Origin of the sequence: Pseudoalteromonas sp. 2CM37A, assembly GCF_023161885.1 — a bacterium.
GTDB lineage: Bacteria > Pseudomonadota > Gammaproteobacteria > Enterobacterales > Alteromonadaceae > Pseudoalteromonas > Pseudoalteromonas atlantica.
Window position 1 is genome coordinate 1 of sequence record NZ_JALNTJ010000008.1, and the last position, 57,671, is coordinate 57,671.

50 protein-coding genes, 4 tRNA genes and 1 pseudogene (1 of these 55 running past the window's edge) are annotated in these 57,671 nt (G+C 41.6%); 26 read left to right on the forward strand and 29 right to left on the reverse strand.

All coding sequences use genetic code 11. The features are described from left to right. The 8 genes and pseudogenes from MTF68_RS15700 to murB form a co-directional block, all read right to left on the reverse strand. Window positions 1–77 (reverse strand): annotated as a pseudogene (locus tag MTF68_RS15700) (elongation factor Tu); the annotation flags it as partial. A 135-nt stretch (window positions 78–212) separates the two neighbouring features. Continuing rightward, a tRNA-Thr gene (locus MTF68_RS15705) sits at window positions 213–288 on the reverse strand. Between the two features lie 11 nt (window positions 289–299). Then, window positions 300–374, reverse strand: a tRNA-Gly gene (locus MTF68_RS15710). Between the two features lie 45 nt (window positions 375–419). Then, window positions 420–504 (reverse strand) — tRNA-Tyr (locus MTF68_RS15715). Between the two features lie 40 nt (window positions 505–544). Further along, window positions 545–620 (reverse strand) — tRNA-Thr (locus tag MTF68_RS15720). A gap of 111 nt (window positions 621–731) precedes the next feature. Then, the gene (locus MTF68_RS15725; protein WP_248463008.1) at window positions 732–1,457 is read right to left on the reverse strand and encodes a type III pantothenate kinase; all 726 of its coding nucleotides are present in this window, start codon (window positions 1,455–1,457) and stop codon (window positions 732–734) included. Further along, window positions 1,454–2,446 carry a bifunctional biotin--[acetyl-CoA-carboxylase] ligase/biotin operon repressor BirA gene (gene birA, locus MTF68_RS15730; protein ID WP_248463009.1) on the reverse strand — a complete coding sequence of 331 codons (993 nt, stop codon included), beginning with the start codon at window positions 2,444–2,446 and terminating at the stop codon, window positions 1,454–1,456. The genes MTF68_RS15725 and birA overlap by 4 nt, the downstream gene beginning before the upstream one ends. After that, entirely contained in the window at window positions 2,446–3,453 is a 1,008-nt protein-coding gene (murB, locus tag MTF68_RS15735) for a UDP-N-acetylmuramate dehydrogenase (RefSeq protein WP_248463012.1), read from the reverse strand. The genes birA and murB overlap by 1 nt, the downstream gene beginning before the upstream one ends. A 133-nt stretch (window positions 3,454–3,586) precedes the next feature. Between murB and MTF68_RS15740 the strand changes: the two genes are divergently transcribed. After that, window positions 3,587–5,431: a M1 family metallopeptidase gene (locus tag MTF68_RS15740; RefSeq protein WP_029774313.1), complete on the forward strand. Its 1,845-nt coding sequence runs from the start codon at window positions 3,587–3,589 to the stop codon at window positions 5,429–5,431. Between the two features lie 168 nt (window positions 5,432–5,599). Here MTF68_RS15740 and MTF68_RS15745 read toward each other — a convergent pair whose 3' ends face one another. Then, window positions 5,600–6,211 carry a DUF2057 domain-containing protein gene (locus MTF68_RS15745; RefSeq protein ID WP_096042477.1) on the reverse strand — a complete coding sequence of 204 codons (612 nt, stop codon included), beginning with the start codon at window positions 6,209–6,211 and terminating at the stop codon, window positions 5,600–5,602. Window positions 6,212–6,299: 88 nt separating this feature from the next. On the opposite strand from MTF68_RS15745, the gene MTF68_RS15750 reads away from it, so the two are divergent. From MTF68_RS15750 to MTF68_RS15760, 3 genes are all read left to right on the forward strand, one after another. Continuing rightward, window positions 6,300–6,671, forward strand: a complete 372-nt coding sequence (locus tag MTF68_RS15750; protein ID WP_004587493.1) for a histidine triad nucleotide-binding protein — start codon at window positions 6,300–6,302, stop codon at window positions 6,669–6,671. 219 nt (window positions 6,672–6,890) lie between these two features. Further along, complete coding sequence (locus MTF68_RS15755) at window positions 6,891–7,547, forward strand: response regulator transcription factor (protein WP_004587492.1); 657 nt, start codon at window positions 6,891–6,893, stop codon at window positions 7,545–7,547. A gap of 116 nt (window positions 7,548–7,663) precedes the next feature. Next, window positions 7,664–9,820: an ATP-binding protein gene (locus tag MTF68_RS15760; protein WP_248463014.1), complete on the forward strand. Its 2,157-nt coding sequence runs from the start codon at window positions 7,664–7,666 to the stop codon at window positions 9,818–9,820. A gap of 36 nt (window positions 9,821–9,856) precedes the next feature. On the opposite strand, the gene MTF68_RS15765 is transcribed toward MTF68_RS15760, so the two are convergent. The 5 genes from MTF68_RS15765 to MTF68_RS15785 all read right to left on the reverse strand — a co-directional run bounded on the left by MTF68_RS15765 (window position 9,857) and on the right by MTF68_RS15785 (window position 14,597). Next, window positions 9,857–10,432 carry a hypothetical protein gene (locus MTF68_RS15765; protein WP_096740309.1) on the reverse strand — a complete coding sequence of 192 codons (576 nt, stop codon included), beginning with the start codon at window positions 10,430–10,432 and terminating at the stop codon, window positions 9,857–9,859. After that, on the reverse strand, window positions 10,432–11,097 hold the full coding sequence (locus MTF68_RS15770; protein WP_096740310.1) for an AHH domain-containing protein: 666 nt from the start codon (window positions 11,095–11,097) through the stop codon (window positions 10,432–10,434). The genes MTF68_RS15765 and MTF68_RS15770 overlap by 1 nt, the downstream gene beginning before the upstream one ends. Window positions 11,098–11,200: 103 nt before the next feature. Continuing rightward, a complete protein-coding gene (locus tag MTF68_RS15775) occupies window positions 11,201–12,625 on the reverse strand; it encodes a mannose-1-phosphate guanylyltransferase/mannose-6-phosphate isomerase (protein WP_248463016.1) in 1,425 nt (474 codons plus the stop codon). A gap of 68 nt (window positions 12,626–12,693) precedes the next feature. Then, complete coding sequence (locus MTF68_RS15780; RefSeq protein ID WP_055255456.1) at window positions 12,694–13,467, reverse strand: amidohydrolase; 774 nt, start codon at window positions 13,465–13,467, stop codon at window positions 12,694–12,696. Next, window positions 13,455–14,597, reverse strand: coding sequence for a methionine aminotransferase (locus tag MTF68_RS15785; protein ID WP_248463017.1), 1,143 nt, complete (start codon window positions 14,595–14,597; stop codon window positions 13,455–13,457). The genes MTF68_RS15780 and MTF68_RS15785 overlap by 13 nt, the downstream gene beginning before the upstream one ends. 212 nt (window positions 14,598–14,809) lie before the next feature. On the opposite strand from MTF68_RS15785, the gene MTF68_RS15790 reads away from it, so the two are divergent. The 3 genes from MTF68_RS15790 to MTF68_RS15800 are packed head-to-tail and all read left to right on the forward strand — an operon-like array spanning window position 14,810 to window position 16,655. Then, on the forward strand, window positions 14,810–15,433 hold the full coding sequence (locus tag MTF68_RS15790; protein WP_004587487.1) for a methylthioribulose 1-phosphate dehydratase: 624 nt from the start codon (window positions 14,810–14,812) through the stop codon (window positions 15,431–15,433). Continuing rightward, window positions 15,433–16,116, forward strand: coding sequence for an acireductone synthase (gene mtnC, locus MTF68_RS15795; RefSeq protein ID WP_248463019.1), 684 nt, complete (start codon window positions 15,433–15,435; stop codon window positions 16,114–16,116). Before MTF68_RS15790 ends, mtnC begins: the two co-directional genes overlap by 1 nt. Continuing rightward, complete coding sequence (locus MTF68_RS15800) at window positions 16,113–16,655, forward strand: acireductone dioxygenase (RefSeq protein WP_248463021.1); 543 nt, start codon at window positions 16,113–16,115, stop codon at window positions 16,653–16,655. Before mtnC ends, MTF68_RS15800 begins: the two co-directional genes overlap by 4 nt. A 49-nt stretch (window positions 16,656–16,704) precedes the next feature. On the opposite strand, the gene mtnA is transcribed toward MTF68_RS15800, so the two are convergent. Then, entirely contained in the window at window positions 16,705–17,730 is a 1,026-nt protein-coding gene (gene mtnA, locus MTF68_RS15805; RefSeq protein ID WP_248463023.1) for an S-methyl-5-thioribose-1-phosphate isomerase, read from the reverse strand. Window positions 17,731–17,858: 128 nt separating this feature from the next. On the opposite strand from mtnA, the gene mtnK reads away from it, so the two are divergent. Continuing rightward, entirely contained in the window at window positions 17,859–19,076 is a 1,218-nt protein-coding gene (gene mtnK, locus MTF68_RS15810; protein ID WP_248463024.1) for an S-methyl-5-thioribose kinase, read from the forward strand. Between the two features lie 36 nt (window positions 19,077–19,112). On the opposite strand, the gene MTF68_RS15815 is transcribed toward mtnK, so the two are convergent. Beyond that, window positions 19,113–20,594, reverse strand: coding sequence for an FMN-binding glutamate synthase family protein (locus MTF68_RS15815; RefSeq protein ID WP_138685038.1), 1,482 nt, complete (start codon window positions 20,592–20,594; stop codon window positions 19,113–19,115). A 96-nt stretch (window positions 20,595–20,690) separates the two neighbouring features. Then, window positions 20,691–22,469 (reverse strand): DUF885 domain-containing protein, encoded by a 1,779-nt coding sequence (locus MTF68_RS15820; RefSeq protein ID WP_248463025.1) that lies wholly within the window; start codon window positions 22,467–22,469, stop codon window positions 20,691–20,693. A 355-nt stretch (window positions 22,470–22,824) separates the two neighbouring features. On the opposite strand from MTF68_RS15820, the gene MTF68_RS15825 reads away from it, so the two are divergent. From MTF68_RS15825 to mdoH, 14 genes are all read left to right on the forward strand, one after another. After that, complete coding sequence (locus tag MTF68_RS15825) at window positions 22,825–23,811, forward strand: diguanylate cyclase (RefSeq protein ID WP_121638144.1); 987 nt, start codon at window positions 22,825–22,827, stop codon at window positions 23,809–23,811. 95 nt (window positions 23,812–23,906) lie between these two features. Continuing rightward, on the forward strand, window positions 23,907–24,662 hold the full coding sequence (gene ubiE / locus MTF68_RS15830) for a bifunctional demethylmenaquinone methyltransferase/2-methoxy-6-polyprenyl-1,4-benzoquinol methylase UbiE (RefSeq protein WP_004587478.1): 756 nt from the start codon (window positions 23,907–23,909) through the stop codon (window positions 24,660–24,662). Window positions 24,663–24,673: 11 nt separating this feature from the next. Beyond that, the gene (locus tag MTF68_RS15835) at window positions 24,674–25,357 is read left to right on the forward strand and encodes an SCP2 sterol-binding domain-containing protein (RefSeq protein ID WP_121638145.1); all 684 of its coding nucleotides are present in this window, start codon (window positions 24,674–24,676) and stop codon (window positions 25,355–25,357) included. Between the two features lie 9 nt (window positions 25,358–25,366). Continuing rightward, window positions 25,367–26,971, forward strand: coding sequence for a ubiquinone biosynthesis regulatory protein kinase UbiB (gene ubiB, locus MTF68_RS15840; RefSeq protein ID WP_248463026.1), 1,605 nt, complete (start codon window positions 25,367–25,369; stop codon window positions 26,969–26,971). Window positions 26,972–27,050: 79 nt separating this feature from the next. Further along, a complete protein-coding gene (gene tatA / locus MTF68_RS15845; protein WP_004587475.1) occupies window positions 27,051–27,305 on the forward strand; it encodes a Sec-independent protein translocase subunit TatA in 255 nt (84 codons plus the stop codon). 11 nt (window positions 27,306–27,316) lie between these two features. After that, on the forward strand, window positions 27,317–27,640 hold the full coding sequence (gene tatB / locus MTF68_RS15850) for a Sec-independent protein translocase protein TatB (RefSeq protein WP_232423994.1): 324 nt from the start codon (window positions 27,317–27,319) through the stop codon (window positions 27,638–27,640). Window positions 27,641–27,688: 48 nt separating this feature from the next. Continuing rightward, on the forward strand, window positions 27,689–28,429 hold the full coding sequence (gene tatC / locus MTF68_RS15855; protein ID WP_004587473.1) for a twin-arginine translocase subunit TatC: 741 nt from the start codon (window positions 27,689–27,691) through the stop codon (window positions 28,427–28,429). 1 nt (window position 28,430) lies between these two features. Beyond that, window positions 28,431–28,961, forward strand: a complete 531-nt coding sequence (locus tag MTF68_RS15860; RefSeq protein WP_054983614.1) for a hypothetical protein — start codon at window positions 28,431–28,433, stop codon at window positions 28,959–28,961. Further along, complete coding sequence (locus tag MTF68_RS15865; protein ID WP_055255450.1) at window positions 28,961–29,746, forward strand: TatD family hydrolase; 786 nt, start codon at window positions 28,961–28,963, stop codon at window positions 29,744–29,746. Before MTF68_RS15860 ends, MTF68_RS15865 begins: the two co-directional genes overlap by 1 nt. Further along, window positions 29,746–31,593 (forward strand): diguanylate cyclase, encoded by a 1,848-nt coding sequence (locus MTF68_RS15870; RefSeq protein ID WP_248463027.1) that lies wholly within the window; start codon window positions 29,746–29,748, stop codon window positions 31,591–31,593. The genes MTF68_RS15865 and MTF68_RS15870 overlap by 1 nt, the downstream gene beginning before the upstream one ends. Window positions 31,594–31,605: 12 nt before the next feature. After that, window positions 31,606–32,616 (forward strand): porphobilinogen synthase, encoded by a 1,011-nt coding sequence (gene hemB / locus MTF68_RS15875; protein ID WP_029772896.1) that lies wholly within the window; start codon window positions 31,606–31,608, stop codon window positions 32,614–32,616. Window positions 32,617–32,746: 130 nt separating this feature from the next. Further along, the gene (locus MTF68_RS15880; RefSeq protein ID WP_248463028.1) at window positions 32,747–35,476 is read left to right on the forward strand and encodes an ExeM/NucH family extracellular endonuclease; all 2,730 of its coding nucleotides are present in this window, start codon (window positions 32,747–32,749) and stop codon (window positions 35,474–35,476) included. Window positions 35,477–35,800: 324 nt separating this feature from the next. After that, window positions 35,801–37,420 (forward strand): glucan biosynthesis protein G, encoded by a 1,620-nt coding sequence (locus MTF68_RS15885; protein WP_248463029.1) that lies wholly within the window; start codon window positions 35,801–35,803, stop codon window positions 37,418–37,420. Further along, window positions 37,392–39,353, forward strand: a complete 1,962-nt coding sequence (mdoH, locus tag MTF68_RS15890) for a glucans biosynthesis glucosyltransferase MdoH (protein ID WP_248463030.1) — start codon at window positions 37,392–37,394, stop codon at window positions 39,351–39,353. The genes MTF68_RS15885 and mdoH overlap by 29 nt, the downstream gene beginning before the upstream one ends. Window positions 39,354–39,705: 352 nt before the next feature. On the opposite strand, the gene fusA is transcribed toward mdoH, so the two are convergent. The 8 genes from fusA to ylqF all read right to left on the reverse strand — a co-directional run bounded on the left by fusA (window position 39,706) and on the right by ylqF (window position 50,130). Then, window positions 39,706–41,790, reverse strand: a complete 2,085-nt coding sequence (gene fusA / locus MTF68_RS15895; RefSeq protein ID WP_024033968.1) for an elongation factor G — start codon at window positions 41,788–41,790, stop codon at window positions 39,706–39,708. Window positions 41,791–41,995: 205 nt separating this feature from the next. Continuing rightward, window positions 41,996–42,721: a response regulator gene (locus MTF68_RS15900; protein WP_248463031.1), complete on the reverse strand. Its 726-nt coding sequence runs from the start codon at window positions 42,719–42,721 to the stop codon at window positions 41,996–41,998. Between the two features lie 16 nt (window positions 42,722–42,737). After that, window positions 42,738–44,360, reverse strand: a complete 1,623-nt coding sequence (locus MTF68_RS15905; protein ID WP_126008603.1) for a sensor histidine kinase — start codon at window positions 44,358–44,360, stop codon at window positions 42,738–42,740. Window positions 44,361–44,371: 11 nt separating this feature from the next. Continuing rightward, window positions 44,372–45,913, reverse strand: a complete 1,542-nt coding sequence (locus tag MTF68_RS15910) for a tripartite tricarboxylate transporter permease (RefSeq protein WP_248463033.1) — start codon at window positions 45,911–45,913, stop codon at window positions 44,372–44,374. A 3-nt stretch (window positions 45,914–45,916) separates the two neighbouring features. Beyond that, window positions 45,917–46,384 carry a tripartite tricarboxylate transporter TctB family protein gene (locus MTF68_RS15915; RefSeq protein ID WP_004587461.1) on the reverse strand — a complete coding sequence of 156 codons (468 nt, stop codon included), beginning with the start codon at window positions 46,382–46,384 and terminating at the stop codon, window positions 45,917–45,919. An 11-nt stretch (window positions 46,385–46,395) separates the two neighbouring features. Continuing rightward, window positions 46,396–47,367: a tripartite tricarboxylate transporter substrate-binding protein gene (locus MTF68_RS15920; protein ID WP_126008605.1), complete on the reverse strand. Its 972-nt coding sequence runs from the start codon at window positions 47,365–47,367 to the stop codon at window positions 46,396–46,398. An 11-nt stretch (window positions 47,368–47,378) separates the two neighbouring features. Further along, window positions 47,379–48,620, reverse strand: coding sequence for a porin (locus tag MTF68_RS15925; RefSeq protein WP_248463035.1), 1,242 nt, complete (start codon window positions 48,618–48,620; stop codon window positions 47,379–47,381). Between the two features lie 565 nt (window positions 48,621–49,185). Further along, entirely contained in the window at window positions 49,186–50,130 is a 945-nt protein-coding gene (gene ylqF, locus MTF68_RS15930; protein WP_054983594.1) for a ribosome biogenesis GTPase YlqF, read from the reverse strand. A gap of 91 nt (window positions 50,131–50,221) precedes the next feature. Between ylqF and MTF68_RS15935 the strand changes: the two genes are divergently transcribed. Together MTF68_RS15935 and MTF68_RS15940 are read left to right on the forward strand one after the other, a co-directional pair. Beyond that, complete coding sequence (locus MTF68_RS15935; protein ID WP_248463036.1) at window positions 50,222–50,758, forward strand: YaeQ family protein; 537 nt, start codon at window positions 50,222–50,224, stop codon at window positions 50,756–50,758. A gap of 17 nt (window positions 50,759–50,775) precedes the next feature. Further along, entirely contained in the window at window positions 50,776–51,381 is a 606-nt protein-coding gene (locus MTF68_RS15940; RefSeq protein ID WP_004585990.1) for an alpha/beta hydrolase, read from the forward strand. Here the strand turns inward: MTF68_RS15940 and MTF68_RS15945 are convergent. Next, window positions 51,378–51,587 (reverse strand): hypothetical protein, encoded by a 210-nt coding sequence (locus tag MTF68_RS15945; RefSeq protein WP_024033977.1) that lies wholly within the window; start codon window positions 51,585–51,587, stop codon window positions 51,378–51,380. The genes MTF68_RS15940 and MTF68_RS15945 overlap by 4 nt on opposite strands. Window positions 51,588–51,933: 346 nt before the next feature. On the opposite strand from MTF68_RS15945, the gene MTF68_RS15950 reads away from it, so the two are divergent. Next, on the forward strand, window positions 51,934–52,407 hold the full coding sequence (locus MTF68_RS15950) for a Dps family protein (protein ID WP_004585992.1): 474 nt from the start codon (window positions 51,934–51,936) through the stop codon (window positions 52,405–52,407). A 282-nt stretch (window positions 52,408–52,689) separates the two neighbouring features. Here MTF68_RS15950 and MTF68_RS15955 read toward each other — a convergent pair whose 3' ends face one another. Beyond that, a complete protein-coding gene (locus MTF68_RS15955) occupies window positions 52,690–55,632 on the reverse strand; it encodes a TonB-dependent receptor (protein WP_248463037.1) in 2,943 nt (980 codons plus the stop codon). A 242-nt stretch (window positions 55,633–55,874) separates the two neighbouring features. Between MTF68_RS15955 and MTF68_RS15960 the strand changes: the two genes are divergently transcribed. Continuing rightward, window positions 55,875–56,630 carry a LytTR family DNA-binding domain-containing protein gene (locus tag MTF68_RS15960; protein ID WP_248463038.1) on the forward strand — a complete coding sequence of 252 codons (756 nt, stop codon included), beginning with the start codon at window positions 55,875–55,877 and terminating at the stop codon, window positions 56,628–56,630. 16 nt (window positions 56,631–56,646) lie between these two features. Here MTF68_RS15960 and MTF68_RS15965 read toward each other — a convergent pair whose 3' ends face one another. Further along, complete coding sequence (locus MTF68_RS15965) at window positions 56,647–57,045, reverse strand: hypothetical protein (protein ID WP_055255445.1); 399 nt, start codon at window positions 57,043–57,045, stop codon at window positions 56,647–56,649. 60 nt (window positions 57,046–57,105) lie between these two features. Continuing rightward, window positions 57,106–57,671, reverse strand: the final stretch of a protein-coding gene (locus MTF68_RS15970; RefSeq protein WP_248463039.1) for a S9 family peptidase. The gene runs 1,510 nt beyond the window's last position; 566 of the gene's 2,076 nt are visible here — the last part of the coding sequence; the start codon falls outside the window, past its right edge; it ends in the stop codon at window positions 57,106–57,108.

Below are 57,671 nucleotides of genomic sequence, written 5' to 3' on the forward strand. Positions count from 1 at the left end.
GTTTTACCGTGGTCAACGTGGCCGATTGTACCAACGTTTACGTGCGGTTTTACGCGTTCAAACTTTTCTTTTGCCATGACGGAACCTATCAGTTTTGTGTATCTAGATTACATATGAAAATAATCCACCAGAGGTAGATTAATTTAATTTTTTCAAATTTCAAATAGTTTTTTCTGACAGATAAAGGAAGTATTCAAGGAGATTCATATGACTGGTGCTGATAGGCAGATTTGAACTGCCGACCTCACCCTTACCAAGGGTGCGCTCTACCAACTGAGCTATATCAGCAACACCATAATTGGAGCGGGCAGCGGGAATCGAACCCGCATCATCAGCTTGGAAGGCTGAGGTAATAGCCATTATACGATGCCCGCTTTAGGAACCTGTTCTTAAACTACCTCTAACCGTCAAGAATAAAGTGGTGGAGGGAGCTGGATTCGAACCAGCGAAGGCTGAGCCGTCAGATTTACAGTCTGATCCCTTTGGCCGCTCGGGAACCCCTCCACGATAATTCTTTACTAATTCACTTTCGGTAAAAGGAAAGTGGTGCCGACTAACCGAGTCGAACGGTTGACCTACTGATTACAAGTCAGTTGCTCTACCAGCTGAGCTAAGTCGGCACTGCTTTAGTACGGGGCGAGATATTAGAGTAAGGTTTATTATGATGCAACTATAAAATTAAAAAAAATGTAATTTTTTAGCTTAAATGCTCACAATTCATGCAAAAGTGCTTAATTTTGCTGTTTTTCGTCGTTTTTACTTAGCTCATGCCAATAATTTAATCCTTTCATAACCAATAAAGAATCAAAAATACTGCCACTTATTTGTTGCTGTAACAGCAAACCGTAACCACCTGCGCACAAAATTTGTGCTTTTTGTTCGCCTGCGATGTGTTTGAGTTGATATTTGGCCTGTTCAATAGCGCCTAATGTTGCCACCAGTGCGCCATTTTTTAATCCGTTGGGTGTGTTTTTACCTAGCTTGTTTAAAAAGGGGGTATTGGCATCATCAAACACGCGCTGAGTATTTTGTGTTAATGAGCGAGTCATTAAGTCAAGGCCGGGCAATATCCAGCCCCCTAAGTGCTCGCCTTCGCCGCTCAGCACATCAATAGTGGTTGCAGTGCCAGCATCAACAATAATACACGCTTTGTTTGGGTAAAGGGTAAAACCTGCCACCAGCGCAAGCCAGCGATCAATACCTAAATTGCTAACCTGTTCATATGCGCAGCTTAAGCCACTGAGATTTTTACTAACATGCGCCTCAAAACACGGAATGCTTTTTTTGGCGGCTAATGTGAGCGCGTCATTTAATAATTCACTGTTGCCTACACAAGCATACACAACCTCAGTTATTACTTGCCACGGCACGTCGCTCATAGAAACGGGCGTTGCTTGTTGCTCGCGCCATAAGGCCGCTTTTAATGACGTATTACCTACATCTATTAGCAGTTTCATAATTCGGCCTTTCTTAACGAGATTTCGCCGCCATAGTAACTTTTAACTTCGCCGTCTTGGCGAATACGTATTCCGCCGTGCTGATCAATACCCTCACAAATACCCCGCCAGCTTCTGTGCCCCGTATTTAGCTCTACGCATTCTCCTGCAAAGGCGTTTAGGGCGTTCCACTGTGCGTACATGCTGTTTAGCCCGTCTTGCTGGTAATCTGCCAAACGCTGCTCTAAATAAAAGGTAAGCGAAGCAACTAACTGGTTTTTATCAAGCGCGGTGGTGTGTTGGCTTAAATCAGTCCATGCTTGGTCAATCTGTTCGCTGGTGTTTTGCGGCATGTGTAGATTTATGCCAATACCAATGACTAGCTGACAAGGGCCTTGCGGTTGCCCATCTAGCTCAACTAATACTCCGGCTAGTTTTTGCTTATTTATGTATATGTCGTTTGGCCATTTAAGTTCAATGTCTATATCGTAAAGTGCTTTTATAGCATCATATACCGCAAGCCCTACTGCAATTGATACGCCCATAGCAGCTTGCAGGCCATCATCTAAGCGCCAAAAATAACTGTAATATAAATTAGCCCCAAATGGAGATTGCCATACCCGCCCTCGCCTTCCGCGCCCTGCTTGCTGCATTTCGGCAACCACAACAGTGCCAGACTCAAGCGCGACTTTATTTTGAATACGGCGCATTAGCTCGCTGTTGGTTGAATCTATAATAGGGTGTACTTCTACTTGGGCTATATTGGCACCTAATGCATGGTAATGTTTGGTTATATCGGCTTGATTTAGCAAACCCACCGCATTGTTTAAACTGTAACCTTTACCCGTCACTTTAAATATATCGAGCCCCATGTCTTGCAGTGTTTGTATATGTTTACTCACTGCAGCACGGCTTATACCCAGTTGCTCGCCAAGGACTTGGCCCGATACAAAGCCACCTTGGTTAAGTGCGTTTAATATTTCTAGTTTATTTCCATCTGGTGCTTTCATTACGCGTGCTCCGTAGTAATATGGCATTCACTATTTGTGTTTATAAGCCTTACTTCGTGCTCTAGCATTATGCCGTAACGTGTAAACACCGTATTTTGTATATGCGTGATCATAGTGATTAAATCGCGCCCTTTACTATCACCATGATTAACTAATACCAGCGCCTGTTGCTGATGCACCTCAATCCCTGCTACTGTAAAGCCCTTCAAGCCCGCTTGGTCAATTAGCCAACCTGCCGCCACTTTGTGATGGTTTTCCCCATAGGGGTAATGCGGTAAATCACCAAACCGCACAAGCAGCGCTTCTAAACGCGCATTGCTAATAATCGGATTTTTAAAAAAGCTACCCGCATTGGCTAAAGTGTATGGGTTTGGCAGCTTAGCGTTACGAATTTCAATAACCTGCTCAAATACCATTTTAGGGGTGGGATTTTGCAATACTTTGAGTGGGCCATAACTTAAAACTGGCTGCCACTTTTTAGGGAGCGCTAAATTAACTTGAGTGATCACCGCTTTGTTTTTTAAAGCATGTTTAAAAATAGAGTCACGATAAGCAAACTCACACTGTGCGTTAGTTAAAGTCACTTTGGTTTTTGTGGCTATATCAATGTATTCAACCGACTCTACAAATTGAGCGAGCTCAACACCATAAGCACCAATGTTTTGTACCGGCGACGCCCCAACAGTGCCCGGAATAAGCGCTAGGTTTTCAAGCCCTGCAATATCTTTATCAAGTAAATAGCTTACTAGGTTATGCCAGTTCTCGCCCGCAGCTGCACTCACTAATACGTCATTTTCACGCTCGGTAATAGTAATGCCCTTAGTGGCCATTTTAATTACGGTGCCTGCGTAGTTTTCTAAAAATATTGTGTTGCTACCTTCCCCTAATAAACAAAACGGAGCACTAAAACGGTGTGCTTTAAGTTGCTCAACCGAGGTTATTTCAACAAAATGCTGGCATTGATTGTTTAGTGCAAAGGTATGTAAAGGTTTTAATGAATGCGCCACAAAGGTCTCTGAGTGTACTGGTAACTAATCGCAGTAGTTTACCTTATTGTCGCAAAGAATGTAAAAATCACTCAACCCGCTGTATCAATCATGATATAAAACCTGCACTTATTATTAGTGTTCAGGGTATTTTATGAAAATTAAACCTCTTTTTTTAAGCCTCGCTATGGCCGGTATGTGCTCGCAAGCAATGGCAAACGCGATTGATCAAAACTCATACGCCAACCTAGATGATGTGGTAACAACACACTTAAACCTTGATTTAGATGTCGATTTTGCCGACAAGCAGTTAGAAGGTTTTGTTGAGCACACGCTAAAGTGGAACAATGACACGAGTAAAAAGCTGGTACTTGATACCCGCGACTTAGACATTGATAAAGTAATGTACCAAGACACCTCGGGCGATTGGCACAAAGCTAAATTTACACTGGCAGATCGCGATGATGTTAAAGGCTCAAAACTAACAATTACTTTAAAAAGCCAAGCGCCAAAAGTACGTATTTACTACAACAGCCGCCCAGAAGCATCTGGCCTGCAATGGTTAACACCAGAGCAAACAGCTAGCAAAACGCACCCGTTTATGTACAGCCAATCGCAGGCTATTCACGCTCGTAGCTGGTTACCAGTACAAGATACCCCTGCCATGCGCGTTACTTACTCTGCCCGTATTCATACACCAAAAGATATACGTGCCGTAATGAGCGCTGATAACAAAGATGCACTATACAAAGATGGCGACTACCACTTTGAGATGCCACAAGCTATTTCGCCGTACTTAATTGCGATTGGTGCAGGTAATTTAGAATTTAAAGCCATGTCAAAACAAACTGGTATATTTGCCGAGCCTGAAATTTTAGACGCTTCGGTTGCCGAGTTTAACGACACCCAAGCCATGATCGACAAAACCAACGAAATGTATGGTGAGTATGCATGGGGCCGTTACGATTTATTAATGTTACCGCCTAGCTTTCCGTTTGGTGGTATGGAAAACCCGCGTCTTTCGTTTATTACCCCTACCGTAGTTGCTGGCGATAAAAGCTTAGTAAACCTTATTGCGCATGAGCTTGCACACTCTTGGTCTGGTAACTTAGTTACCAACGCTACGTGGGAAGATTTATGGTTAAACGAAGGTTTTACCTCTTACGTTGAAAACCGCATTATGGAAGAAGTGTTTGGCCGCGACCGCGCCGTAATGGAGCAAGCTTTAGATGCAGCAGGCTTACGTGCTCAACTTAAAACGATTGATGCACCCGATACGCGCCTTAATTTAAAACTTAATGGCCGCGATCCAGATGATGCATTTAGCTCAGTGCCATACACTAAAGGGCAGCTATTTTTAATCTACCTAGAAGAAAAATACGGCCGTGATAAGTTTGATGACTTTGTTAAGACCTACTTTAATGAGTTTGCATTTAAATCGCTGACCACTGCGCAATTTGTTACTTATTTAAAAGCTAACTTAATTGAAAAATATCCAGGCGTTGTAAGCATGGATAAAGTGAATGAGTGGATTTTTGAGCCAGGTTTACCAAGCGATGCACCTAACCCAACATCGGATGCGTTTGATAAAGTAGATACAGCAAGCGCAGCATGGTTAAAAGGTGAAACAAGCGCAGCACAATTACCTACGGCTCAGTGGACAGTGCACGAGTGGTTACACTTTTTAAATAACCTACCACGTGATTTAAGCTTAGATAAGATGAGCGAGCTTGATAAGCAATTTAACTTAACGCAATCAACCAATGCAGAGCGCGCGTTTGCATGGTTTATGTTAGCGGTAGGTAATGGTTACCAACCTATTTACCCAGCGCTTGATAAGCATTTATCAGGTATTGGCCGCCGTAAATTAATTGTGCCGTTATACAAAGCACTTATTAAAAATGGTAAGCGTGAGTGGGCACATGATGTATACATCAAAGCTCGTCCAGGCTACCACCCACTTGCACAAGGCACCATTGACGCTTTATTTGATAAATAGCCAACCTGTGCCACCCCAAAAGGTGTTTAGACCTTTAGGGTAAAGCAGCAAAACCATTAAAAAAGGCCGATTTATCGGCCTTTTTTAATACTGTAATTTTCTCAAACTAAAAACTGTAACTAAGTTCAGCGCAGTTAGCGCTTAAAATTAGTAGTTGAGATAAGTTTATTATTCAGCGCCTTGGTTCGTTACCTTTTCTAAAAAGGCCTTTCGCTCAGCAATCGTGGCTTGCTGCCACCAAAATTCTAGCATTTGCGGTGCACTTGGCATGCCTTTGCCATTAATAGGCGCAATAGGCTTTATAGGTTGGCTTGGACGCGTTGGACCCGCTGGCACCGTATTTTGTAAAGCAGGCTTTTGACTTGCAAGCTGTGTATTTGAAATAACACTAAGCGGCTGTGCCACAGATGCGCCCTTTGCTTTTAAACTTACCTGTGGTGCCTCAGCAAATATTTTCGCTGATACCGCGTTATCGGCACGATTAAACACCATGTCGTAGTCTTTGTTATCGTCAATAGTAATATCTACCCAAAACGGTTCAGACTCTATTACCTCATGGTCGTCAAAGCCTAGCTCGTATAAATCGGTGTATTTTAATTTTAATCGATAAGAGCCTGGATCAAGTTCAATGTCGTCAACGCGGCTAAATAGAGAGCTTTCAATCACTCTTTCGCCGACTTGTAAAGGCACTAACTCTTCAGGAAAGTGAATATTTCCGGCACTTACTGACATACTCATCAATAGTGCCGCAGCTGCAGTTATTAACATTGGTTTACGCATAAAAACTCCTTTATTTGTTTTGAGTTTGACACTGCAAACAAAATTTGTCATTAGTGACTTTAAATTCAACCCTTACACTGAAACGATTATGAGCACAGAAACAATATTTACAAAAATTATTAACCGCGAAATACCTGCCGACATTATTTACGAAGACGACACCACCCTTGCATTTAAAGATATAAACCCGCAAGCCCCTTTCCATGTGTTAATTATTCCAAAAAAAGCAATTGCCACTATCAATGATATTAACAGCGAAAACTCACATTTAGTTGGAAATTTATACGAGGTTGCTGCTAAATTAGCCAAGCAATTTAACTTTAGTGACGATGGCTACAGAGTAGTAATGAACTGCAATAAACACGGCGGGCAAACCGTGTATCACATACATTTACATATGCTTGCAGGCAAAGAAATGGGCTGGCCTCCGTATCAAGAAGCTAAAAAATTAAAAATTTAATAATAAAAATTCACTGGAATTATTAGTATTTAGCTAGTTACAAATGTTATGGTTTATCATGTATATAAAGTGAAAAATAATTACTTATTTGCAACATTTTATGTTTAAATAATCGTAAAATCGTACTTGTTCACAAGGCGAAACCCGACTTTCTAATACAAAAGGTGTGGAAGTCGTGATAAACTTAACTAGTCAGCTTTATAAAAAGAGTATAAAAACATGAGCAGTTCAGCCTTTTTGTTATTAGATCAAGAGCCAATTAACACCATTGGCATTAACGTTTTAGAACCTTTGTTAAAAACGCAAGGCCTTGACGTAACCACGGGTACAAATATTTTAGATGTACCAGAAGGGACTCGATTACTGTTCATTGAAACATCAAGTAACGATGCATGGGGTAAACTAAAAGAACAGCTAGTTAACCTGCGCACCAAGTGCGATATCGTATTATTTAACCTAGACGAAAACCCAGAGCTCGCTAACCGCGCGCTGTTGAGCGGTATTCGTGGCGTGTTTTATACGACAGATAACGCTGATGTATTAATGAAAGGTATTCGCTTACTTTTAGAAGATCAGCTTTGGTACAGACGTGACATTATGTGTAATGCATTAAACCGCATGCTGCAGTTTAATAAAGACGCACTACACAAGCTGACCGAAGGCGATATAGAGCCAATTAAACTCACTAAACGAGAAAAAGCAATAATCTCGTTAATGAGTAAGGGTTCTAAAAACAAAGAAATTGCTGAAGATTTAAGCATCAGCCCGCACACAGTTAAAACACATTTATACAGCGCATTTAGAAAAACTAAATGTCGTAACCGTATTGAGCTACTATCTTGGGCTCAACAAAACATTCCAGACGAAATTCGTTAATCAATTTCGTAATTTAAAAACAGGCACTTATGGTGCCTGTTTTTGTTTATGCTGCATGCTTGTTAAATTAATCGCTTTTTATTACTCTATTTAAAGTACCCATTGCTGGAACCTCTATGCTCGACTCATTTACCCTCTTTTTTGCCAGCATTGCCGTTATTATTGTAATGACCCTTCTTAACTTTTTAACATGGCGTACCAACAAAAGTACCCCAGGTACGCTGCTTTATATTTTTTACCCGGTTTTATTACTAGGCGCAGTAATTGGCTTTACGCTTATTGGCAAAACGCACAACCTTATTGTGATTAGTATTGCCAGCAGTATGATGTTTGGCGCATCAATTGTGCACAGCTTGGCTATATGCCAATTTTTAGATTATAGGGGTATTGGCTTTAAGCTACTGTGCTCCTTTACCGCGTTTAGCGCCGTAATGTTGGGGTATTATTCTTTTATTGACCCTTCTTTACGCGAGCGTATTTACGTCTCGGATGTACAGCACATTGCAGAAGCCACTTTTTTGCTGTTTTTATTTATTAAATATGCCCGAAAAACCTACCCAAATGGCACCATTGTTTACATTTTAATATTAACTTTAGTTGGCCTGAGCTTTATTAGCCGCTCACTATTTATGGTTAATATTGAACAACCCCTGCTATTGCAAAGCCCATGGTTTAGCAGCTTACTGTTTTTAAATGGCGTTATTGCACCTATGTTTTATGCCGCCGGGATGGCGCTTTTGTGTAATGAACGCAGAGAAAAAAACCTTAACAAGCTGGCCGACAAAGCCCAAAAAGATTTAGAAATTAGAGGCCTGTTTTTATCAACTATTAGCCATGAAATTCGCACCCCCCTTAATGGCATATTAGGCAGCGCCCAATTGGTTATGAACCAAAGCACCGACACCCGCAATAAAGCCTATTGTGAGGCCATCATTAATTCAGCCGAGTCATTAAATTTACTGGTTGATAAAGTGCTCGACTACGCAAGCCTAGATCAAAGTGATGAAGCACTTTACGAAGAAGACATTGAATTTAAAACCTGGTTAAACAATTTATGTTTATTGCTCAGCCCATTGGCGGAACAAAAGCAGCTTAAGTTTGAACTGGTATGTAATATCCCTGAACAAGCCTGTTACTACTGCGATCAGCAAAAATTAAGGCAAATTATTATTAACCTTGTTGGTAACGCCATTAAGTTTACCGACCACGGTATAGTAAAAATTCAGGTTGATTTAATAAGTGACAGGCAGCTTGAGCACACCATAAAAATTAGCGTTAAGGACTCAGGCCCTGGTATTGAAAAAGACGAAATAGCCTACTTAACCGAACCCTACGTACAAAGTAGCGCCGGCAAAGAAAAAGGCGGCACCGGCCTTGGGCTTGCCATCACCAGCCGCTTGCTAGAAAAGCTAGGCAGCCGCTTAGAAATAACCAGTCAATTAGGCACTGGTAGCGTATTTAGCTTTACCACCACCTTTACGCTAGGGGAGCTTAGTTTGGTAGAGCAGCGCCATCAAAACAAAGACTACTTAACCGGCCTTGAAGTACTGCTAGTCGAAGATTTAGATTTAAATCAAAAAATTGCCATTGAATTTATGGCCGAAGATGAGCATAAAATAAAGCTCGCCAAAGATGGCAAAAGCGCTATTGAACTGCTGCAAACGCATCACTTTGACGTTATTTTACTGGATATGAACCTGCCAGACTTTACCGGCCAAGAAGTATTAAAACGTTTGCAGCGTTTGGTGCATAAAAACCAGCGCACGCCCGTACTGGCTTTTACAGCAAGCTTAAGCCCTGATGAGGTAAAAGAATACTTAGCTCTGGGAATAAAAGACATAGTAGGCAAACCAATTAAGCAGCAAAAGCTTCGCCAAGCACTGAGTGATTCACAATCCAATCAAACTGCAAATATAGCTGTAGAGCTAGTAGACACCTTATACGACGAAACCGCAGCAGAAACGCTAACTAGCTCATTTAGTGAGGATGAAGTGTCGTCGATTTACAATGAATTTGTACTCTCAGCACGGACTAAACTAACCCGATGCCAAGAACTTATTGACCAGCAACCAGAGCAGTGCATTAAATTATTGCACCGCCAAGCAAGCACCGCGCTGCAATTAGGCTTTAACCGTTACGGTATTGAGCTTAAAAAAATAGAGCGCCGCTTGCTTGATAACAAACCCCATAACAACCTGTTAGATGAGGCGTTAGAGCTATGGCAGCGCAGCCTAGAACAATACTTAAAGTTTGTACGTGGGCAGTTGAGTTAGCATTGAAAAGCATATACCTTGGATGCTTTAGTTTATTTATTCAAACCTGGCAACTTCTTCAAAGCTTAGCCCAGTAAAGCCGTGCGCTTGCAAAGCACAAAATAGATTTAGAGAAATGTCTCTATCACTTACACGAGAGTCAAGAACATAAGTACCTTCAAATCGATCCTCTGGAATTTTAAATATACAACTATGCTTTGGTAGTTTTTCTTTTTTGAATACCGCTTTTTGTAATCCAATATTTAAACCTGGTAGCATAAAAGTACTCATTTCAACATCCAAAAATCCCCTTATTGTTCTAGTGACATTATAAAAGTACCAGTTTTCATCACCTACATAGAAAGGTAGTAACTCTCCCGAATCTTCAAAAATATCTGCCAGTTCATTTGCTACGTGCTCTTTTATAGCAAGGCCTTGTAAATTTATTGCTGTAATATCACCTATAGGTGTTTTTTTTTCTTGATTGTAATGCGCACTAAAATTTATTAATGTTGACTCTTTTGATGAACCATCAGGCTTCCATAGGTCAGGCTCACATAAAGATTCGCTATCAGGAAATATGACTCTGTAATGGTTAACGTTTGGCGTGATTTTATAAATAACTTTACTCATTAGTACCCATAAACTCCATTTTGTAGCGATATAGCAATTGATTGTAAAATCGCTGCACATTCACTACGTGTATTTGCTAACGATAGTTGATTAGTAATATTTAGATAATATAACTCTGTATGAATTTTTGCATGATTAGAAGCGTCAGGCATAGCTGGGTGAGGAACGTAGTTTTCGTTCTTTGGCAAAAAGACTCCATTACTTGGATCATCTATTCGAATTTTAAATTTAGCAAGTATCTTTCTAGCAGCTCGCGCCAGCTCATGAGTACCAGATACAATCGCATGGGTAGCCGTATTTGGTGGCTTTTTACCAGCTCCTGTTGCAGACATATATCTTGCCATTCTTTGCGGCCGGTGTTTTTCTTTCAAAAGAGCTTCTGTTGTTGTTCTATTTGCCATCTCTGCATAACGAGAATATGCTAATAAACCAAACTTAACACTCCTAGTAGCTATCTTATTATAAAGGCGAGCAGCATGTTGAGCAATTTCAGCTTCAGTAAGTTTACGTTCGGTCTCTTTTAAAGTTTTCTCCAACTCGTTTGAAATAAGTGTTTCTGAGTCTCTAAACTTATAAATAACACCTGATTCTCTTATACTTTGGCGTAACCCTTGAAGGAGTTCACCAGGTTCTACTTGAACAGCTGTAATCAAAGATTTATCCATGTAACGTCCCTATAATTTTAACTGACAACATAGTATTTTAAATAACTTTTTATTTCAATCAACAACCTCGCTACTTAAGTTTATCACTAGAAAACCACTTTATTTAAATACCTAACCTTCCATACTTATCATCAAAACGCTCTATGTCACTTTCATCTAGTACGGTGCCAGTTTGTACTTCAATGACAATTAGCGGCTCTTTTTGATTGTTCGCTAAGCTGTGTATTTGTTTTGCTGCAATGTAGCAAGATTGGTCGTGGCTAAGTGTTAATGCTTGCTTATCAATACGTACATCGGCAATCCCCGATACCACTACCCAATGCTCTGCACGATGCTGATGGCGCTGCGTTGAAAGTTTAGCCCCGCTGTTTACGGTTATTTTTTTAACTTTAAACCCTGCCCCTGTTACTAAAGTGCGGTAATTGCCCCATGGCCGATACACAACCTGATGGTGATTGAGTTTATCACTTTGGCTAACCGCTAATTGCTTGAGCAATAAAGGCAGACCATCGAGCTTGTTTTTATTGGCAACGAGGGTGGCATCGTGGGTATGAATAATAGCTAAGTCGCTAACCCCAAGGGTAGCAACGCTGTGATCGTCTTCGCTTAAAACAAAATTATTAGTACTATTTTGCGCGCTATGGCTATCGTTTTCATTATTGCCATGTGTATCTTTTTTAATAAGGCTAGCCAAGGCACTAAAGCTGCCTACATCACTCCAATTAAGAGCAACAGGCAGCACTGCTACATTATTACTGCGCTCTAAAATGGCGTAATCGATAGAGTCACTTGGGCAATTTTTAAGTGGCTCACTTATCGGCCTTGTAAATCCTAAATCGTCAGAGAAATTAGCCGCCGCGCTTACACTGTGTGCAATTTTTGGTGCAAAGCGTTCTAGCTCATTTAAATAGGCTTGCGGTGTAAATAAAAACATCCCGCTATTCCAGCTATAACCGCCTTGAGTTAAATAATGCTCAGCGGTAGCCAAGCTTGGCTTCTCTTTAAATGCAGCCACTTTATAGCAATTTGAGCCTGCTATTTTACTACCTTGCTTAATGTAGCCAAACCCAGTGTGGGGCTGTGTTGGTGTAATTGAAAACGTGACCAGCATACCTTGCAGGGCTAATTCAATTGCATCATTTAGTTTAAGTGTGAGCTCAGTAAAGTTGGATATATGATGATCGGCAGGCATCACCAGTATTGGCCCAGTTATGCCTTGCTGTAAAGCGTAGTGTGCTGCCAGCGCAATAGCCGGCGCGGTATTTTTACCCTGCGGCTCTAACAAAAGTGCATGAGGAGTAGCCTGCGCACTTTGCTCAGCAGCAATAAAGCGGTGCTGTTCGTTACAAACAAGTATTGGCTTTGCAAACCCCTCGCCCGATACACGCGCCAACGTGCTTTGTAATAGTGAGTGTTTGTTATCAAGCAGAGGTAAAAATTGCTTAGGCATAGCTTGGCGAGAAAGCGGCCATAACCGTGTGCCAATGCCGCCCGCTAAAATTACCGGTGTTATAAGGGTTGTATTCATAAAGCCGCCAATAAACATATCAGCGGCTATTTTAGCACTTTATTGGCTAGGCGCTAATGCTTAGCGATTTATACCAAGGTAAACGCGTCGGCATCTAAATAAGCAGGAAACGAGGCTTTAAAATCATCGAGCGGTGCTTTTTCAAGTGTTACGGTAAGTAACTCTTGTGTATTGTCTTTTGCTTTGGCGATCGTATCGCCTTTAAAGTCGTACACAGCCGTGCCGCCATTGTGCGCAACACCATTGCCATCGTCGCCAACACGGTTAACGGCTACTACATAACATAGGTTTTCCATAGCGCGCGCCATTAATAGCGTATCCCAAATATGACGACGAACTGCAGGCCAGTTAGCAACGTTTATCATTACATCGTAATCATTATTGTTGCGCTGAAAAACCGGAAAGCGCAAGTCGTAACATACTTGTGGCAGTAACTTAAAACCGTTAATTTCAAACGTTTTACGCGCTTGTCCTGCGACAACGTAATCGCCCTCACTGCCTAAGCGAAATAAATGACGTTTATCGTAATAATTTACCTCGCCACTTGGGGTCACCCAATAAAAGCGATTCGCTTTTTTATCGCCTTGAGCAACCAAAACCGAACCTGCAATAACGGCTTTATGTTTATGTGCTTGGGTTTTTAGCCAGCTCAGCACTTTGCCATTTTCGGGCTCTGCGCAATCAAGGTTAATAGCAAAGCCTGTGGCGAAGGTTTCGGGTAGTAAAATTAAATCAGGTTGAGCGCTCATCGCTGCTAATTTTTTATCAAACATGGCTAAATTGGCGTCTTTATCAAGCCAATGCAGCGCACTTTGAACGAGTGTAAGCGTTAAAGTTGACATAATATTTGCGCGGCCTCTATTAAGGTTTCATCGTTTTTAGCAAAACACAGTCGAATCACTTTATCATTTGAAGGTTGCTTATAAAACACACTTAAAGGAATAGCAGCAACCCCAGCTTGCTCTACTAACCAGTGGCAAAAATCCACATCATTAAGATCAGACACTTCACTGTAATCGAGCAATAAAAAGTACGTACCTTGGCTTGGTAAAATATTAAAACGGCTGTCACTTAAGTGCTGTGCCAGTAAGTCGCGCTTTTGCTGATATAAATTACTCAGCTCATCGACATGCTCGCCTTGTTGTTCAAGCATGTCGGCCAATGCGTGTTGTGCAGGTGTAAAGCTTGAAAAAGTAACATACTGGTGTATTTTTCTAAATTCAATAGCAAGCGGTGCAGGCGCAATACAGTACCCCATTTTCCAGCCGGTACTGTGAAATGTTTTGCCAAAGCTTGATATAACAAAGCTTTTTTCACGCAGCTGCTCATCACAAAGCATGCTTAAGTGCTTATCGCCATCAAAGGTAATATGTTCGTAAACTTCATCACTTATTACATATAAATCGTGGTCGCTTACTAACGATTTAAGCGCGTTTATATCATGGCTTTTAAGTATTTTTCCGCTTGGGTTGTGTGGCGTATTAATAATTATAGCGCGCGTGTTTTTGCTCACTGCGCTGCGAACAGTTTGCCAATCAATAGCATAATCGGGTGCATGCAATGCAATATGAACTGTTTTACCGCCAGCAAGCTCAATGGCAGGCTGGTAAGAGTCATAAGCGGGGTCAAACACAATGACTTCATCATCGGGGCGTACTATAGTTTGAATAGCCACAAATAATGCTTCGGTGGCGCCCGACGTTACCGTAACTTGCTCAGCTGCATCAATGTTAGCCGCATATTTACGCGAAACTAAATTTGCTATTTGTTGCTGTAAACGGGGCACACCACTGGATGGCGAATATTGATTAACCCCTTGCTGAACATAAAAATTTAGCTGGTTTTTTAGTAATTCTGGCGCATCAAACTCAGGAAAACCCTGCGATAAATTTATTGCCGAATGCTGACTTGCCAAGCCACTCATTTGGCTAAATATACTAACACTTAAATTTGGTAATTTACTTTCAAACACGACAGGCCCTTAATGATGGTTTTGCGCTTAAAGCGATGCTATCATTGCTTAAAACAGAAGTATAGCCGTCTAAAATTAAATAGCTTTATATCAATTTGCTTAATTAACTGAGCTATTTTGAGGTAGCAAAAACGCAGCTCGCGTTTGGTTTAGCGCCTCAAATGCATTAAGTATTATTACGCATTGGTATTACACTCATTGGTGAGGAATGTATGCACAACAATACCGCTATTTCGCAACTTATTGAAGCCGGAAAATGGATCAGTCAAAAAGGCTGGGTTCCCGCCACCGGCGGAAATTTTTCGGCGCGCACCGCAACAGGGTATGTGGTTACCGCTAGCGGCTTTGATAAAGGTCAGCTCGGTACACACACATTCATTGAGCTTGATCATCAAGGTAATCGCACTAAAGGTGCTGGCAACCCATCGGCCGAAACGCAATTGCACTTAGGCATGTATAAGCTTATTCCGCACGCAAACGTGGTGCTGCATACTCACTCAGTAGCAGCCACCGTACTATCGCGTGTAATTAAAAGCCATGCATTAAATTTAAGCGGTTACGAAATGCAAAAGTCACTCAGTGGGGTAACTTCGCATTTAGATACGCTCAGCATTCCTATTTTTGAAAACGACCAAGACATAGACCGCTTAAGCTTGCTGCTTAGCGATCACCACTTACATACACCCATTGAGCATGCAGTGTTAATTCGTGGGCATGGCGTTTATGTAGTAGGGCGTAATTACAAGCAAGCACTTCGCCATTTAGAAGGGTTAGAGTTTTTATTTAGTTGCGAGCTGGAACGGTTAAAAATAGAAGGTATTGGGGCACAGCTATAATGATAAAAGCAATTTTAACTGATATTGAAGGCACCATAACACGTATCTCATTTGTAAAAGAGGTGCTGTTTCCGTATGCAGCCAAGCAACTAGCAACGTTTATGCGCTTAAACGAAAATAAACCCCATGTCGCTGAGCAAATAGCGGCTGTTAAAGCCATTATTAATGAGCCAGATGCCGATATAGAAAATGTCATTAGCGTGTTACTAAAGTGGATTGAAGAAGATAAAAAAATTACCCCTTTAAAGCAAATACAAGGGCTAATTTGGCAAACGGGCTACGAGCACGGTGATTTTAAAGGCCACCTATACGCAGATGCGTTTGAGTTTTTACAAGCTCAGCACGCTCAAGGTACCGCACTCTATGTGTATTCATCAGGCTCGGTAAGGGCGCAGCAGTTACTCTTTAAATACAGTGACTATGGCGATATTCGCCCCCTGTTTAACGATTTTTTTGATACCAAAGTCGGCGCAAAGCAAGAGCAAGCAGCCTATAACACTATAGTTAATCAGCTCCCTTTTAGTGCTAACGAAATCTTGTTTTTAAGTGATGTTGCAGATGAGCTTGATGCAGCCAAAGCCGCAGGGCTTAAAACCTTGCACTTAATACGTGATGGCCAAGCACATAGCGCGCACCCATACGTACATGACTTTAGCACAGTTAAATTGGAGCAATTTGCATGAGCCAATTAACAATTTATGCTAACAACAATCCAAGTAATGCGCTGGTAAACACTTGTGATTTAAGCGAAATTACTCAGCAATTAGCAAAAGTAAATGTACGTTTTGAACAATGGCAAGCAACCGCACCCATTAATGAGCACACCACAAGTGAGCAAATTATTGCAGCGTATAAAAATGATATAGCGCGCTTAAAAGCGCAAAATGGCTACCAAACGGTGGATGTTATTTCACTCGCAAAAGGTAACCCTGCAGCGGCACAAATGCGAGAAAAGTTTTTATTTGAGCACACTCATAGTGAAGACGAAGTTCGCTTTTTTGTAAAAGGCCAAGGGTTATTTTGCCTACATATTGATGCCAAAATTTACCAAGTATTATGCCAGCAAGGTGACTTAATTTCGGTCCCAACCCTTACACCACATTGGTTTGATATGGGGAGCGACCCAGAGTTTACCGCCATTAGATTATTTAATAATACCGAGGGCTGGGTTGCAAAAAGCACCGAGTCTGAAATTGCGAAGCAGTTTCCGTTGCTCGCATAGCAAAAGTAATACGCTCCACAAAGGGATAAGTGGAGCGCTGTTTAAAAAACTACTTAAGCGCTGTTAACGCGCCACTCTCTACATCACTTTTATTGTAAACACCGGTATCTAACACCCAAGCTGTTATTAGTTTTGCAGGTGTTACATCAAATGCGGGATTATACACATTGGCATTAGTGGGTGCCCACAGCGCCTCACCAAAACTGCCACTTACGCCGCGTACCTCTGCGCTATTTCGCTGCTCTATTGCTATATCGCTACCGCAAGCTGTTTGTGTATCAAGCGTAGTTAAAGGCGCGACAACATAAAAAGGAATATCATGAAAATGCGCCAATACAGCTAAATTATAAGTTCCCACTTTATTAGCAAAGTCGCCATTAGCAGCAATACGATCGGCGCCTACAACTATTTTATCTACCTTGCCTGCGGCCATTAAGCTTGCTGCCATATTATCGCAAATAAGCGTATACGGTACTTGCCAGCGATCAAGCTCGAACGCGGTTAAACGCCCGCCTTGCAACAAGGGCCGCGTTTCATCAACCCACACATGTATATTGCCGTGTTGTTGCTGCGCTTTGTAAATAACGCCTAATGCTGTACCAATACCAGCAGTCGCTAATGCGCCGGTATTACAATGGGTTAAAATATTGTCGCCGCTGTTTATAAGCTCAGCTCCGCGCGTTGCCATACGCTCACATAGGGCAATGTCTTCAATAAAAAGGCGCTCTGCGCTGCACACCACAGCAGCTATAAAATCATCGCTTTTAAGGGCCTCTCTTAATATAGCCATGCAATGCATTAAATTAACAGCGGTTGGCCTTGTGGCTTCAAGCTCATCAATTGCTTTTGCAAGCGCCGCTTGAGTTCCCCCCTGCTGCGCTAAATGAGCAACCAGCAAACTCGCACCTAAGCCTATTAATGGCGCGCCACGAATTTTTAAACTGATGATCAGCTCCTTCATCGTCTCAACACTATGGCATTCGTGCCATACCTGCTGATGAGGAAGTAAATACTGGTCAAGCACACTTAATGTGCCGTTTTCATATTTTAAACTGCTTGCGATTAGGTTTTGCATGGTGAGGCTGCTTAAATAAAATGCGTAAGGGTATTTTACATCAGTTTGAATAACTCTCAAGTTAGACTTGTAGACATCTAAACATTTAAAGGTATAGAATGCCTAAAAAGGTTATTTGAGAACTCACTATGGCTAACTATGTCGCGTTTGATGCGCAGCGCGCAATTGAATATGTAAATTCGCTAATTGACTCTAAGCAGTATGATTTTTTTAATGCTGACGCCAGCTTAACTGCGTACGAATTTGGTGACGGTAACCTTAATTTAGTATTTAGAATTAGCGATGAGCACCATAACAGCATTATTTTAAAGCAAGCACTGCCTTATGCTCGTTGTGTAGGTGAATCATGGCCGCTCACGCTTGATAGAGCTCGTATTGAGGCGCAAGTGTTACTTAACCATGGGGCTATTTGCCCACAAAACACCGCTAAAGTACTGCACTATAACCAAGCTTACGCACTTACCATTTTAGAAGATTTAGGTCACTTAAAAATATTGCGCACCGCGCAAAATAACGCAGAGCAATTTCCTAAGTTAGCCGAGCACGTAGCTACGTATTTAAGCCATACCGGGTTTTATAATTCAGATTTTTACCTAACCGCCCAGCATAAAAAGGCCCTAGTACAGCAATTTACTAACCCTGAGCTTTGCCAAATTACAGAAGATTTATTTTTTAGCGATCCGTATACAGATCACAAACGCAATCACTTTGACGAGCAACTTACTACACATGTACACGCTTTGCGTGATAACACGGCACTTAAGTTAGAAGTTGCGAAATTAAAAGCTAATTTTTTATCTAACCCGCAAACATTGCTGCACGGCGATATGCACAGCGGCAGTATTTTTGTAGATACCAATACCACTAAAGTGATTGACCCCGAGTTTGGCTTTTTTGGCCCTGTTGGCTTTGATATAGGCTCTTTTATTGGCAATTTACTATTAAATTACTGCGCACAAGCAGGGCATATTGAAGAGTTTGTAGCACGACGAAACTATCAAACGCATTTACTTAGCTGCATTGTTGAAAGCTATAATTTATTTGAGCAACAATGGTTAGCTTTAATTGCCAACCACAGTACAGATCGCACCCTTAATACCGAGGGCTACCCACAGTACTTTATGAAAACCGTATTACAAGACGCCATAGGTTATTGTGGAACAGAACTAATTAGGCGCACCATAGGGCTCGCGCATGTGGTAGATATTGACAGCATTGAAGATGAAAATACGCGCCTTTCAGTACAAAAACAAACGCTGAGCTTAGGTGAGCAACTTATTTTAAATGCCAAAAGCTGCGACAACAAAGATGCCTTTTTTAGTTTATTAATAAGCCAACTAAATTAAAAAAGGCGCTAAAGCGCCTTTTTTATACTAAGACTGTTATTGGTAGTTTTCGTAAATTTTATCGAGCGGCTCCGACAGCCCACTTTCTTGCACTATACGCACGTGTTTACGCCTTAATTCCCGTGCACTTGTTACACCGCATGAGTGGGCAATTAAGCCAGCGCCGTAATGAATATATTTATTATAATTGGCAACCCGTTGAGCTTTATCTGCAACATTTAAACCACGCTGTAGCCGCTCGTTATGGGTAGTTACACCGGTTGGGCAGGTGTCTTTATTACATTGCATAGCCTGTATACAGCCTAACGCAAACATATGACCACGCGCAGAAACAACAAAATCAGCACCCAAAGCAAGCGCCCATGCTACCTTAGAGGGCACAATTAACTTACCCGAAACAATGACTTTAACCCGCCCTGTTAAGCCGTGTTTTTCAAGCATATTAACAACCAGCGGTAAGCTTTCGCGCAGCGGTAAACCTACCGAATCTAATAAGGGTTGTGGCGCTGCGCCCGTACCGCCATCGGCACTATCAATAGTGATAAAGTCCGGCGCTGATTCAAGCCCGCGATGGTTTATTTCTGCAAATAGTGTTTCTAGCCAAGTGTAATCACCAATAACGGCTTTAAAGCCGGTAGGTTTGCCTGTGGCGTTTCGCACTGTGGCAATCATATCTAATATGTCGCTTGGCTTTTTGATTTCTGGGTGCCCATTTGGGCTAATTGAATCTTTACCCTCAGGAATACCCCTTATTTTAGCAATTTCAGCATTAACCTTTTTACCTGGTAACATACCGCCTTTACCTGGTTTGGCACCTTGGCTTAATTTAAGCTCAAACATTTTTACGTTTTTATGCGCCGCAATTTCTTTAAGTTTATCGATACTTAGATTTCCAAGCTCGTCGCGCACACCATACTTAGCCGTACCAATTTGAAACACCAAATCGGCTCCGCCCTCTAAGTGATAAGGGCTTAGCCCGCCTTCACCTGTATTCATCCAGCAGCCGGCTAATTTTGCCCCTTTTGATAACGCTCTGACAGCCGGTTTTGAGAGCGCACCAAAGCTCATTCCCGATATATTAAACAATGAGTTAGTGGTGTACGGCGTTTTACAATAAGGGCCTAAAGTTACATTACTTGGGTCCAGCGCCTCTTCATCTAAGGTAGGAAAAGCACAGTTCATAAACATCACTGTACCTGTTACCTCTAAGCTTTGCGTGGAACCAAATGCAGCGGTACGATCGACATCTTTTGCAGCACGATACACCCAACTACGCTCTGCTCGGTTAAACGGCATTTCTTCTCTATCGAGGGCAAAAAAGTACTGCCTAAAAAACTCGCCTTGGCGCTCAAAAAAGTACCTAAAGCGACCAATAACCGGGTAATTTCGCCTAATTGCATGCTTTGTTTGAGTAATATCACGAAAATAAAAAACTATAATGGTAAGTACAATTAATCCTAATGCAACAATAAAAATACTCGCAAATACATCAATACTAAAAATAATAAAATCGCTCATCCAAGGCCCCTTGATGGCTGTTTTTAAAAATAAAAAAGGTGTTGCGTCAAAATGACACAACACCTTTCGTTGTTCAAGGTTTATACCTTTAGATAATTAGCTTTGTGCGTTTTCAAGCTCAGCTTTTATATACAAACGAACTTGCTCTTCAAGCACTGATAACGGCACAGACCCATGACGCAATACTTGATGATGAAACTCACGAATATCAAAACGTGGCCCAAGCGCTTGCTCGGCTTCTGTGCGTAAACGCTTAATAGTCAGCTCGCCAATTTTGTACGACAAAGCTTGCCCCGGCCACGAAATATAGCGGTCGGTTTCGGTTTTAACATTGTGTAATGAAAGCGCCGTGTTTTCGCTCATAAAGTTCATAGCGCGCTCTCGGCTCCAGCCGTACATGTGCATGCCTGTATCAACCACTAAACGAGCTGCACGCCACATTTCATAGGTTAAACGGCCAAATCGGCTGTATGGGTCTTGGTAAAAGCCTGCTTCTATACCTAAGTATTCAGAATAAAGCCCCCATCCTTCACCAAAAGCCGAAAGGTAGGCATCACGTCGGTAGCTTGGTAAGTTTTCAAGCTCTGCATTAAGCGATATTTGTAAATGATGACCCGGTACGGCTTCGTGTAAGGTCAGCGCCTCTAATACATACAACGGGCGCTTATCTAGCGCATATGTATTTACCCAATAATAACCCGCTTGATCGCTTCGGCTCGAGCCAACATAGCGACCGGTTGTATATTTAGGGGCTATATTTGCAGGTACAGGTGCAACGCCATAGGGCATACGTGGCAATGTATGAAATAACTTAGGCAGCTGCGCGTCCATTTTTTTAGCTATATAAGCAGCTTCTTTTAATAGCTGCTCTGGAGTGGTGGCGTAAAATTGCGGATCGGTACGTAAAAAGTGGATAAAATCGGCAAACGTGCCTTCAAAGCCTACTTCTTTAATTATTTCCTGCATTTCACTGCGGATACGCGCCACTTCAGATAACCCCAGCTGATGTATTTCATCAATGCTCATATTTGTGGTGGTGTAATACTGTGCGCGGTTTTTATAAAACGCCTTGCCATTAGGGGTTTGCGAAATACCAATCGTAGTACGTGCACCTGGCTGATATTGCGTAGTAAAAAATGTTAAATACGCTTTGTAAGAGGCTATAACATCGTTTTTTATGATGCGTTTAGCTTTTTGCTGCAACGCTTTAAAGTCGTTTTCACTTAGCCCTGCTGTGTTCGTTTTAAACGGGGAGTAAAAGTCTGACTGCGTTACATCATCCACTATGTAAGCGTTTATTGAGTCTTCATACCCAGCTAATACCGCTTGTGGTTGAGTAAGCCCCGTTTCGAGCCCCTTTTTCATCCAATGTATATTTTGCTCAAAAAAGCGCGGCACTTGTTCAAGGCGGGCTAAATACGTTTCTAACTGTTGCGGTTGCTTGTACTGCGAACTATTAATCATATAAGACAAGCTAGAATGAAACCCATACTCAGAAGTTAGCGGCATGTAGTGCGCATTAAATACATATTCATCAACACTATTTTGTACTTGCGCACGAATAATACTGAGGTTAATACTGTTTTCACTTGAAAGCTCATCGCTATCAATTGCATCTAAACGACTTAATAATGCTGTTTTTTCCTCATATTGCTGCTTTAAAAATTCGGCCGATAAATTAGGTAATAAATAGCCATCAACCCCTTCAGGCTGAGTGTAGGGATTAACACGTTTGCGGTAATCAACAATACTTTGAGCCACTTGTTCAAATTGTGTGTTTGCGTTGCGGCTTGTTAATGTACATGCGCTTAGCGTGCCAAAAAGTGATAGCACAAGCAGTGTGCGGCAAATTCGCGGGGGTAAGGAATAATTCATTTTAGTTTTACTTAACCATACAATAGATTTCACAAAACTATCGTAGGCTGAGTAAATAGCAAGACAAATGCGATTAATCTCAATAACACACGCTTAATTGGAGCGCGTAAAATAAGCTGAACCCGCCTAAATTAAGCTAAATACGTGCTCTTTGATGATAAAATCAGCTATTAGGCAGCAAAAGTAAAAAATTAAGTTCACTAATACTGGTTTTTACTTTTAAATAGCCTGCTTAACGATTATTGTAGTAAAAAAATAATAAAGCTTGGATGCATTGCCGCCTCATTGAAGAGTTATTTTAATGTGTAATTTAATGCGTACTTAGTTGGTAGTTAAAATGATGTTCCATGATTCCATGGCTGTAGCTCAAGAAAAAATGACGAATGTATGCCTGTTTTTAGAACGTCATACGCTGCCTCCCTCTCCGTTAAATTACCACGTTGCCTATACCTATATTAGTAAAGTAAATCCTCAGCTAAATAACGCCATAGACGAGGCCATTACTAATAAAGCCCAAATTGATAGTATTTTGATTGAGCAGCTCTACTTTGAGTTTTTAAACGAAGGGCATACCACGCAAGTGGCAATGATTAATAACGTAAATGGGGTTATTGATTCACTGTCGCGCAATGCGCAATCAACCGAAAAACAAATTGTTAGCTTTGCCGGCCAAGTAAGTGAGTGCATGCACACGCTTGATGAGAATAATATAGAGCAAAGCCGCCAAGCACTCGATACGTTAAACACCCAATCAGCCACGTTACTTGAGCAACACAAGCACTTCAAACACGAGCTATATAAAGCTAAAAAGTTACACGAAAAAACCCAAAAACAGCTGGCGCAATTACGTAAGCAGCACATTATTGACTCACAAACGGGGCTGTATAAACGTCATTATTTAACGCAGCAAACCCAACTATGGAGCAACCAAGACAAATCAATTTGCGCAATTGCTATTCAAATAAATAATTTAGATCATTTTGTAGATAATTACGGCGATATAATTGGCGAAGTTATTTTGAACAAAGTAGCTAAACAAGTAAAAAAATATGTCTTTCAAAGTGGTTTACCTGGGCGTACAGCAAAGGACCAATTTACCGTATTACTGCCAGATATAGACCCCGAAACCGCCAATGTTATTGCTGAAAAAGTGCGTAATGGCGTAGAAAAACTTCGTTTTGTTAGCTCAAAAAGCGGCACTAAGCTGCCTGGCATTAACTTATCTTTAGGCATAGCGCAGCAACTCAAAAATGATGACTTTAACCAGTTAGCTAAAAAAGCCTCGCAAGCGGCATTTAAAGCACGCTCACTGGGGCAAAGTAGCTTTACAGCTGGCCACTAGGTTTTACGCTAAATTACCTGATAAATCATATTCAAATTGCACCTGCAGTATACAATCAAGTACACTAGTCTTTATTGCCACGATAGAGACTAACCATGAACGAAACAGAGCAAAAGACCACGCATTTTGGCTATAAAACCGTAGCCGAAAACGATAAAGCCTCAATGGTTGCAGACGTATTTCACTCGGTTGCAGCAAAGTACGATGTAATGAACGATTTAATGTCTTTTGGTGTACATCGATTATGGAAACGTCAAACTATAGCCAGCTCAGGTGTGCGCAAAGGTCACCACGTCCTTGATTTAGCAGGCGGCACTGGTGACCTAACAGCAAAATTTAGCCAACTAGTTGGTGACACCGGCCAAGTAGTTTTAGGTGACATTAACTCTTCAATGTTAAAAGTGGGCCGCGAAAAACTGCACAACTTGGGTTTAGTCGGCAATATCGACTACGTGCAAATGAATGCCGAAATGCTGCCATTTCCAGATAACAGCTTTGATGTGATCACGATTGCCTTTGGCCTACGTAATGTAACCGATAAAGACAAAGCCCTGCGCTCTATGTACCGTATATTAAAGCCAGGTGGACGTTTACTAGTATTAGAGTTTTCCAAACCTGAGCATGAAATTTTAAGTAAAGCGTACGATTTTTACTCGTTCAATCTATTACCAACTATGGGTAAAGTAGTGGCGAACGATAGCGAGTCATACCAATACTTAGCTGAGTCGATTCGTATGCACCCAGACCAAGAAACCTTAAAAGCAATGATGGAAGAAGCAGGCTTTGAACAAACAACGTATCAAAACCTAACCGGTGGTATTGTTGCACTGCACCGTGGTTTTAAATATTAAGGCAGGCAATTATGGCGTTTGAGCAAAAAAGCGAGCATGTAATCGCAGCAAAACCCGATTCGCAGTTTTTTATGTTACCTAATTTTGTACTTTCGCTTATAGAGCGAGTGCTTAATAAGGTACTGCAACTCGACGCCACCTTAATAGATAAGCTCAGTGCCGTTAAGCACAAACCATTAAAGGTCGAAATCCGCAATTGGCAGCAGCAAATAGTATTAACCTTTGATGGTAAACTATTACACCTTTACAGTGCCAGCGATGAAGATAGCGCAGAGTGTATGATCAGCGCAGATATAGATACACTCATGGCGCTTAAAGACCCAGCCATGCTTACACAGCTCATTCGTCAAGATAAGCTAGACCTGCAAGGCGACTTAAACGTCGCTCAGGCTTACAGCGCCGCATTTTCTGGGCTAGATATAGATTGGCCTGAGCAACTATCGCACTATATTGGCGATGCGCCCGCACAACAACTTTACATACAGCTAAACGCTTTACGCAGTAAAGAGCGTAAAGCACGTCAGCAAATTAGCACCACATTAACCAGCCTATGCCAAGATGAGCTCGCTGTAACTATTCACCCTTTAGAGCTTGAACAATTTAAACAACAAAACCGAGTGTTAAAAGGGCAAGTGGCCGCTATTGAACAACGCATAAATGCATTAATCAACTCTTCTAACACCAACAGCCGCTAAGGATTTTTTGTGTCGACTGCTCGATTGTATTACATCACTAAAACATTACTTAGCTACGGATTAGATGAGTTAATACCAAAACAAAAAATACCTTGGTACGCTAAAATTGCGCGTGGTAGCTTGTTTTGGTTACGTAACCAGCACAAAAATAAGCCAGCAGGCTTGCGACTGCGCTTAGCCTTGCAAGAGCTTGGCCCTGTGTGGATTAAGTTTGGCCAAATGCTTTCTACCCGCCGAGACTTACTTCCTCACGACATTGCGTTAGAGCTTGCTTTTTTGCAAGACCAAGTCGAGCCTTTTGAGGGCGAACTTGCCCAAAAAATAATTGAAAAAGCGCTCGAAATTAGCGATATAAGCCAGTTATTTAGTGAGTTTTCGCAAACCCCATTGGCCTCAGCGTCTATTGCACAAGTGCATACTGCTAAGCTAGTTGATGCCCATAACAATACCCAAGATGTTGTTATAAAAGTGATTAGGCCAAACATAAAAACACAAATTAATGCCGACTTAGCACTTATGGAAAAGCTCGCTAAAGTACTTGCCAATGTACACAGCGAAGCAAAAAGGTTACGCCCTGTCGAGGTGGTCAAAGAGTATAAAAAAACCTTGCTAGATGAGCTCGATTTAATGCGCGAAGGCGCAAATGGCATACAACTTAAGCGTAACTTTGAAGGCTCTGATTCGTTATATATCCCGGCTGTTTATAGCGATTATAGCCGCAGTAACGTTTTGGTTATGGAGCGTATTTACGGAATTCCGGTCTCAGATACTGAGTCGTTAATTGCGCAGAATACCAATATGAAATTACTCGCTGAACGCGGTGTAGAAGTGTTTTTTACCCAAGTATTTAGAGACAGTTTCTTTCATGCTGATATGCACCCTGGCAATATATTTGTCTCTCGCGAGCACCCTGAAAACCCCATGTATATTGGTATCGACTGTGGCATTGTTGGCACATTAAACAAAGAAGATAAACGCTATCTTGCAGAAAACTTTATCGCCTTTTTTAATCGTGACTACCGCCAAGTTGCTCAGCTACATGTTGACTCGGGCTGGGTTCCGCCTGATACCAGCATAGAAGAGTTTGAATTTGCAATTCGTACCGTGTGCGAACCTATATTTAATAAGCCGCTGGCTGAGATATCGTTTGGCCATGTACTCGTTAATTTATTTAACACCGCACGCCGCTTTAACATGCAAGTACAGCCGCAGTTAGTATTATTACAAAAAACCTTATTATACGTTGAGGGCTTAGGGCGTCAGCTTTATCCTCAGCTTGATTTGTGGAAAACCGCTAAGCCATTTTTAGAAGATTGGGTAAAACAACAAGTTGGACCGTTATCAGTAATGAAACGAATGTATGCTAACTTGCCATTTTGGGCTGAAAAAATGCCAGAACTACCTGATTTAATTTATCAAAATTTAAAACGTAGTCCGCAAATACAGCATTCTCAGCCAAGTAAAGTGTCACACAAAGCGCTAGTACTTAGCCTATTTGGCAGTGCTACACTGATTGTATCGGCACTGTGTTATCTGCAGCACGACCTCATAGCGGCAGGCGTAACATTAGCAGCGTCTGCAATTAGCTTTATTGTGGCGTGGCGTAACACATAAACTAAGTGCTATTTATGCCACAGGGCGTATAATTAGTACTTAAAATAAACATTTAAGCATTTATCAGTTGGAGATAACCATGGGTTTAGGTGGCATTAGTATTTGGCAATTATTGATTGTTTTAGCGATTATCGTACTTCTTTTTGGTACTAAAAAACTACGCGGCATGGGTGGTGATTTAGGCGGTGCAGTAAAAGGGTTTAAAAAAGCCATGTCTGATGATCAAACTAAAGAGACTGAAAGCGAAAAAGCAGAGCAAATCCAAGAGTCTCAAAAAGCAGCGCCAACACAGACACAAAGCACTGAAAAAACCAAAGACGATACTAAGGTTTAAGCAATATGGGAATGTGGGAGCTCGTTGTTGTTTTTATTGTTGGCCTAGTGGTACTTGGCCCTGAGCGGTTACCGGTTGCCATTCGCACCGTAATGCGCTGGGTAAAAACCGTTAAGTCGATGGCCAACTCAGTTAAAGCAGAAGTGAGTGAAGAGCTACGCATACACGAGCTTCACGAAAACCTAAAAAAAGCAGAGCAACAAGAGCTTAAAGATTTAAGCCCTGAGCTACAACAATCGGTTGATGAACTGCAAAAAGCAGCGCAGTCGGTTACTCATAGCTATAAAAACACTTCAAGCACGTCATCTAACGAACAACTCGATGAAAAAAAGTGAAATTAATTCCCCTATTTGTGGTCAACTTATTACGTGGTATAAAAAATAATGTCTGAACAAGCTAAATCAGGGTTCGTCGCTCACTTAATTGAGCTGCGCGATCGGCTTATTAAATCACTTTTTAGTATTTTAGTGATATTTATTGGCCTAGTGTATTTTGCCAATGATATATATGAGTTTGTAGCCGCCCCTTTAGTCGCACATTTACCAAGCACTGCCACTATGATAGCTACCGATGTTACGGCACCGTTTTTTGCACCGTTTAAGCTAACGCTATTTGTTGCCTTGTTTGGCGCTATTCCGTGGATATTGCATCAAATTTGGGGATTTATAGCACCTGGCTTATACCAACACGAAAAACGCATGCTAATGCCAATTTTGGCCTCGAGTATTTTGCTATTTTATGGCGGTATCGCTTTTTGCTACTTTATAGTGCTCCCTATTATATTAGGCTTTTTTACTAGTGTAGGGCCGCAAATGATGACCCTAGCACCGGATATTAGTAGCTATTTAGGATTTGTACTTAAGCTATTTTTTGCATTTGGTGTGGCGTTTGAAATACCCGTAGCCATAATGTTGCTATGTTGGAGTGGCGCTACAACCACGCAGAGTTTAAAGCAAAAACGCCCTTATATTGTGGTTGGTGTATTTGTTGTGGCGATGTTTTTAACACCGCCCGATGTGTTATCACAAACACTATTAGCACTTCCTATGCTGCTTTTATTTGAGCTAGGGTTAATTTTAGCGAAATTTTATAGCGCTAAAGAACAACAGGAATCTGAGGAATAAAATGAAAAAACAACTACTCTCACTACTGGTTTTACTAAGCGCACCGACGTTTGCAGCGCAAGAAATTAACGTGCAAGCTTTGCAAGCATGTAGCTTTATTGAAAACGACTTTAACCGTTTACTATGTTATGACAACACAGTGGCAGGTAAACCGCTTACTAAACCTAGTGAGAAAAAAACCCTTACCCCACCAAAAGCCGTAACCAATGTATCGCCAAACGTAAGTGCACCTGTTGCAGCTGTTTCTAAAGCGGCGCCTGCTGCTAAAGCAGATGATTTTGGCCTTGAGCATAAAGAGATCACTAAAGATAAAGACGAAAATATCACAGCATTAGTATCATCAGTTAGAAAAGCCCCTTATGGCGAGCTCATTATTACCCTTGATAACGACCAGCAATGGCGTCAAATTGGCTCTGACAGTCTCAAATTAAAAGAGTCAGACACAGTAGTTATTAGCCGCGGTGTATTTAATTCTTTCTTACTTCGTAAAGATGGTCAAAACCGCTCAATCCGTGTGAAGCGCACTCAGTAATGACCTACACGTTAGTTGATGCCGGCGTTAATTTAACCAATCACCAGTTTGAAGGTGAGCATCAGGCCATTATTGCCCGCGCAAATGCCGCGGGCGTGCAAGCTATGCTACTAATTGGCTGCGATGTGCCTAGTAGCGAACAATCGCTTACATTAGCAAAACAATATAATCAGTTTTCTACTGCTGGTGTGCATCCACATGACGCTAAAGATGCCACCGATGAACTTGAAACCACTTTAACGCAGCTTGCTAGTAACGATTGCGTTGTGGCCATTGGTGAGTGTGGGCTTGATTATAATCGCGATTTTTCTCCTCGCGATATTCAGCGCAGCGTATTAAAACGCCAGTTAGCGTTAGCTGAAAAACTAAACCTACCTGTTTATTTACACGAACGTGACGCAAGCGAAGATATGCTAAATATTTTGGCTAACTATAACGTACGTGGCGTGCTGCATTGCTTTACAGGCAATGCCCAAGCACTTAAAGATTATTTAGAATTAGGCCTTTATATTGGCATTACTGGGTGGGTGTGTGACGAGCGCCGCGGTAAAGCATTGCAACAATTGGTGCCAAGTATCCCGCTTGAGCGGTTATTAATAGAAACCGATGCGCCTTTTTTAATTCCACGCACAATAACCCCTAAACCAAAATCACGTAAAAATGAGCCCGCCTATCTTAGCTATGTGTGTGAAACACTCGCTAAGCTTTATAACGTTGAACCAAGTACTATTGCCACCCATAGTACGGCTAACTTTTATAGCTTATTTGATATAGCAGGTCGCTAATGACAAGCCCAAAGGCGCTATTTAGCCTATTTATGCTCCTTTGTTCATTTTGCAGTGTTGCAAACCCCGTAATTTCTGAAAATTTTAAATCAATAAAAATAGACACCCTGAGCTATTCGTTTACGCCCACCACAGCAAACAATGCCTACCATGAGGTTAACGACTGGCAAACAGTAAGTGATAAGCCATTAAATTTAGGGTTTGAACAACGCCCTGTATGGGTCAAGTTTACAGTTAAAAATACCTTAAATAACAATATAAGCCCTATTTTATCGCTTGATAACCCGCTGTTAAATGAAGCGCAAATTTTTCATTTTTATAATTCAGCACTGCTCTCACACATGCAAACTGGCGATAACTTTAAGCTCTCATCACGGCTAATAAAAAGTGAATCTTTATTAGCAACCTTGAGGCTGCCGGCAAATAGTATTAGCACCGTAATAATGAAGGTTAACAACAGTGCTGGGCTACGCATCCCGCTGACTTTATGGCAACCAGATGCCTACCTAGCGCATAAAGGTAAACTTAATTTAATTTATGGCTTACTCATTGGTTTTTTATTTTCATTGGCCATAAGTTGCTTGGTTTTGTATGGGTTTTCGCGCAAGTTGTATTTTGCTTATGCAGGCATTATTTCGCTGACCTTAGGTGTGCTACTGGCTTATTTATGCGGTTTTGGCGCTCGTTATTTTCATCCAAATTCGCCTTCATTACAGCAAGTAATGATACCTGTTTTACTAATGCTCACTACGCTTGCTTTTGTGCCGCTACAAAAACAACTGTGCCAACCTAAAGCCTCTAAACTACTAAAATGGCAAACCATTGTTGCTAATATTTACGCAATTAGCCTGCTGTTTATGTGGGCTTTACCTAGCACAGTGTTTACCCCATTTAGCTTACTGGCGAGCCCGATTGTTATTATTTATTGCTTGGTAAGCGCCTACATCTGCCAGCAAAACGCGCCTTCAAAACCAATTCAAGCACTGCTAATTGCACTCATGCTATTTTTACTTGTTATGGTGTACCTTATTATTGCTGTATTTGGCTTATATCCTTTAGGTAGAAGTAGCTTAGCTTTTGTTTTTATATGCTTTTTTGGTAGTACATTTTGCCTATGTTATGGCGTTATGAAGCGCTTTATTTTAGAGCGTGATGAACAAGTTATTGCTCAACAAACCTTGATTGCTGAAAATGCAGCCCAAGATACACTATTAAATGAGCGACTCGCGCTGCAAGCCCAAACACAAAAAGAATTAGAGTCGTTAGTTGATGAGCGCACCTTTGAGCTACAAGTCACTTTGCGCGAACTAGAGGATAAAAACCGCGAGCTTGAGCTACTTAATATGGAAGACGCGCTGAGTGGCGTTAAAAATCGTCGCTTTTTTGATAAAAAACTAGTGATGGAACTGCGTCGCTCTCGGCGTGAACAAACGCCTTTGAGTATGATTATGCTCGATATAGACCGATTTAAGCGCGTAAATGATAACTACGGGCACTTAACCGGCGACCAAGTAATACGCGCTGTAGCCGACATTATAAAACAGCATTTAAAACGCCCGTTGGATGAAGTGGCTCGCTACGGCGGCGAAGAGTTTGTTGTTTTGCTACCTAACACCCCAAAAGAGGGGGCTGTTGATATTGCTGAAAAAATTCGCCAAGCCGTAGAGAGTAATACCGTAAACGTAGCCGGAACATCCGTAAAAGTAACCATTAGTGCTGGCGTAAACAGCGCTGTAGTAAACGATATTAGTAACCCTGAGCTATTTACAGACGACGCAGATAAAGCGCTCTATTTCGCTAAACAACACGGCCGAAATCAAGTAATTAGTTTTCCAATTCCACAGTAGGAGCTTAGTAACATGGCCCAATCAGGACTCGACCTTTTCCCATATACCCGCATGCGTAGAATGCGCCGCAGTGATTTTTCTCGCCGTCTTATGGCCGAAAACCAACTATCGGTGAACGATTTAATTTTTCCGGTATTTGTGCTTGAAGGTAAAAACCGCCGCGAAGCAATTGAATCAATGCCAGGAATTGAGCGTTTATCAATTGATTTATTGCTTGAAGAAGCTAAAGAGCTTGTAGATTTAGGTGTACCTGCCGTCGCTATTTTTCCGGTAACCCCTGCTGACAAAAAGTCTTTGATGGCCGAAGAAGCCTACAGTGAAGATGGCTTAGCACAACGCACAGTTCGTGCTTTAAAAGAAGCTTTTCCTGAGCTTGGGGTTATTACCGATGTAGCCCTTGACCCATTTACTACTCATGGCCAAGACGGCATTATTGATGATGAAGGTTATGTAATTAATGACATAACCACTGAAATTCTTGTTAAGCAGGCGCTTTCGCACGCCGAGGCAGGTGCCGATGTTGTTGCACCCTCTGACATGATGGATGGCCGTATTGGTGCTATTCGCGAAGCACTTGAAGCAGATGGACATATTCACACACGCATAATGGCTTACTCAGCTAAATATGCCTCTAGCTATTACGGGCCGTTTAGAGACGCTGTAGGCTCTGCAGGTAACTTGAAAGGGGCCGACAAAAAAACGTATCAAATGGATCCTGCCAACTCTGATGAGGCAATTCGTGAAGTGGCACTTGATTTACAAGAAGGCGCCGACATGGTGATGGTGAAACCCGGTATGCCGTACCTTGATATTGTTCGTCGTGTTAAAGATGAATTTGGTGTACCTACTTTCGCATATCAGGTCAGTGGCGAATATGCAATGCACAAAGCGGCAATCGATAACGGCTGGTTGAGTGAAGAGGCCACAATTATGGAATCTTTACTGGCATTTAAACGCGCCGGAGCGGATGGTATTTTAACGTATTTTGCCAAGCAGGCCGCGCAATGGCTGCAAAATAAGTAAACATGTTATCAAAGGCGGTACGCCGCCTTAATTTTTTTACAATCATTAACATATTTGTATTCTTTTTGTCATTTAGATTGCCTAAACTGGTGTCCCATTTTGGGATTTAAATACACGGGAATAATAAAAAATGTTAAAAACGAAAATAACGCCACTGGCGCTTGTATTAGCAAGCCTCAGTGCACCAGCCTCCGCCGATCTAATCATTTCTGAATACATCGAAGGCAGCAGCAACAATAAAGCGATTGAGCTTTATAACAATGCTGATACAGAGCTTTCTCTTGAAGGTTATACTTTAGGACTTTATTCAAATGGTAGTAGTTCGGTAGGTAACTCAATTGATTTATCAGGCACATTGGCTGCCAATACCACCTATATAATTTCAAACCCTAGTGCTGACGCTGCCATTCTTGATATTGCAGATGAAACCAGCACAGTAACTTACTACAACGGTGACGATGCCCTTGTTTTAACTAAAGATGGTGTGGTGGTTGATAGCTTTGGCCAAGTGGGTGTTGATCCTGGCTCTTTTTGGTCTGATGATACCGTACAAACTCAAAATAAAACCTTACGAAGAAAAAATAGCATCACAACGGGTCGAACTGACTCAACTGCAACTTTTAATCCTAGCGATGAATGGGAACAGTTTGATATTGACACCTTTGACGGCTTAGGCTCGCATGCTGGCGATGGTGGTACGGCTCCTGCGCCAGACCCTGAGCCAGAACCATTAGAACCGCTTGTATGTGGCGCAGATAAAACGCTAATTAGCGCTGTGCAAGGTTCTGGTGAAGCAAGCCCGTTAGTAGATACCCTTGTTGAAATTGAAGGTATTGTCTCTGCCGATTTTCAAGGTGAAGATGGCTTAGGTGGTTTCTTTGTGACCTCGCTTGCTGCAGATGTAGATAACGACCCAATGACCTCTGAAGGTCTATTTGTATACTTTACTGATACCGATGTAAATGTAGGTGACCACGTGCGCGTACAGGGCACAGTTGATGAATACTATGATTCAACACAACTTGCAGATGTAACACAAATTGCAGTATGTGGTACTGACGAAGTGGCCTCTGCAACCTCAATAAGCTTACCTTTAGAGAGCCAAGCTGACCTAGAAGCTTATGAAGGTATGCTAGTAAGCCTAGACCAAACACTTGTAGTTACTAACAACTACGGCTTAGGTCGCTATGGTGAAGTAGAACTAGCCACTGAGCGTTTATACCAAGGCACTCAAGTTGCATTGCCAGGTGATGCAGCCAATGCTGTTGAAGCGGCTAACTTGACTAAAAAAATCTTATTAGATGATGGCTCTACAGCTCAAAACTCAGATCCAACGGCTTACCCAGCGCCAGGCCTATCGGCAGAAAATACTCTACGTACCGGCGATACAGTAAATGCGGTAACAGGGGTAGTTACATACAGCTTTAGCACGTATCGCATTCACCCAACAGTTACACCACAATTTATAGCAACTAATGCGCGTGAAGATGCGCCTGAGCAAAGTGAAGAAGCCGATTTACGAATCGCCAGCTTTAACGTACTTAACTACTTTAACGGTGATGGCCAAGGCGGTGGTTTCCCTACTAGCCGTGGTGCAGATTCAGAAGAAGAGTTTGTACGTCAAGAAGCAAAACTTGTAAGCGCTATTAGTGCAATGCAAGCTGATGTTGTTGGCTTAATGGAAATTGAAAATGATGGCTTTGGTGAGTTCAGTGCTATAGCAAGTTTAGTAAATGCATTAAACGATGCTGACAGCGCTAACAACTACGCGTTTGTAGATTTTAACGTAGCCCAAATTGGTACCGACGAAATCACCACAGCCCTTATTTACCGCGCAGATAAAGTAGAAGAAGTAGGCACAGCCGCTATTACTACTGATTACCCGTTTGATTACAGCAACCGTGCCCCAATTGCACAAAGCTTTAAGTCACTTTCAACAGATGAAGTATTTACTGTTTCTGTAGCCCACCTTAAATCTAAAGGGAGCTGTGGTGATGATAACAACGACGACCTAGGTGATGGCCAAGGCTGTTGGAATGAAATTCGTACCGAAGCTGCTGATGCGTTTACTGATTGGTTAGACAACAAACCTACTGGCGTAGATGACGAAGATATCATTCTTGTTGGTGATATGAACGCTTATGCAATGGAAGATCCAATCCGTAAGTTTGATGAAAAAGGCTATAAAAACGTAGTCGCAGAGCTTGATGGCGATACATTAAGCTACTCTTATAGCTTCTCTGGTCGTGCAGGTAGCCTTGACCATGCTTTAGCAACCGAGTCTTTACTAAGCAAAGTTGTTGCAGCAAATGATTGGCATATCAATGCTGATGAGCCTATCGTGCTTGATTACAACCTAGAGTATAAAAGCGAAGGTCATCAATCTACGCTATACGCAGAAGGGCCATACCGTGCATCTGATCACGACCCAGTTATTGTTGATATAAAATCTGAAGTAGTACTTACCCCTGAAGAGCAAACACCGGTAATTGCACCTGATCAAATATTCACAGTAGATGAAAACAGCGCTGTAGGCACTGTGATTGGCACACTTGATTTTAGTGACCCTAACGCTGATGTATCACCTGTGGTTAAATTTATCGTATCAGGTAACGATTCTGTATCAATTAACGAGCAAGGTCAGTTAATTGTTGCAAGCGAAGTAGACTACGAGTTTGAAAATCGTATTACCCTTACAGTACAAGCAGAGGATAGTGTAGGTAACGTATCTGAAGCACAAACGGTTGTAGTAAGAGTAAACAACCTACGGGGTGATGACGATAACGACTCAGGCTCATTGCTTTGGTTATCTCTTTTATTAGCACCACTTTCATTAGTGCGCAGATTTAAGAAAAAATAACGAGTGATTTGTTTTAAAGCCGCATTTTGCGGCTTTTTTTATGCTTATAAAAATGTAATTCAGACAAGCTTCAGTAAACAACCCTTAATATCTTCCATACCGTTTATTAACTATTAATAGAATTAGCCGCGCAACAAATACATTAAATGAGTATTTTTTACACATAAGCCGTAGTTAAAACCCTTTTTAATAAATTTAACTGTTGAAATGTAAACACTTTATTTACGGATTAAAAGTTGCACTATAAGTTCGTCACCCTTGTGTAGTAGTTAAGTAACAAACCCTAAGCGTAAAAATAAGTCGTGTTTTTATAAAGGAATGGAAATGAAACAATTAACCCAAACACCTCCTACTTGGCAGAAAAAAGCAACGCCATTATTGGGTCTACTTTTTATTTTTTCTGGCTGGGGCTATAGCACGCAGGCAATAGCAGCAAGTGTTGATGCAGCAATTCCGCAAGAAAGCCTATTTGAAGTAATAAGCGCCCGCGCTAAAAAACTAGCCGAACAAGAATATGCACCTCCAAAAAATATAGAGCTAGAAGCATTAAATAACATTGATTACCAAGATTACCGCTCAATTCGATTTAAGCAGGATAAATCAGTGTGGAAAGATGAAGGCCTGTATGAGCTACAACTCTTTCACCCTGGTTTTTTATATAAAACACCGGTAACAATTAATACCGTAGAAGGCGACTCAAAACGTAATCGCCTACCTTTTAGTACCGATTTTTATCAATACGATGGCACAGCCGCCCCTTTAAAAGACGAAATAGCAAAAAGCGTAGCCGGCACACAACTAGGCCATGCAGGCTTTCGCTTACATTACCCAATTAACACAAACGGATACAAAGATGAGGTAATGGTGTTTCAAGGGGCCTCTTATTTTAGAGTTGTTGGTCCTAATCAAGTATATGGTTTATCAGCACGCGGATTAGCAATCGATACCGCCGAAACATCGGGTGAAGAGTTCCCTATGTTTAAAGAGTTTTGGCTTGTTAAGCCCCAGGCTGAGCAAACTAACATCACTATTTTTGCATTGCTTGATAGCCCTTCGGTATCTGGTGCTTACAAATTTGATATTGACCCAACAACCAGCATGTTAGTTGATGTTGATATGCAAATTTTTGCCCGTAAAGATATTAAAAAGCTAGGCGTAGCCCCTTTAACAAGTATGTTTTACCACGGTGAAAACAGCACTAAGTTTTTTGATGACTACCGCCCAGAAGTGCACGACTCAGACGGCTTGTTAACACAGTCAGCTGATAACAAATGGGTATGGCGCCCGCTTAACAACCCAACACAGTTAAGCGTTACGTCGTTTTCATACACCAACCCTAAGGGGTTTGGTTTAGCACAGCGTGACCGTGACTTTAACAATTACTTAGATACTGAAGCGCACTACCACGACCGTCCAAGCCTGTGGATAGAGCCAAAAGGTGAATGGGGAAATGGCCGAGTTGAGCTAGTAGAAATACCAACAGATACAGAAACGAACGACAATATAGTGAGTTACTGGGTGCCTGAAAAGCCAATGAAAGCTGGTGATTCATTAAAGCTAAGCTACAAAATGAGCACCTTTAACGCCCATTTAACTCAACACCAAAAGGCGCGTGTAACACGCACACGTATAGGTAGCGCAGCGCTGCCAGGTGAAGATAACCCACCACCGCAAAGTCATCGCCAGTTTACCGTTGACTTTGCAGGCCCCGATTTAAACAACCTGTCTGAAAAGCTAACTCTTGAAGCCGACATTCAGCTTACAACAGGTGAAGTAAGGGATGTAACAGTGCAAAAACTTCCTAAATCTCTAGGTTGGCGAGTAGCGTTTAAAATTGCACCACAGGACGATCAACCCGTAGATATGCGTTTATCGTTAAAACTTCGTGATAAAGAAATTAGTGAGGTATGGAGCTATGTTTGGTACCCAAATGACATCAAGTAATAAAGGAAAGGGCACACCAATGCCATTCAAAACACTGCGCGTATGGTTGTTTGCTATTGCTGCACTCACTGTTTCAGGGTACGGCATCTCCATTATGTTTGAAATTTTAAGCTCAAACGGAATGACCTTGCTTGAATACGCGCTATTGGTTTTATTTTCAATAACCTTTGCATGGATTGTTACGGCATTTTGTAGCGGCACGATAGGATTTGTACTGCAATTATTTCGTATTGACCCGCTCACCCTAAGACGCATTAAGCCTATTGAGTTTGATAATGCCGCGCTTGCACAGCAAAAAACCGCGGTAGTTATGCCTATTTATAACGAAGACACACACCGTGTTATTGCCGGCTTTGAAGTGAGCTTACAATCGCTAAAAGAGACTGGGCAACTTGCCAGTTTTGACTTTTATTTACTTAGCGACACGCAAGACCCTGAAATAGCACAAAACGAGCTAAGCGCGTGGCATGCTTTATGTGAGCGTTTAGGCGATACTGCAAAACAGGTTTTCTATCGTCGTCGCAAAGATAATAAACACCGTAAAGTAGGTAACTTAACCGACTTTTGCGAGCGCTGGGGCAGCCAATACGATCACATGATTGTACTTGATGCCGACAGCGTAATGACGGGTAAATGTATGCTAGAGCTGACCACAAGCATGATCAACAACCCGCAAGCTGGCTTAATTCAAACTATCCCTATTCCAGTTCGTCAAGACACCTACTTTGGTCGTTTTTTACAATTTGCCTCTGTGCTTTACAGCCCAATGCTGGCAACGGGGTCTGCTTTTTGGCAAACCGACAAAGCTAATTATTGGGGCCACAATGCCATTATTCGTGTTGAAGCATTTATTAACTATTGTGGTTTACCTACGCTTGAAGGCAATGCCCCCTTTGGTGGCGAAATTTTAAGTCATGACTTTGTAGAAGCTTCACTACTGCACAGTGCAGGCTGGGATGTTTTATTACTTAGCGATATTGAAGGAAGCTACGAAGAAGTACCAAGTAACATTTTAGATTATGCCATACGCGACAGACGTTGGGTGCAAGGTAACATTCAGCATCTTGGTTTATTAGGCTCGTCTAAATTAAAGTTAATGAGTAAGTTTCACTTTTTATTAGGCGCAACCGCTTATATTTCATCGCTTATTTGGTTATCTATGCTGGCACTAAGCACCATAGATGCGGTAACACGTGCATTAAATAGCGATGTGTACTTTAATCGGGTTTATCAGTTATTCCCAACGTGGCAAATAGCTAAAACAGACCTAATTGATTCACTACTTTATTTAACCATTATTATATTATTGGTGCCTAAATTAATGGGTGTAATTGTCACTTTAGTGCACAGAAATAAGCGCTTTGGCGGCTCGTTTAAATTAATATTAGGCTCAATAATAGAGACTGTATTTGCCATTATTGTGGCACCACTTATGATGGTGTTTCATGCTTACTTTGTAGTGTGTGTATTTTTGGGTAAAAAAGTTAAGTGGGATGCACAACCGCGCGAAGGCCGCATGGTACCGTGGAAAGAAGCGTTTAATTACACACTATTTTCTACCTTGGTTGCCATAGTATGGGGTGCTACAGCCTATTACTTTACGCCAGTGTTCTTTTGGTGGTTATCGCCTATATTACTTGGTCTATTACTTGGAGCGCCAATAATACGCTACACCAGTAGCATTAAGTTAGGTGTGCAGCTGCGTAAAATGGGAATATTTATTTGCCCTAGCGAAGTTGATAACGACCCTATGCTAAATAACCTTAAAGTGCATTTAAAAGAGATTTCGGTACCAGAGCCTGGGCAATACCCTAAAACGGTGCCAACCCTGCCACAAGAGCATTTAGTGGTTATGCCAATACAAAGCTTTAATAAGCCTCGCTTGCCAAAGATGAAAGCGCTAAGAGCTAAAGCCATTAAGAAGTTTAATTAGCGCAATGGGCACGCACTAAATACAAAAAGGAGCATGATTGCTCCTTTTTTTATACCTAAAATAAGCCGCTATACAACTTCCCTTTCATAACTGCGCCTCACTAACCCAAGTATAGATTACTGTATTAAGTGAGCGCTCTTACGCACTCTGTGCGAAGCTAAGCAGCCATTGCTCCTACGGTCACTTCAGCTTTAAATACCATATATTGCGCACCGCTTTAAGCAGCCTTTTATTTAGGCTGCTAATGTTGGTATTACTGTTTTTGAGAGACGCTAACTCAAAGAGTAATTAAATCGTAGGCAATAAAAAACCCGCAACATGTGCGGGTTTTTTTAAAGAGTTACAGAGCTAATTACTTAGCTGCTTTTTTCTCTTTTTCTGCAGCGATTACAGTGTCAGCTACGTTTTGTGGACATGCTGCGTAGTGTGAGAACTCCATAGAGAACTGACCACGACCTGATGTCATTGTACGTAGTGAACCGATGTAACCAAACATTTCTGATAACGGAACGTCTGCTTTAATGCGAACGCCAGTTAAACCAGCTTCTTGGTCGCTTAGCATACCACGACGACGGTTAAGGTCACCGATTACGTCACCAACGTGATCTTCTGGCGTGAACACGTCAACTTTCATGATTGGCTCAAGAAGTTGTGCGCCCGCTTTAGGGATCGATTGACGGAAAGCGCCTTTAGCAGCGATTTCGAATGCGATTGCAGATGAATCCACGGCGTGGAAGCCACCGTCGAAAAGTTCTACTTCAACGTCAAGTACTGGGAAGCCAGCTAGAACACCTTCGTTCATCATTGACTTGAAGCCTTTCTCAACTGCAGGCCAGAATTCTTTCGGTACGTTACCACCAACAACTGATGAAGTGAACGTGAAGCCTGAATTCGCTTCGCCTGGCTTGATGCGGTAATCAATTTTACCGAACTGACCAGAACCACCAGATTGTTTCTTATGCGTGTAGCTATCTTCGATTTCACGAGTGATAGTTTCACGGTAAGCAACCTGTGGTTGACCAACAATAAGGTCTACGCCGTAAGTACGCTTAAGGATATCTACTTTGATATCTAAGTGAAGCTCACCCATACCTTTAAGGATAGTTTCGCCTGAATCTTCATCAGTCTCAACTTGGAAAGACGGATCTTCTGCAACCATTTTTCCGATAGCAATACCCATTTTCTCATTACCGCCTTTATCTTTAGGCTGTACAGCAATCGAGATTACTGGAGTTGGGAATACCATTGGCTCTAGAGTTACTTTGTCTTTCGGATCACATAGAGTGTGACCAGTTTGAACGTTTTTCATACCTACGATTGCAATGATGTCACCAGCTTGTGCGCTAGTTAACTCTTTACGTTCGTCAGCTTGCATCTCAACCATACGGCCAACACGCTCTGTTTTACCAGTAAACGAGTTAAGGATAGTGTCACCCTTGTTAAGTTTACCTGAGTAAATACGTACGAATGTTAATGCACCAAAACGGTCATCCATGATCTTAAATGCTAATGCTTTGAAAGACTCATCAGCAGATACGATTGCATGCTCGCCAGTTTCGTTACCTTCTTCATCCATAAGAGGTTGAGGGTCAACTTCTGTAGGAGATGGTAAGTAATCAACAACAGCGTCAAGTACTAGTTGAACACCTTTGTTTTTGAATGCAGAACCACAGAATGTAGGGAAGAAAGCAAGGTCACGAGTACCTTTACGGATACAACGCTTGATATCTTCTAAAGAAGGTACTTCACCTTCCATGTACGCTTCCATTAGGTCATCGTCTTGCTCTACAGCAGTTTCGATAAGCATTTCATGGTATTCGTCTACTTTGTCAACCATGTCTGCAGGAACGTCTGTGATTTCGTAGTTTTCAGGAAGACCAGTGTCATCCCAAACGTATGCTTTTTTAGTAAGAACGTCTACAACACCAACGAAGTCATCTTCAATACCGATTGGTAAAGTCATAACTAGTGGTACAGCACCAAGTACTTTACGTACTTGCTCAGTTACACGGTAAAAATCAGCACCCATACGGTCTAATTTGTTTACGAAGATAATACGTGCAACTTCTGATTCGTTAGCGTAACGCCAGTTAGTTTCTGATTGTGGCTCAACACCACCAGAACCACAGAATACACCAACACCGCCGTCTAATACTTTAAGTGAACGGTAAACTTCAACTGTGAAGTCAACGTGTCCAGGAGTATCGATAACGTTGAAACGGTGATCTTTCCAGAAACAGCTTACTGCCGCAGACTGGATAGTAATACCGCGCTCAGCTTCTTGATCCATGAAGTCAGTAGTAGATTCACCATCATGAACCTCACCTGTTTTATGGATAGTACCTGTAAGCTTCAGGATACGCTCAGTAGTAGTGGTTTTACCCGCATCAACGTGCGCGAAAATACCAATGTTTCTGTACTTCGATAAATCTGCCATTATTTTACTCTTAATAAAGTCGATAAATTATTCGGCGGGAGTATAGCATTACTTAAAGCGAACATCACCATACAAGTCGCTTAAAATGCAATCAATTCAATAAAATTTTTCTAGATTTACATCAAGCACTGGTTAAATAGCACTGATTATTATGTAACCCATTAAAAAGATTATGTTTTATTCTTGTAATCTGAAGAGCGCTCAGTTACTTAATTATTTTGTAACAACGCTCTGGCCTGCCAATACTACCGTAGCTTTGATCAGCACTTAACTTTTCAGACTCTAATAAAAACTCTAAATAGCGACGAGCAGTTGAGCGGCTTACCCCCACTAAATCGCCCATTTGCTGAGCAGTAAATGCACTTGAATCATGCTGTACGAATGCATCATGAATTTTTTGCAATGTAAGTTGGTCAACGCCTTTGGGCAGCCTAATAGCACCCTGCTTTTTCTCTTTTGAGCCGAATAACACATCAACCATTGATTGGGTCACTTCGTTTGCATCAGAAAAACACTGTTGACGCGCCTCAAAGCGCGAAAGAGCTTGATCTAATCTATTTAACATTAACGGTTTAACTAAAAAGTCACAGGCACCAAGTTGCATTGCTTTTTCAAGTGTTTCAACTTCTTTGGCAGCCGTTAGTAGCATCACTTCGCTCTTAATTTCACGACGCCGTAAATCTGATAATAAATCGAGTCCGTTACCATCAGGTAAATGTATATCGAGTAAAATAAGATCTGCCTCTATCGCTTGCAACAGAGCTATTGCAGTACTTAAATTACCTGCAATTCCAACCACTTGGTACTGTCCTTGGCGTAAACCCTGTTTTGCAATTTGACTTCCCGCAGCGCCCCCCGGCAGTAATAAATACTGGGCAATTAGCTGTGCAACTTCAACTTCGTCTTCAATTATAATTACAGAATAGGTCATTGCTTAATTACTCTTATTATTTTGGAATATAAACACTTAACCGCGCCCCTAATAAATCCGACTCACCAATTTCTAAACTACCACGGCAGGAGTCTAAATTGGTTTTTACTAAGTACAAACCAATACCGTGTTGCGCCCCAGACTTAGAACTAAATTGAGGCGTAAAAATGACTTCATGATCAGAGCCTAAACCAAACCCTGTATCTTCCACATCAAACAATAAAGTTTGACTGGTTTCGTCAACTGTTACCCTTACTTTAGCAGGGCGAGTATCAGATGCTCTAATAGCAGCTTCAATGGCGTTATCTATTAAATTGCCTAAAATAGAAACCACTCGTTCAAGCATATCCTTACGTTCTATAACACCAAGCAAACTATCTTGGTTAAGCTCAAGAGCAACATTAAGCTCTCGTGCTTTGTGGTATTTTCCCACCAATAAACCAGCTAATACGGGGTCTTGAATCCGCTCAAGTAAGTTGTGAATTTGTGCTTGAGAACCCTGACTTTCCTGCCCTATAAGTTCAATTGCTTGCTCGTTTTTGCCCATTTGTACTAAAGCACCAATTAGGTTTAATTTATTCGAGTAATCATGTGTTTGAACACGAAGTAACTCAGCAAATGCTTGTACTTTTGTTAGCTGCTGACTTAAATATTCCAGTTCATCAGACGGGCGCATACTGAGCAAAATACCATCATCCTGACCTTGAACTTGTAAAGAAAACCGCGATAAAATAATTCGTTTATCTGCAGCAAATAACTCAAATCCAACAATTTTGCGGCTTTGATTGCGCAGTAAAAACTCAGCATGCTCAGGCAATAGGTCTTCTAGAGTAAGGTTTTTATGAATTGTAGATGTAGGCTTATCAAGAATTTCGCAGGCACGTTGATTTAGTTTACGCACGGTTCCATCAGGCTCCAGTGCAATAATGCCGCTACGTACAGTATTTAAAATAGCATCCTGCTCTGAAAATAATCTTGCTATCTCATCTGGTTGCAAACCAAATATAGCATTACGTACTCGTTGACCAATATAAACCGCGGCAATAATACTTAAACCAACAAGCATCAGCCCCCAAATAAGTATTTCAGCACTACGAGATAAAATAAGCGGATCAATTGATTGCACCAAAAAACCAACAGACACTAGGCCTATAATTTCATTGTTAGCATTATATACAGGTACTTTACCGCGAATTGACTCCCCCATGCTGCCATGAGCTACCGATATATAGCGCTCGCCTTGAAGGGCCTCCTGACTATCACCTCCAACCATAGGTTTGCCAACTTTGTGCTCATCAGGGTGTATTATACGCAGTGCATTAATATCGCCAACCACTATAAAATCAGCGCTTGTTAGCTCCGTAAGGCTCTCTATTTGCAAATTAAATGCTGTTAAATCACCTTTTCCCTCTAACGCATTTATTACATCAGTTCGTGTTGCGACACTACTTGCTACAGCGAGTGCTTTATCACCTATGTGATTATGTAAACTTTGCGCCGTAAGCTGATACACCAACGCCCCAAACAATATTGCTTGTAAAACACATAGCCCAGTTACCCAAATAATTAAACGTGTTTCTAATCGTTTAGGTTTTTTTACCATGCTCTGCAATGGGCTTGGTTTGTTGGTGTTTGTCATTAACGTCCTTATTAAGCTTGCTCTTGCTGTAACCTAGAAGCTGTTTTATCCGCACGGCGCTGCTTCAAATAATCTTTTAATGGGAACAACAACACTAAAATAGAAAGTATAAAAATACTTAATGTGAGTGGCCTATCCCATAAAAAGCTTAATGAGCCATCCGAAATCATCATTGAGCGACGAAAGTTTCGCTCAATCATATCGCCTAAAATAAAGCCAAGTAACAAAGGAGCCATTGGAAAGGCCAATAGGCGTAATATTAACGCAACCAAGGCAACACCAACCATCATAAATAAGTCGAATGTGTTAAACGACACCAAGTACACGCCAATTAAACTAAAGAACAAAATCATAATGGTTAATACCGACTTTGGCATTGCTAATACTTTTGCAAAATAAGGAATGAGAGGTAGGTTTAAAATCAATAAAACAATGTTGCCAAAATACATGCTTACAATGACAGACCAAAATACACTTGGGTTTTCTTGCATGAGCATAGGGCCTGGCTGAATACCATATGCTATTAATGCTCCTAGCATAATGGCCGTCGTGCCAGAGCCAGGAATCCCCAATGTTAATAAAGGTACAAATGAGCCTGTGCATGCTGCATTATTTGCAGACTCAGGAGCGGCAAGACCACGTAAAGAGCCTTTTCCAAATTTTTCTTTTAGGCCTTCAGGTGCCAAATTTCGCTCAGTGGCATAGGCCATAAAGCTTGCAATAGTGGCTCCTGCGCCAGGTAAAACACCAACAATAAATCCTAAAAATGACGAACGGCCAACAACCGGCGCCATATCTTTAACTTCGCCTTTTGTTAATTTAGTTGAACCTATTTGCGGCGTATCTGAATCATTAAGACTTTTAGCGTCTTTCTTCTCTGGCTTAACAACATTAATTAATGCCTCAGCAAGTGCAAACGTTGCCATTGCAATTAATAAAAAGCTAATACCATCGAGTAAGTCGGCTTGTCCAAAGGTAAATCGCTCGGTGCCCGAGGATGGATCTATACCTACCGTTGCCAGCATTAAACCAAATACTGTCATCATCATTGCTTTTAAAAATTGGCCTTTATTTGAAAATGCAGCAATAGCTGTTAAACCTAAAAACATTAGCACAACATAATCAGGAGATTGAAAGCTCAACGACACCTTTGCTAGTAGAGGTGCGGCAACCATAAGTAGTATGGCGCCTATAGTTCCACCTATAAATGAGGAGTAAGCGGCAATAGCCAAGGCTTTACCAGCATGCCCTTGCTTTGCTAACGGATAGCCATCAAAAGATGAAGCCACCGTACCCGCCACCCCTGGCGCATTTATTAAAATGGATGATGTAGAGCCACCAAAAATAGCGCCATAATAAACCCCAGCCATTAAAATCATCCCTGAATCAGCACCTATGCTGTAAGTAATAGGGATCATCAATGCAATAGCAGTTATTGGCCCAAGCCCAGGTAACATACCAATAAAAGTACCCACCAAACAGCCTGCTATCACGTACATTAAATTATTAAAGTCGAGCACGGTCGACAAACCAAGCATAATTCCATCAAACATAACTTAACTCCATAAATCGCCCGGAACCAAGTAAATACCTAATACTTGAGTCATCAAAAACCAAAACACTACGGCAACAGGAATAGAGGCAAACAATAGAATCTTCTTGCGCCTTTCACCCATTACAAAAAAACCCGCTAATAAAAAGGCGCTGGTCGAGATTAAAAAGCCAACAGGCTCCAACATTGCACTATAAATCACCATTAAAACTAATAAGCCTAAAGTTCGTACGACATGCGACTTTTCTAGAGGCTGGTTTTCTGCCGCTTTTTCGTTTGGCTTAAGCAAAGTAGAACCGATAGAAAGCAAGCACACCACAATGCCAAAAGCTGCGTATACTTTTGGTAATGTAGCAGAAGTAACCGTTTCGTATTCTTCAAATGGTAATAGTGGAATTTGCCACGCCACAATGGCGTAGAGTGTAAATAGCGCCAAGAATAAACTTGGCCCTAGTAGTTCGCGATTCATCATAAAAACCTCGATTAATCCGCTTTACGAATAAAGCCAAGCTCTTGCATTACCACTTTAAGCTGTGCTTCTTGTTTTTCGAGTGACTGGATAAATTCATCTTTTTCTTGAAAGAGATTTAACCAGCCATTTCGTGCGCGAACAGTTTCCCACTCAGGAGTTGATTGTAATTTACGAAGTTTCTCGGTGTATTGAGCAAGTTTATCGGCAGGTAAATTAGGAGCAGCAAAAAAGCCGCGCCAATTAACAAACTCCATATCGTAACCCATCGACTTTAACGTAGGTATTTTAGGGTAATCCGCTAAAGCTTCTGGCGATGTAACTGCTAACACCCTCGCCTGCCCGCCATTTGCAACTTCTAACGCCTCGCTTAAACCGGTAGAAAGTAAGTTTACTTCACCAGAGAGTAAACCAGCTTTTGCTTTACCACCGCCATCGTAAGGAATGTAACGAATTCTGCGGCCATCAACCCCGCCTGCTTTAGCCGCTTGTGCAGCAACTAAGTGATCCATACTGCCACGGGCAGAACCACCCGCTACTTTAATTGAGCTTGGGTCTTCTTTAAGCGCTTTAATAACATCCTGCCAGGTTTTATAGGGCGAATCGTTACGAACAACAAAGGCACCAAAATCAGCAATCATATTGGCTACGGGAGTTAAATCTCGGTAGCTATAGGGAATTTTCCCCGTTAAGGCGCGCAATACAATAGGCGTTGAATTAACCATTAATATATCGCCTTTTTTAGTACCTGATTCTATTAAGTAGGCAATGGCGCGCCCGCCGCCACCGCCCGACATATTCTGAAAAGACGCATTATTATCAATGCCAGCCTTTACTAAACCTTCACCTACACCGCGCGCAGTTGTATCCCATCCGCCACCTGGGCCTGCTGGTACTAAAAAGTGAATATCGGCCAATGCCATAGGGCTGCTTAGTACTAATGATGCCGCTAATAATGTTGTTTTAACTGACTTAAATAATTTCATTGTGTGTCCCCTTAAAATAAATACTGCATACGTGCACTAAATCCCATACCAGAGTCTTCATCACCTACAAGCGCAGCGGTACCTGGGCCATCTACATCGCTGTAGATAAGATTGCCCATAAATTTAATGTCACTACTAACGTAATAGCTTGTACCAAGTGTGTAGGTAGTTACTTCGCTACCTTGGTTTTTACTCGTTGCATCCATTTGCGAAACTCGAGCAACTAACTCCCATGCATTTTTAATATTTTTAGGTTGTACAAATAGTGCAGAGCCAGCTTTATACTGTCGTTGCTCACCCCCTAAAAAGTAACTTGCTGAGATATGAAAGCCGTCAAAGCGCTCGCCATCTAGATCATCGCTGCTATTGAGCGCATCTAAAGCACGGCTTGCGTATTCTGCCTCTAATGTTAAAGAGTCAGCCTGAAAAGCAAATTCAAGCCCAGACTGTGATAAGCTATCCAGTGCTACCGCTGTGCCGCCTGTAGCATAATTAACAAGGCGTACATTAGTTTCGCGCACTTCACCACGCGCAAAACGCTCGCCTAGTTCATTGCCACCCATATCACGGTATGAATGCCATGCACCTAAATGAATCACGTCACCAGGTGCTGCACTTGACCACGTAGCACGCCCTGTAATAGCAAGTGTTAGACGGTCGTTTTCATCGTTACCCGTTGCACCAAAGGCATCATTTTTATAAACCCCAACGGCATATCGAAAGCCTGAGTCTTTAAAGTATTGATAAGCAGATACGCCCCAACGGAAAAAAGGCGAGAAAGTATTAGCAAGCGTACTACGCTCAATAGTATTAATGTGCTTTGAACTAGTAAGTGCGTTTAGCGACATGTCTTCACGGATTTTACCCGCTTTAATTTTAAGACCGTTTTCAAAGGCGTAACGCACGCGGGCAAGTACAATTTCGGCATCCCCTTCGCCAAATTCTAAAAGTAATTTGTGATCCCAGTTTCCATGCTCGCTCTCTACGTAGGTACGAATACGACGAGGGAAGAAGTCGCTTCCACCTGAGCCGTCATTGCCTGCGTTATAGGCACCTTCAAAATAGTTGTAATCAAGCTGTACTCGTCCTCCAAACTCCAAATTAAAGCCACTTGATGTTTTTAAAGAGTTAACTTCTTTTTGCAATGCATCTAATTGTGCTTGTAGTTTTTGAGTATCGTTATCGGCTAAAGCTGATGTGCTAGCCAACGCTGCTGTAATTGCTAAAGCGAGCTGTGTGTTACTTGCTTTCATTATTTTCTCCACGCTGTGTTTGTATCTTTATTGTCAGGTAGATAAGCGACGACAAACTGCTATCTAAAGCGCAGCTTATTGTTAACGTGAAATTAACGAAATATTTTGAGGGAAAGGTGCATTGATGACGGTAAAGTACATTTTGTTCATAAAAACCATGAACAAAATAGACATAAACAAAAACTAATAAGAAGGGTCGTGAAGTACACCTATGCGATGACTAAAAAACGCACTTAATAAAATAAGAATTATTTGCATTTAGGTGTTGACAGTTTATTAGATCTAACTGATAATCAATATCAACAAGGCGGGAATGCATACCCACTTGTGACGGAATGAACTAATTTGTTTCTCGACCCTGAAACAACGTGTGGCGCACGTAAACAGCTATGGTTACTTGTTATGAACCGCAACGCCCCTTGATGTTGATGATAAGTAACCGCCCTACTATTTTACTTGCTACATTGCTCATATCGGTGACGGTAGATATGAAACTAAAAAAGCCCTTACGGGCTTTTTTTATGTCTGTAATTTAGTGAGCAACATACTCACATAAATTCACATATTAACGGCGGTTTTTACGTGCACGTGCACGGCGCTGTTTTTTCTCTTCTTCTTTAGCGGCTTTTTTAGCCTCTGCAGCGGCGCGTAAGCCAGCTACCATAATTTCTTCTTCCTCACGCATGGCTGGGGTTTCCATGGTAATACGGCCGATAATCCCATCACGTAATTCGTTAATCAGTATTTCAGACATTTTATAGGTGTCTATTTGGTTACCGCCACGAATACAGCCACGCTTTTTACCGGCCATTTCTACAAACTCCCAGTCACTTTCTGGCAATTCATCTATTTTATAGCGTGCTTTTAAAAGCTCTGGGTAGGCTTTTAATAAATACTCTGCGGTATAACTTGCCACATCTTCGTATTCAAGCGCTGTATCACGTATTGCACCAGTGGCACCTAAACGATAACCCGAGTTCTCGTTTTCTACTTTAGGCCACAGCATACCTGGTGTGTCGTAAAGCATAATGCCGTCTTCAAGCTTAATACGTTGCTGCGCTTTTGTTACCGCAGGCTCGTTACCCGTTTTTGCAACTATGCGCCCAGCTAATACGTTAATTAACGTTGATTTGCCCACATTTGGAATACCCATGATCATAGCTTTAATTTGCTTATCGGCGCCCACTTTGTGTGGCACCAATTTTTTACAAAGCTCATTAATGCGGTGCACCTCAGCGGCTTTATCATGGCCAAACGCAATCGCTTTTACGCCACTTTCTTGCTCAAAATAGTCTTTCCACGCTTGGGTCATTTTAGGGTCGGCTAAATCCGCCTTATTTAAAATTTTGATGACCGGCTTGCCTTCACGAAGCGTAGTTACCATAGGGTTTTCACTACTGTAAGGAATGCGTGCATCAAGCACTTCAATGATCACATCCATTTGCGGCATTATTTCTTTAATCTCATTACGGGCTTTATTCATGTGCCCAGGGAACCACTGGATAGCCATTTTTAACTCCTAACATATAATTTGACGCTATTTTAACTGGCAATTCATTTAATTGCGCTATACTGGCGCAAATTTTTTTAGATTAGATATTATGGCTCTTAAATCTACCATTATTAAAGCGCAATTATCGTTAAGCGATATGGACCGTCACGTGTACCAAGATTTTAATTTAACGTTGGCACAGCATCCCTCTGAAACCGAGCAACGCTTGATGATTCGCTTATTAGCCTATGCGCTAAATAGTTGTGATGGCTTAGAATTTACCAAAGGCTTAAGTGCCGACGATGAACCTGAGCTTTGGCATGTAAACTACAGTGAAGAGATAGAGCTGTGGGTTGAGCTGGGCCTGCCAGATGAAAAGCGTCTTAAAAAAGCCTGCAATAAAGCTAAAAAAGTGGTGCTTTATACCTATGGCGAAAACAACCAAGCTATTTGGTGGCAAAAACATCAACCTAAGTTGTACGATTTTAAAAACTTAAGTATTTTTAGCCTTGATTACGCCGCCACTCAGGCACTTGCAGATTTAGCTGACCGCAATATAAAACTTACCATTACCGTTCAAGATGGTGATTTGTGGGTCAGTTCTGATACGGCTAATATCGAAATAAAACCACAACAGTTAATGTAAATTGTAGGTAAGGGCGTATGAAAATAAACCACGTTATTGTATTACACGGCCTTTATATGTCGGGCTTTGTTATGCGCCCGCTCTGCTCTCGTCTTGAACAGTCTGGAGTTAAAGTACTTAATCTCACTTACAATACGCTCGACCCTAACTTAAGCACCATATTTAAACAAATTGATGAGTTTATTGGTGATGAGCCCTCTGCATTAGTATGTCACTCTATGGGCGGATTAATTGCCCGCGCCTACTTAGAGGCAGGCACGCCAGCGAGTCACCATGTAACTAAAGTGATTACGCTTGGCACACCCCATCAAGGCAGCCACATAGCGCAAAAGATGAAGCAAAAAGGGTTTGAAACCTTTTTAAAAAACAGCGTCGAGTTTTTACTCACTAAAAATGGTAACTGGCCGTTTAAGGCCAAGCTTTACAGTATTGCTGGCGATTTGCCCATTGGGTTAATGCCGTTAATTGTCAAAGGCAGTCAGTCCGATGGCACCGTTTTACTAGACGAAACCAAGCTTAAAGGCATGGCTGAGCATAAAGTGTTTCATTTAAGCCATACCAGTATGATTTATTCTCGCCAAGTGCTTGAATACATTATTAAGTGCCTTAACGAAGCAGCCTAGTCTTCGCCCGCCTCTGCTATTTTATAACTGATTAAAAATATCACCCCCAAAATAAGTGGCATTGGCGCGGCAATGTAGCCAAACGTGTCGGCATTGGCAAAACTTGCGCCTGCTAAATGCGCCACCAGCCCCAATACAAATGCTATAACGGCTATACCTACCACTATTAACTCTGCTTTATTTTGTTTTACTGTTTTTGCATCCATAATCGCTCTCCAATAAATTTAAGATATTTATTTTGCTTGAGTGAATTATGCGCTACAGCCATAAGCATTTACTGATTTAGATCAATACATCAAATAGCCAATATTCAACCTTGTAGAAAACTTGTTTTAGATCACAATTTATCCATGTTTTGTCTTTATTTTATTGTTAAGGGGTAGAATTTTAATAAATTCAACCCATCTATATTGTATGAGTGATTTATTGCGCTGCACGTTATTAATAGTTAAAACCTATTGCATTGACTGGTTTAAACAATTTTACTAATTAATAGCACTGAGCAATAATGATCATCAGTTCATAAATAAACGGTTCATCAAGGAGCAAGGTATGTCACAGGTAAATGCAATTGGTTTAAACAGCGCAAAAAGCGAAGACATTGTTAAGTCACTCAATACATTATTGAGCAGCTACCAAATTCAATACATGAATGCGCGCGGTTTTCATTGGAATATTAAAGGCCGTAACTTTTTTGAATTACACATTAAATTTGAAGAGATTTACAACCTTCTGCTTGAAAAAGTAGATGAAATTGCTGAACGTATTTTAACGTTAGATGGCGCGCCACTTCATGCGTTTTCTGATTACTTAGAAGTAAGTGAAATTAAAGAAGCTAAAAACATTAGCGATGGTACGGCAGCCGTAGAAAACCTATTAGCTGGCTACAGCACACTAATTAAAATGCAACGTGAAGTACTTACTCAAGCAGGTGATGCAGATGATGAAGGTACAGCGTCATTAATGGGTGATTATATTTCAGAGCAAGAAAAACTAGTATGGATGTTAAAAGCGTACTTAGACTAAGCTAAAAAATAAGCCCTCAAAAGGGGAGGGCTACAAATAGGGAGAATCGTAAATTTCTTTGCGATTCGGATACTATATTAGCGCCCCCTATCGACTAAACAACGCCACTGTTACCAGTGGCGTTGTTTTTGGTTTAAGCGGAGCATAAATAATTTTAAAGCAAACCAGCCCACCCTTTTCGCGCTTGCATTAAAAAGCCCCAGCAACGGCTGGGGCTTTTGTTAATACCAGCTCCTTAATTAAGTGAAGCTGGAAAAACTACAATTGTTCAGTATTAACTGCTTAAAATTTACTTCTAAAACCAATATAGAAGGTTTGCCCGATTGGGTCATACGTACCTGCGTCGGTTTCAGTACCTGTGCTTGAGCCACTTACACCTGAAAGTATACGTGGAGGCTCTTTATCAAATAAATTGTTAGCGCCGGCGTATAGCTCTACCGCGTCACTTATATGATAGCTTGCTTGTACATCGTGGTAGGTTACTGAACCAATACCCACGCCGCCAGCAGGTATACCAAAGCCACTTAAGAATTGATCATCAAAGTCAGCAGCCCCTATGTAGGTCATGCTCCAGTTAAAATCAAAGTCATCAAGCTTATAGCCTAAGTTCCAGTTAGCTTTGTGCTCAGATGCGCCAATTTCACCAGCAAACTCATCTTTATCCGCACCCGGTAACGGAATAGTGTAACCGTCAATCAAGTAAGTGTATGCAAGGCGAGTTCTAAATGCGCCTGGGCCAATATCGGCAGAGTAAGTTAGTGTTAAATCAACACCTTCTGTTCCTAAGCCACCACTATTTGATACACCACTGTCAATAAACTCAAGTGAACCTGCGCTATTATTACCAGAAGGGCCGCTACGACGAGTTATAAAGCTACAGAAGCTATCATCACCACCGCCATAACATTGGTCTAAAATAAATTGGCGCGGTGTAGATACAATCGCATCTGTGATTTCTATATCAAAGTAATCAAGGGTAACGTCAAGGCCCGAAATTAGCTCCTCTGGGGTAAATACCACACCCATAGTCACAGAGTCGCCCACTTCTTCTTTTAAGTCTGGGTTACCACGGTTAAAACCACTAATACCCTGTAAATCAGACTGGTTAAGGGTAAACTCACCGTTTGATGCAATATTATTTGCAACACCCGCATCGGCACGACACGCATCACCTACAGCGCCACCGCCACTGTTTGTAACACCTATACATGGATCGTTTAAACCACTAGGGAATGTTTGCGAAGGCGGTGAAAATAACTCATCAATATTAGGCGCACGTGTAGAACGAGCACGGGTAGCACGAAGGCGTAAGCTATCCATCACTTCCCAATCAACACCTACGTTCCAGCTTTCTGTATTACCTACTGTTGAGTAGTCAGATAAACGGACTGCGGCGTTCACTGTTACCGCATCCAGCACAGGAATGTTAGCCTCAACATAGTATTCAGTTACATCAAAAGAACCTTCGGTTGCAGGAATTGCATTACCGGCATTTAAGCCTGCTTGCTGTAGGGCATCAAATTCACTGCGAGAAAACTCTTCGCGGTATTCAAAACCAGCCGCAATACCTACCATACCCGCAGGCAGCTCAAATAAATCACCTGAGACATTACCGCCAATAATTTCTTGCTCTACCGACGTAGAAAGCGTACTTGGTGCACTAACAAAATCAATTGCACCTTGCGATAGTGAATTAAATCCGTAAATGTTTACTGGCGCACAATTAAAGCCACGCGCTGTTGCATCAATACAAATCGCTTCATCGGTAATGCCATCCGCATCTAAATCTTGGCTATCAATTACCGCCTCTAAACCTTGGCGAAAGCTTTGTACATTTACTAAGCCACCTGATACTTGCGACTCTTTCGTTTTACCGTACACATAGTAGGTATCGTAAAACCAGCTGTCGTTAATCTCACCCTGAAAGCCCACAGCTAAGCGGAATGTATCACGCTCTGCACGGGCACCACGGTTACCTACATCACTTAAACGTTTTGCAAAAAAGATATCTCTAGCACCATCACCGTCGGTGTCTGTTGCTGCATTGTAGATATCATCTGGCACAAAGGCATTTCTGAGCATTTCGCCATTTACGTCAAACTCAATTGGCACGCGGCCATTGGCATAAATGTCATCTGAGGCAAACGGAAAAGGCTCTAACTCTGAAATAGTGGTACTAGATGCGTACGTCCCTTCAAAAAAGAAGCTGTGTTTATCTGTTAGCTCGTAACTACCATTTGAGGCAAATAAGTAGCGCTCTGTTGGTATAGCAATGGTACGTACGCCGCTTCGGTTAAAGCCGTTGGCATCTATACCGTCACCGCCATTGGTGCTAAACGAGTCTTGTAAGTTGTTGTTTGGATCGTAAGTAAAGCGTGTATCGCCCGCATCAAAACGCCCTTGTGGCGGAAATGATGAGAAAAACGGATTAACGGCTTCAAAAATAGAACCCGGGTTTGCCGCCGGATCGTCTTCAAAATAAATACCTGAAAATTGGTCTACTGCAGAGCGCTCACGGTCGCGTGAAAACACAGCTCCTTGGTCTGAGTAGCCTAAGTGGAACATGGCTTGACCTTTGCCATCACCCGTAGTTAAACCCGAGGTAAAAGAAAACTGGCGCGATTCATCATCGCCTTCGCTTGATTCGCCGTATTGGCCTTCAAACTCTACGCCTTCAAAGTCATCTTTTAGTACAAAGTTAACTACACCTGCAACCGCATCAGAGCCATATACTGATGATGCGCCACCGGTCATAATTTCCACGCGCTCAATAAATTGACTAGGAATGGTATTTAAATCAACTGCTGAGCTACCAGGTACACCCGATACATAACGGCGCCCATTCACAAGTACTAAAGTACGGTTTGAACCTAAGTTACGCAAATCAACAGTAGCTACACCCGCGCTTGCCGTCGAAAAGTTAGAGTTAGTGCGGCTAATAGCCGGAGAGCCAAATGCTGGGTTTTCTAGCAGTAGGTTTTGGATGTTTAAAGAACCCGATGCATCAATTGCCTCGCCACTTACAACCTGTATCGGTGCAGATGACATCGCCTCGGCTGAACGAATACGAGAACCCGTCACTTGCACGCGTTCTATTTTTTCTAGTTCGTCTTCTTCTGCGGCTATACCTTGAAAAGAAAAGCCAGCAAGCACTGTCGCACTAAGTGCTAAAGACAATGAAGATTTTTTAAATGTACGATTATCTAAGTTATTTATTTTTTTCATACTATAATGTCCCTGAAATGTTATTTTTGTAACTGGTTGGTTACAAACATTTCAACATTAAGTGGAATAATTTTAAGACACTATGCGCATTATTTAATAGGCATTTAGTCAGGTACAAACAGCAGGATATATGGGATGAAGGTACTTATCCCAGATTGTTATAAATTAGATTAAATTTTTTTTAACATTTTTTATTAAATACACGGTCTTTATAACTACACACTCTAGAGATGGATTTTTTTATGATTACTTACTTTCATGCACTAATTAGAGTTAGCACGAGCAAATTTGCAACATTCTTAACTCAGCAGGTGCAAGCTCACCGTCACTTTGATTCGCAAACACAACTGCCCGAGCAGCGTTTAGATCAAATAGATACCTCTCGTTTTAATGTGCTTTTTTACGAATTATCTAATTTAAATGATCCTACTCAAATAGTGCACCTAACTGAATTGGCTAAAACAATGAAAGTGGTGGTGATTGCTAGGTCGGCTGAATTTGCTAATTTTGCGTTTGAAGTCGGCGCAGTCGATTTTTTAACCGTCGATGCAACCGCTTCAAGGCTTGAAAAATGCTTCGATAAGCTTATTCATTTATGCCCATTAGCCACACAAGCCGAGCGCTTGTTTAAAGCCGCATCTGAAAACGAGCAACCCATTGCTGCACATATTGTTGTTAAAGATGTAGGTAAGGTACGTTTAATAGATATTAACGATATTGTATGGATAAACGGTGCGGGTAATTATGTAGAGCTGCACTTTAATGGTAACGGCGCCCCCGTTTTACACCGTGAAACCATGAAAAACATTGAGCAACAGCTAGAGCCTGAAGGTTTTATACGTATTCACCGCTCCACGCTTGTTAGAAAACATGCCATAAAAGAGCTTATGCCAACAGACAGCGGCGACTATAAAGTGAAGCTTAAAAACAATATCTCGTTAAATTTATCAAGAAGGTACAAAAACTGCTTAGAAAGCATTATAAGCCCCGTAGCATAGGGGCTTGTAATTCTATTTACCAGTAGGTTTTAATGTATTCATCGTCTGGGTGATGATGTAGGTAGCTTTCTGAGTCTTTATAAAAGTTAACTTCAATATCGCTGTTGCTCCAGACCTTCTCGAACATATTTTTAGCAATAATGTTTGCATATAAGTAATCTACGCGTTCGTAGCCACGCTCTTTTACGCTGGCAAAGTACGCCTCTAACGAGTCCATGCTATCTACAGTTATTAACTCAAATTCTTCTAAATTAACCACAACACACTTTACCGCGCCTTTGGGGTGCATACTTAGTTCGTTCACCACGCCATTCGTTAGTAAAGTAATTCCTTCATTATTAAAACTACCCATTAGCTTTAAATACATGGTAGGTGGCTGAGAGCAAATATAAAACTCTCCATGTGCTCCAAACATAAATAACCTTTTATATATCAGTGCTTCATTAAAGCTTAATACATTTTGCGTATTTTGCAGTTAATTTATAAGCGCGATAAAAAAGGCCATTTCGAGGGCTTTTTCTTCAAGGCTTTTAAAACGCCCAGATGCGCCGCCATGCCCAGCATCCATGTCGGTTTTAAATACCAGTATATTGTTATCGGTTTTGAGTTCTCGCATTTTTGCTACCCACTTCATAGGCTCCCAATATTGTACTTGAGAGTCGTGCAGGCCTGTGGTGACTAAAATGTGCGGGTAATCTTGGGCGCTAATATTATCGTACGGTGAGTAGGCGGCTATTACATCATAAAAGTGCTCATCGTTTGGGTTGCCCCATTCATCATACTCGTTAGTGGTAAGTGGAATACTTTCATCTAGCATGGTGGTTAACACATCTAAAAATGGCACATGACACCCTACACCTAAGTAAAGCTCTGGCGCTTGGTTTAATACAGCGCCCATTAACAAACCACCTGCACTGCCGCCAGAGGCAAATACTTTGTTTTTATCACCGTAGCCTTGCTCTACAAGAGCCTTTGTAATATCAATAAAGTCGCTAAAGCTATTTTGTTTATGCTCTTTTTTACCTTGCTCGTACCAATGGC

Bases quoted from the DNA above. Each gene is read 5' to 3' on its own strand.
- MTF68_RS15865 (WP_055255450.1), top strand. From the start codon at position 28,961: ATGACCTACACGTTAGTTGATGCCGGCGTTAATTTAACCAATCACCAG.
- MTF68_RS15790 (WP_004587487.1), top strand. From the start codon at position 14,810: ATGCACAACAATACCGCTATTTCGCAACTTATTGAAGCCGGAAAATGG.
- MTF68_RS15765 (WP_096740309.1), bottom strand. From the start codon at position 10,432: ATGAGTAAAGTTATTTATAAAATCACGCCAAACGTTAACCATTACAGA.
- MTF68_RS15880 (WP_248463028.1), top strand. From the start codon at position 32,747: ATGTTAAAAACGAAAATAACGCCACTGGCGCTTGTATTAGCAAGCCTC.
- MTF68_RS15915 (WP_004587461.1), bottom strand. From the start codon at position 46,384: ATGATGAATCGCGAACTACTAGGGCCAAGTTTATTCTTGGCGCTATTT.
- MTF68_RS15950 (WP_004585992.1), top strand. From the start codon at position 51,934: ATGTCACAGGTAAATGCAATTGGTTTAAACAGCGCAAAAAGCGAAGAC.
- birA (WP_248463009.1), bottom strand. From the start codon at position 2,446: ATGAAAGCACCAGATGGAAATAAACTAGAAATATTAAACGCACTTAAC.
- ylqF (WP_054983594.1), bottom strand. From the start codon at position 50,130: ATGGCTATCCAGTGGTTCCCTGGGCACATGAATAAAGCCCGTAATGAG.
- MTF68_RS15925 (WP_248463035.1), bottom strand. From the start codon at position 48,620: ATGAAAGCAAGTAACACACAGCTCGCTTTAGCAATTACAGCAGCGTTG.
- MTF68_RS15780 (WP_055255456.1), bottom strand. From the start codon at position 13,467: ATGTCAACTTTAACGCTTACACTCGTTCAAAGTGCGCTGCATTGGCTT.
- MTF68_RS15860 (WP_054983614.1), top strand. From the start codon at position 28,431: ATGAAAAAACAACTACTCTCACTACTGGTTTTACTAAGCGCACCGACG.
- MTF68_RS15870 (WP_248463027.1), top strand. From the start codon at position 29,746: ATGACAAGCCCAAAGGCGCTATTTAGCCTATTTATGCTCCTTTGTTCA.
- tatB (WP_232423994.1), top strand. From the start codon at position 27,317: ATGTGGGAGCTCGTTGTTGTTTTTATTGTTGGCCTAGTGGTACTTGGC.
- tatA (WP_004587475.1), top strand. From the start codon at position 27,051: ATGGGTTTAGGTGGCATTAGTATTTGGCAATTATTGATTGTTTTAGCG.
- mdoH (WP_248463030.1), top strand. From the start codon at position 37,392: ATGTTTGGTACCCAAATGACATCAAGTAATAAAGGAAAGGGCACACCA.
- MTF68_RS15755 (WP_004587492.1), top strand. From the start codon at position 6,891: ATGAGCAGTTCAGCCTTTTTGTTATTAGATCAAGAGCCAATTAACACC.
- MTF68_RS15725 (WP_248463008.1), bottom strand. From the start codon at position 1,457: ATGAAACTGCTAATAGATGTAGGTAATACGTCATTAAAAGCGGCCTTA.
- MTF68_RS15770 (WP_096740310.1), bottom strand. From the start codon at position 11,097: ATGGATAAATCTTTGATTACAGCTGTTCAAGTAGAACCTGGTGAACTC.
- mtnA (WP_248463023.1), bottom strand. From the start codon at position 17,730: ATGCAAAACCTAATCGCAAGCAGTTTAAAATATGAAAACGGCACATTA.
- MTF68_RS15760 (WP_248463014.1), top strand. From the start codon at position 7,664: ATGCTCGACTCATTTACCCTCTTTTTTGCCAGCATTGCCGTTATTATT.
- mtnK (WP_248463024.1), top strand. From the start codon at position 17,859: ATGGCTAACTATGTCGCGTTTGATGCGCAGCGCGCAATTGAATATGTA.
- MTF68_RS15900 (WP_248463031.1), bottom strand. From the start codon at position 42,721: ATGACCTATTCTGTAATTATAATTGAAGACGAAGTTGAAGTTGCACAG.
- MTF68_RS15965 (WP_055255445.1), bottom strand. From the start codon at position 57,045: ATGTTTGGAGCACATGGAGAGTTTTATATTTGCTCTCAGCCACCTACC.
- MTF68_RS15825 (WP_121638144.1), top strand. From the start codon at position 22,825: ATGGCTGTAGCTCAAGAAAAAATGACGAATGTATGCCTGTTTTTAGAA.
- hemB (WP_029772896.1), top strand. From the start codon at position 31,606: ATGGCCCAATCAGGACTCGACCTTTTCCCATATACCCGCATGCGTAGA.
- MTF68_RS15745 (WP_096042477.1), bottom strand. From the start codon at position 6,211: ATGCGTAAACCAATGTTAATAACTGCAGCTGCGGCACTATTGATGAGT.
- MTF68_RS15935 (WP_248463036.1), top strand. From the start codon at position 50,222: ATGGCTCTTAAATCTACCATTATTAAAGCGCAATTATCGTTAAGCGAT.
- MTF68_RS15920 (WP_126008605.1), bottom strand. From the start codon at position 47,367: ATGAAATTATTTAAGTCAGTTAAAACAACATTATTAGCGGCATCATTA.
- MTF68_RS15905 (WP_126008603.1), bottom strand. From the start codon at position 44,360: ATGACAAACACCAACAAACCAAGCCCATTGCAGAGCATGGTAAAAAAA.
- MTF68_RS15750 (WP_004587493.1), top strand. From the start codon at position 6,300: ATGAGCACAGAAACAATATTTACAAAAATTATTAACCGCGAAATACCT.
- MTF68_RS15775 (WP_248463016.1), bottom strand. From the start codon at position 12,625: ATGAATACAACCCTTATAACACCGGTAATTTTAGCGGGCGGCATTGGC.
- MTF68_RS15740 (WP_029774313.1), top strand. From the start codon at position 3,587: ATGAAAATTAAACCTCTTTTTTTAAGCCTCGCTATGGCCGGTATGTGC.
- fusA (WP_024033968.1), bottom strand. From the start codon at position 41,790: ATGGCAGATTTATCGAAGTACAGAAACATTGGTATTTTCGCGCACGTT.
- MTF68_RS15955 (WP_248463037.1), bottom strand. From the start codon at position 55,632: ATGAAAAAAATAAATAACTTAGATAATCGTACATTTAAAAAATCTTCA.
- MTF68_RS15945 (WP_024033977.1), bottom strand. From the start codon at position 51,587: ATGGATGCAAAAACAGTAAAACAAAATAAAGCAGAGTTAATAGTGGTA.
- MTF68_RS15940 (WP_004585990.1), top strand. From the start codon at position 50,776: ATGAAAATAAACCACGTTATTGTATTACACGGCCTTTATATGTCGGGC.
- MTF68_RS15800 (WP_248463021.1), top strand. From the start codon at position 16,113: ATGAGCCAATTAACAATTTATGCTAACAACAATCCAAGTAATGCGCTG.
- tatC (WP_004587473.1), top strand. From the start codon at position 27,689: ATGTCTGAACAAGCTAAATCAGGGTTCGTCGCTCACTTAATTGAGCTG.
- MTF68_RS15815 (WP_138685038.1), bottom strand. From the start codon at position 20,594: ATGAGCGATTTTATTATTTTTAGTATTGATGTATTTGCGAGTATTTTT.
- MTF68_RS15910 (WP_248463033.1), bottom strand. From the start codon at position 45,913: ATGTTTGATGGAATTATGCTTGGTTTGTCGACCGTGCTCGACTTTAAT.
- MTF68_RS15885 (WP_248463029.1), top strand. From the start codon at position 35,801: ATGAAACAATTAACCCAAACACCTCCTACTTGGCAGAAAAAAGCAACG.
- ubiE (WP_004587478.1), top strand. From the start codon at position 23,907: ATGAACGAAACAGAGCAAAAGACCACGCATTTTGGCTATAAAACCGTA.
- MTF68_RS15960 (WP_248463038.1), top strand. From the start codon at position 55,875: ATGATTACTTACTTTCATGCACTAATTAGAGTTAGCACGAGCAAATTT.
- MTF68_RS15820 (WP_248463025.1), bottom strand. From the start codon at position 22,469: ATGAATTATTCCTTACCCCCGCGAATTTGCCGCACACTGCTTGTGCTA.
- mtnC (WP_248463019.1), top strand. From the start codon at position 15,433: ATGATAAAAGCAATTTTAACTGATATTGAAGGCACCATAACACGTATC.
- MTF68_RS15835 (WP_121638145.1), top strand. From the start codon at position 24,674: ATGGCGTTTGAGCAAAAAAGCGAGCATGTAATCGCAGCAAAACCCGAT.